Here is a 55,876-nt window from a genome sequence, read left to right as displayed (position 1 = left end):
CCGGTCAGCATCAGTACCGCCGCGACGGCCGCGATCGCGACGGCACGTTTGGTCACCCGGAACCGCCGTGCCCGCACGGGAACGGCGACATCCGCGATTCCGGACAGCAGTTCGGCCGCGCGGACGGCGTCCGGACGGCCGGCGGGTTTGCGGCGCAGCAGTTCGGTCAGCACCGGCGCCAGCGGTCCCGCCCGCCGGATCGGCTCCAGGGAGTACGACGTCGCCCGCCGGAGCTGGACGAACGGCCCCACGCTCGCGTCTCCCCACACCGAAGTGCCCTCGACGGCGGCGAACAGGGTCGCGCCGAGCGAGAACACGTCCGCCGCGGCGCCCGCCTGGCGCCCTTCGGCCATTTCGGGCGCGACATAGCCGGGAGTGCCGACGTCGAGGCCGCCGCCGGTGCGGGTCACCTCCGCCCATTGCGCGATGCCGAGGTCGGTGAGTTTGGCGGTGCCGTCGTCGGCCACCAGGACGTTGCCCGGTTTGAGGTCGCGGTGGACCATGCCCTTCTCGTGCATCGCCGCGAGCGCGGCGGCGAGCTGGACGCCGATCTTCGCCACCTTGCCGGGTGAAAGCGGCCCGCCGGTGTCGATGACGTCGGCGAGGTTGCGCGAAGGCAGGTACTCCATGACGAGCCAGCGGTCGTCGCCGTCGATCACGGCGTCGAAAACGGTGACGACGTTCGGATGATGCAGGCCCGCGCCGATCCGCGCCTCGCGCCGGATCTGGCCGCTGTCCCCGGCCTGCGAACGCTTGAGGGCGACGACCCGGCCGAGATCCAGATCGGTGGCACGCCAGACCACACCCATACCCCCGGCGCCGATCCGCTCCTCCAAGCGATAGCGCCCGGCGATCAGCCGGTCACCCATATGGGGAGTATAGGAGGCTAGGCCCTTTGGGCTAGGACCGTGACGGTTCCGGGATCGACTTCGGTGAACCCGGCGTCCCGTACCGCGACGACGCCGTCGCGGCGCCACGAGCCCTCCGGATCCTCGACCGGGCACAGCGCCTTCCAGGTCGCGACCGGCGGAGTCCGCACAGAGCACCGGAACCCGGTCTCGGACCAGGCCGCCCGTTCGGCTTCGTCCAGCAGCGAGGCCAGGATCATGGTCGCGTGTCCGACCTGGGCGGCGCCCTTGCCGACGGTCATCGTGACCTCGGGGTTCAGCAGCAACCGCGGGAGACCGCCCGGCGCGGGCCCGGGCTCGTCGGCCGGGAGCTCGCTGCCGGAGATCTGCAACCGCGAGACCTCTTTCGGGGTGTCGACGACGCGGCCGGGCAGCAACGCCCGCGCCTCGGCGCCGTCCACCTCGATCGTGATGCCGGGCAGTTCCTGGACGGCCTGCCAATGCGCGCCGCGCGCACGCCGGGCGACCTTGCGGATCCGGCCGTCGACCCACGCCTTGAGCGGCTCGTGCCATTCGCCTTCGGGCTCGGCACGTTCGTCGAGACAGACCGCGACCGCGGCCGCCGCGGCGGCCTCCAGCAACGCGGTCCGCGACGGCGGTTCGGCGCGTTCCATCCGCAGGATCACCGGCATGGCACGGACCTCGGCGGGATCCTCGTCGGAGGTGTCCACCGTGTCTTCGGCAGGCAGTCCCAGCCAGTACGCGTAGCGCGCGGCCAGCGGCTCCAGCACGCTCATGGCCGCGAAAGCTCGAGCCCGTCGGCCGCGTCGGCGGCCTCGATCTCGGCCCTGGTGACCCCGAGCAGGAACAGCACGGCGTCGAGGTACGGATGCGAAAGCGCGGTGTCGGCGACCTCGCGCAGCGCGGGCTTCGCGTTGAAGGCGACACCCATTCCGGCGACCGACAGCATGTCGATGTCGTTCGCCCCGTCACCGACCGCGACGCACTGCTCCAACGAGATCTCGTACTCCTCGGCGAACCGGCGCAGCGCCACCGCCTTGCCCGCCCGGTCGACGATGTCGCCGACCACCCGGCCGGTGAGCTTGCCGTCGACCACTTCGAGTTCGTTCGCGGCGGCGAAGTCGAGGCCGAGATCGTCCACAAGGGACTGAATGATCTTGGTGAACCCACCCGAAACGACCCCGCAGCGGAACCCCATCCGCTTCAGCGTGCGGATGGTCGTGCGCGCGCCGGGGGTGAGTTCGATGGCCGCGGCGACCTCGTCGAGCACCGTCTCCGGGAGCCCTTCCAGCAGCGCGACGCGACGTTCCAGCGACTCGCCGAAGTTCAGCTCGCCGCGCATCGCGGCCTCGGTGATCTCGCGGACCTGCGGTTCGACGCCGGCGTGCGCGCCGAGCATCTCGATGACCTCGCCCTGGATGAGCGTGGAATCGACGTCGAAGACGACCAGTCGCTTGGCACGGCGGGCGAGCCCGGCCCGCTCGACCGAGATGTCGATCCCGGCCTCGACGGCGGCGTCCGCCAGCGCGGTGCGCAGCGCGGCGTCGGCCTCCGGGGTGTCCTGGGCGAGCGAGGCGTACAGCTCCAGCCCGGTGACCGGGTAGTCGGCGACACTGCGGATCGAGTCGATGTTGACGTCCAGCGCGGCGAGGCGGCGCGCGACGTCGGAGAACGCCCGCGCGGTGACCGGGCGGCCGAGCATCAGCAGGACATGCGTCGAGTCCTTCTGCCCGATGGCGAAGGGGTCGGCGCCGATGGCCGAACCGATCTTCACCTCGACTTGCATCCCGACCGACGCCATCGCCTGCTCGACGTATTCCTGCAGGCCTTCGGGGTCGCGGTACACCCCGGCGAGCACGCCGAGCACCAGCTGGCCGCGGATCACGACCTGCTCGACGTCGAGCACGTCGACGTCGTGGCGCGACAGCACGGCGAACAGCACCGAGGACACACCCGGCTTGTCGGGACCGGTCGTGGTGATGAGAACTGGTGTCTGCGTCACGGGGTCAGTCTCCCTCAGCCAGGCAATGAAAAGGCGCGTGCCTTGCCCCTGTGTGAGGCAAGGCACGCGCCGATTCCGCTTATCGGGTCACTTCTCGCTGGAGTTGTCCTTGGAGTGATCACCCGGCATGGCCGCCTCGGTGAGCACCTGGGACGGCGCGCGGTGGGTGTTGACCTTCTGCTTCCCGAAGAAGCCGATTTCACCCTCCTTGTGGATGCGCTCGACCATATGCGGGTAGTGCAGTTCGAACGCCGGCCGCTCGGACCGGATCCGCGGCAGCTCGGTGAAGTTGTGCCGCGGCGGCGGGCAGGACGTCGCCCATTCGAGCGAGTTGCCGTAGCCCCACGGGTCGTCCACCGTGACGATCTCGCCGTACCGGTAGCTCTTGAAGACGTTCCAGATGAACGGCAGCGTCGAGGCACCGAGGATGTACGCGCCGATCGTCGAGATCGTGTTCAGCGTGGTGAACCCGTCCGACTGCAGGTAGTCCGCGTACCGGCGCGGCATGCCTTCGGCACCCAGCCAGTGCTGCACGAGGAACGTGGCGTGGAAGCCGATGAACGTGGTCCAGAAGTGCCACTTGCCGAGCTTCTCGTCCATCATGCGGCCGGTGATCTTCGGGAACCAGAAGTAGATCCCGGCGAACGTGGCGAACACGATCGTGCCGTAGAGCACGTAGTGGAAGTGCGCGACGACGAAGTAGCTGTCGGACACGTGGAAGTCGATCGCCGGCGCGGCCAGCATGATGCCGGTCAGACCGCCGAAGAGGAACGTGACGATGAAGCCCATCGAGAAGATCATCGGCGTCTCGAAGGACAGCTGGCCCTTCCACATCGTGCCGATCCAGTTGAAGAACTTCACACCGGTCGGGACCGCGATCAGGAAGGTCATGAAGGAGAAGAACGGCAGCAGCACGGCGCCGGTCGCGTACATGTGGTGCGCCCACACGGCCACCGACAGCGCGGCGATCGCCAGCGTCGCCCAGACCAGGCCCTTGTAACCGAAGATCGGCTTGCGGCTGAAGACCGGGAAGATCTCCGACACGATCCCGAAGAACGGTAGCGCGACGATATAGACCTCTGGATGGCCGAAGAACCAGAACAGGTGTTGCCAGAGGATCACGCCGCCGTTCGCGGGGTCGAACACATGCGCCCCGAGATGCCGGTCCGCCAGCAGGCCCATCAGGGCCGCGGTCAGGATCGGGAACGCCAGCAGGATCAGGATGCTGGTGACCAGGATGTTCCAGGTGAAGATCGGCATCCGGTACATCGTCATACCCGGGGCGCGCAGGCAGACCACCGTGGTGATCATGTTGACGCCACCGAGGATGGTGCCGAGACCGGAGACGACCAGACCGGAGATCCACAGGTCGGCACCGACGCCGGGCGAGTGGATGGCGTCCGACAACGGGGTGTAGGCGAACCAGCCGAAGTCGGCGGCGCCACCCGGGGTCAGGAAGCCGGACATCACGATCAGGCCGCCGAAGAGGTACAGCCAGTACGAGAACGCGTTCAGCCGCGGGAAGGCGACGTCGGGCGAACCGATCTGCAGCGGCAGGATGAAGTTCGCGAAACCGAAGAGGATCGGCGTCGCGTACAGCAGCAGCATGATCGTGCCGTGCATGGTGAACAGCTGGTTGTACTGCTCCTGCGAAAGGAACTGCTGCCCGGGACGTGCCAGCTCGGAGCGGATCAGCATCGCCATCGCGCCGCCCACCATGAAGAAGGCGAACGACGTGACCAGATACATGATGCCGATTTGCTTGTGGTCCGTCGTGCGGAACAACCGCAGCAGGTACGAACCCTTAACCGACTCCCGCGCGGGATACGGGCGCGTGGCGATCGGCTTGGGGGCTACGGCCGTCACTCCTGCCTCCAACACTCAAACCTTGTGGTGGTCAATGTTCCGCCGTCGGCCGGGGTTCGAGACCCATTCCGGCGGCTAGTGGGGATCGTAGCCCTCACTACCGACAGTCGCGCGCACCGGCTGGCAAGATCGCGCCGTGACCGACGAACACACGCGTGCGGGAGTGGCCGCGGCGATCGCGGTCGGTGCTCGGCACGGGCTGCCGACCGATGCCCCCGATGTCCTGCATTTCAAGTCGAACGTGCTGGTGAGGCTGGGTCCGGTGGTGGCGCGGGTGCCCGGCACGACACGCCTCGCGCGCTCCTCCCCCGAAGACTGGCTCGCGCGCGACGTCGAGCTGTCGAGGTACCTCACGGAACGTGATGTGCTCGTCGTCTCACCGACCACGGATCCCCCGGCAGGACCACATTTCGCCGAGGGCCTCCCGGTCACTCTCTGGCACTACACGCCGCACGAACCGGGGCACACCCTGTCGCCGCGCGAGGTGGCGATCTCGCTGGCCCGGGTGCACGCCGCGCTCGCGGACTACCCCGGCGAGCTGCCCGAACTCGGGCCGGTCCGAGAACTCCGGACGTTGCTCGACCGGCACGGTTCCGTCATGGGTGGCGCGGCACCCCGGTTGCACGAAGAACTCGAACGGGTCGCGTCGGCGCTTCCGGCGGACGAGGCCCGGCCGCTGCACGGGGACGCCCATCGGGGGAACGTCATCGCGACGGCGGCCGGACCGTGCTGGCTCGACTTCGAGGACACCTGGCGCGGGCCGCTCGGCTGGGATCTCGGCGTGCTCTACGCGGAGACCGGTCCCGCGGCGCTTTCGGCGTATCCCACCGACGTGCTGCCCTCGTCGCTGGAGCCGTTCATCGCGTTGCGGCGGTTGTTCGAGGTGCCCTGGCGATTCGTGATCGCGCGGCGGTTCCCCGACCGGCTCGCCGAGGCCGAGGCCGCCCTGGAGCACTACTTCTCCCGCAATCAGTCACCTACTTGCGAAGGGCGGCCACGCAAGTAGGTGACTGATTGCGGGGGTCAGACAGCGTCCATCAGGAGTTTCGCCGCCACATCGACGCCGTCCGCCCGCACCTCACCGCCGATCTGCCCGGCTCGCGAGGCGACTTCGGGGCGGAGCACCTCGCCCAGGGCGAGCGTCAGCGCTTCGGCGGAGGGCTCCCCGGTGATCGACGTCCCCACCCCGAGTTCCCCGACGCGCTGCGCGAAGTAGGGCTGGTCGAACATCTGGGGCACGAGCACCTGCGGCACACCTGCCAGGGTCGCCGCCGTGGTCGTACCGGCGCCGCCGTGGTGCACGACCGCCGCGACCCGCGGGAAGAGCGCCTGCTGGTTGACGTCGCCGATGGCGAGGCAGTCGGGTGCGTCGTCGATCGGCGCGAGTCCGGTCCAGCCCCGGAACACGATCGCCCGCCGTCCGTGCGCCCTCGCCGCCTCGATCATCGCCTTCGCGATCGCCTCCGGGGCGCGGATGCTCCCGAAGCCGAAGTAGACCGGCGGTTCCCCGTCGTCGAGGAACGCCTCCAGTTCCGGGGACAACGGGCTGTGGTCCGGCAGGATCCAGGCGCCGGTCTGGTGCACGTCCAGCGCCGACGGTCCCCGCCACGGCGCCAGCACCGGATCGGCGGCCAGCCACGGGCTCTCGGTGAAGATGTGCCCGCGGACGTCGTCGACCGGTGGCAGGCCGAGCCCTTTCCGTTGCGCGTCGAGCACCCCACCCCACTGCTCGTTCCACCGTTCCGCGTCGTCGGCCCACAACGCCGGGATGGCGGCATCGGGATTCTTCGGCGCCCATCCCGGGAAAACGGGCGGACGATGGTGCAGCGAAGGCAGCGTTATCGGGCAGTAAGCGGTGAAGAAATAGGGAATCCCTTTTCGCTCGGCCACCGAATGCGCGGCGATGTTCAACGCCATTCCCGCGACGACGGCGTCGCAGCCCTCGGCCACTTCCGGCATCGTCTCGAACTGGTCGACGACCATCGCCTCGGCCATCTTCCGCCGCCCCTCCGGCGTGACCATCGCCCTGGTCATCGCGGAATCCGGCTTCGCCGTCGGACGGAGCTCCGGCCCCAATGGCGCGAAGGAGATCCCGAGACCTTCCGCCCAGTCACGGAAATCCGGCGGCGCGCAGAGCCGGACGTCCTGGCCGAGTTCCCGCAACCGCACCGCCAGTGCCACCAACGGCTGCACCTCACCCCTCGTCCCGATAGTGGACAGGAGTACACGCATGGGAATCCCCCTTCGGCAAAAATATGAAGGGGGAAATTGTGGACCGGGAATGGGGGCTTGCCGCAAGTCCCCCTGTCCGCTATACCTTTGAAGGGGCGAGGGAAAAGCTTTTCACGCGGGGTACCAGCCCAAGATCGCTTCGACCACTCCGGCCGGATCCTCCAGCGGCGTCAGATGTCCCGCCTCCGGCAGTACGACCAAGGTCGCGTCCGGCAGCGTTTCCACCAGGGTGTTCGCCGCCTCCAGCGGGGTCAGGCCGTCCTCTTCGCCGACCACCACCAGCGCCGGCACGGCGGCCGCCCGCAGCGTTTCGAGCGAATCGGGCCGGGCCGCCATCGCGCGCGCCGCCCACGCGATCCCCGACGGCGGCTGCGTCGTGATCAGTTCGCGAACCCGTCCGGCCACTTCGGGGGCTGCCTTCTCGGCGAGCAGTCCTGGCGTGACGGCGTCAGGCATCCATCCGGTGCCTTCCGCCTCGACCCGGGCGGCGACGTCGTGCCGGGCCTGCGCGGCTTCGGGGGTGTCGGCCGTCGCCTTCGTGTCGATGAACACGAGCCCGCCCACCCGTTCCGGCGCGAGGCGCAGCACCGCCATCGTCAGGTAGCCGCCCATCGAGCAGCCGCCGAGGACGACCTTGTCGAGTTCTAGCCGGTCGAGCAGCGCCACGACGTCCCGGGCGGCGTCGTCCAGATCCGGTTCGCGGTCCGTCTCCGGCAGCGGGCTGCGGCCGAGGCCGCGCTGGTCCGGGGTGATCAGCCGCAGCCGTTCCGAGAGCGGCGCGCGGACCGCGTCCCACATGCGGGCGTCGACGGGGAAGGCGTGCAGCAGTACCAGCGGGAGATCCTTCATGGCGTAATTCTGTCGCACCCTGGAGCTACCGTCAGATCCGTGCTGACAGAGATCAAGACGGAGAGGCTGCTGCTGCGGCGGCTGCGCGAGGCGGACCGCGAGAACATCGTCGCGCTGCAGGCCGATCCGGAGACGAACAAGTTCAACGTCGTGCCGCACACCGTCGAGGGTGCGCGGGAGCTGTACGACGCCTGGATGAAGCAATGGGCCGAGCACGGGTTCGGCTATCTCGCGGTGTCCGCCTTGGACGATCCCGACGTGATCGTCGGCTTCGGTGGCGTCCGTTATCACGAATGGAACGGCGAGCGCGTGCTGAACCTCGCGTACCGCTTCTGGCCGTTCGCCTGGGGCAACGGCTACGCGACGGAGATGGCGGCCGCCGTCGTCGAATGGGCCGAACGGGCGATCCCCGGCACCCCGGTGATCGCCAACATCATGGTGTCCAACGAGCCGTCGGTCCGGGTCGCCGAGCGGCTCGGCTTCAAGATCCACACGGAGGAGGAGTTCGAGGGAGCGCCCTCACTGCACATGCGGCGCTGAGTCACCAGCGGCCGGGAGGGCGCCGGGACCGCGCGCCCCAGCACGCCTTGTGCCAATGGCGGCGGTCGGCGACCCCGCCGGTGCCGTCGGCAGGCCAGGCGACCACATGCGGGGTCCCCTGCCGGATCTCGTGGTCGCAGCCGGGGCAGCGGTAGTCCTTGGTGGCCTGCGCGCCGGGCACGGTGCGCACCAGCCATTCGCCGTCGGCGGCGGTTTCGGAGCGCGCCCAGCCGGTCGACGCGCCGAGGTCGGGGCGTTTACCGCGTTCGGGCCGGTTACGTCGTGGCACGCCGAAACGGTATACGGCCGGGTGCCGGGTGATCCCGCTCGCTCGCGGTTCGGTCGCGTGATACGCCTTCAATCACGCGAGTTCCGCCTCCAGACACGCGAGTTCCGCCTGCGATCACGCATGTTCCGCGGGACGTCACGTGACCGGAGGGACGGCACGCGGCGGAATCGGACCGCAGGTGTGACGGAAGGCGTAACTCGCGTGATCGCAGGCGTATCTCGCGTGATTGAAGGCGTAACTCAGCACGCTAGCCGCCGAAGTAGGCGCCCGGCGTCACACCGACCGCCCGGCGGAAGGCGGCGACGAAAGCGCTCGGCGAGGAGTAGCCGATCCGGCGGGAGACCGCGGTCAGCGGCATGCCCTCGGCCAGCAGCGGCAGGGCCGCGCGCAGCCGGGCCTGCACCCGCCACGCGCCGAACGTCGTCCGGCATTCGGTGAGGAACAGCCGCGCGAGCGTACGTTCGCTCGCGCCCGCGTCGTGCGCGAAATCCGCGAGGCCGCGGCGGTCCGCCGGATCGGCGATCACCGCCCGCGCGACGGTCAGCGCGCGCCCGTCCGACGGCATCGGCACGGTGATCGGCACGACGTCCACCGGTTCGAGCAGGTCGAAGGCGACGGCCTCGGCCCGGCGGCGCGCGTCGTCGCCGAGGCCGGCCGCGCCGAGGTGCTCCAGCAGTTCGCGAAGCAGCGGGCGGACGGCGACGAGCGTCGGTTCGCGCCAGTGCACCGGGCACCGGTCTCGAGCGGCGTAGATCCCCCGTAACACGGTCTGCGCGGTGGCGCCGGTCCGGTGCACGACACCGGCCGGGATCCACAGCGCGCGCGTCGGCGGCAGCACCCAGTGCCGCTCGCCGACGTTCACGCTCAGGATCCCCCGCGCCGCCCAGGCGAGCTGGTGGCCGTCGTGCTCGTGCCACGGAAGCCACGTACCGGCTGGCAGCTCCATCTCGCCGAGCACCATCGCCGTCGGCATCGGGGGAAGGAGTCCGATTCTCGACATTACTTGGCAGCCTATCGCCTACCGGTCACGGCTAGCTTCGGGTTCATGCCGATGAACCTGGTGCACCGCAAACTCTGCAGTTCCGCGCTGTGGGCGAAAGCCGTCGCCGCCGAGATGCCGGGCAACGTCGCCGGTTTCGACCTCGGCGACTCCGTGCTGGAGGTCGGCCCCGGCTTCGGCGCGACCACGCGCGCGCTCGTCCGGCTGGTCCCCCGGCTCACCGCGGTCGAGATCGACGAGGCCTCGGCGGACCTGCTCAAGCGGGAGTTCGACGGCCGGGTGCGGATCGTCCGGGGCGACGGCGCGGCGATGCCCTTCGAGGACGGCGAGTTCTCGGCGGTCGTCTGCTTCACGATGCTGCATCACGTGCCGACGACCGCGTTGCAGGACGCGATCTTCGCCGAGGCGTTCCGGGTGCTCCGCCCCGGCGGCGTCCTGCGCGCGATCGACAGTCTGGCGAACGTGCCGTTCCGGCTCTTCCACCTCGGCGACACGATGAACGCGCTCGACCCGGTTTCGCTCTGGCCCCGCCTCACCGCCGCCGGATTCACCGACATCGACGTCGAGCACGTGCCGAAGCGGAGCGTGAAGTTCTCGGCCAGGAAGCCCGTCTGACGCGGGGCTAGCCGCGCGCGAGGACCAGCGGGACGAGCTGTTCGGCCGGGGTCAGCGAGCCGTGCTGGCCGACCAAGGAGGACTCGACGGCCTCGGCCAGTTCCCGCACGAGCCCGAACCGCCCCTTCGACGCCACGACCACGTCGCCGATCCGCGGCCGGACCCGGTCGGAGACCGGCCCGAACCAGCCAGCCTCGACGGCCTCGTCGCGCGGAAGGATCCACGCCCGGTCGCCGATCACCTCGCGCCAGGCCGCCAGCACGTCGGCCTCGGCGCCCGGTTCGCTGTAGACGTGCCTTGCCCGGACCTCACCACCGATCGCCCGGACGCCGCCGAGCAGCGCCGGTGTCTCGTCGATGTCGAGCGCGCCCTCGACGGTCACCATGCCGTGGTCGGCCACGACCGCCAGGAGCGCACCGGACGGCAGGCCGTCCACAATGGACTCGACGAGCCGGTCGACGTGGCGCAGCTGCATCCGCCACGGCGCCGAACCGGGGCCGTAGATGTGGCCGAGCATGTCGAGTTCGCTGTGGTAGCCCCAGCAGAACGCCGGCCGCGTTTCGAGGCAGTGCAGGATGCAGGCGGCCAGGTCGCCGAGCGCGTGGACGCCGACATAACGCGCGCCGGACTGTGTCGCGCGGGTGAGCGCGGTGTCGGCGAACTTCGCCGAAGACACCACGCTGGTCGTGATCCCGGCGGCCGCCGCGCGTTCGAACGTCGTCGGCAGGGGCTGGACCTCGCGCGGAGGCAGGGCGCCGCGGAGATCGCCGCCGTCCACATGGCTGGTCCAGCGCAACGCGTTCAGGACGCCCGTCCCCGGCACCTCGAAGCTGTACCCGACGAGGCCGTGTTCCCCCGAGGCGAGCCCCGTGCCGATCGCGCCGAGACCGGCCGCCGTCGTCGACGGGAAACCGACCCGCAGGGGCGACTTCGCCAGCTGGGTGAGCACGGGCGCGTCGGCGGAGTGCTCGGCCAGCAGTTCCCAGCCGAGACCGTCGATGAGCAGGACACAGGCGCTGGACGCCTCCACCAGACTCAGCGAGTTGGCGAACCCGTCGGCGCCGAGGGCGGACAGCACGGAAGGGACGACTTGGCCGAGATGCGGCACATGCGCCGCGACAGGCAGTTCCACCCGGCCAGCTTGCCATCCCGGAGCCGTCGAGGAGATGGGATAATGCCGGACATGCCGACTTACGCTTACCGCTGCCGCGAATGCGCGGGGACCTTCGAACTGCTGCGGCCGATGAGCGAGTCCGGTGCGCCCGCGCCGTGCCCGGAGGGTCACCAGGACACCGTGAAGCTGCTGACGACCGTCGCGCTGACCGGCTCGGCTTCCGGTCCGGCCCCCGTTCCCGCAGGTGGGGGCGGCTGCTGCGGAGGCGGCTGCTGCAGTTGACCCACCCGTTCGGGTGGCGCAACGTGTGATCGCCCGATTGGCGGGTACCCCCCTCCCACCAGCCTGGAAGCTCCAGTGGTGGAAGGGAGAACGTCCAGTGGCCACATCAGCACTGGCGGCCGTCGACTTCGGTCAAGGCGTGTCGAGCGCCTGGAGTTCGGTCGCCACTTTCGTCCCGAAACTACTCGCGTTCCTGGTCATCCTGTTCATCGGCTGGCTGATCGCGAAGGCCCTCGCCAAAGCCGTGAGCATGGTGCTCGAGAAGGTCGGTTTCAACCGGCTCCTCGATCGCGGGGGCTTCAAACAGATGCTCGCGCGCAGCCAGTTCGACGCGTCGAACATCATCAGCAAGATCGTCTACTACGCGATCCTGCTGATCGCCCTGCAGTTCGCGTTCGGCGTGTTCGGCCCGAACCCGGTGAGCTCGCTGCTCAACGAGATCGTCGCCTGGCTGCCGCGCGCCATCGTCGCGATCGTCATCGTGGTGATCGCCGGCGCGATCGCCAAGGCGGTCAAGGACCTGGTGGGCAACGCCCTCAGCGGCGTTTCCTACGGCAAGGTGCTCGCCACCATCGCCTCGGTGTTCATCTGGGGTCTCGGTGCGATCGCCGCGCTGAACCAGATCGGCGTGGCCACCGCGGTCACGTTGCCGGTGCTGATCACCGTGCTCGCCACGGTCGGCGGCATCGCCGTCGTCGGTGTCGGCGGTGGTCTCATCAAGCCGATGCAACAGCGCTGGGAGACCTGGCTCGGCCGGGCCGAGGCGGAGATCCCCGCCGCGAAGGCGCAGGCCGAGGCCTACCAGCGCGGTCGCGAAGACGCCGGCCGCTCCGGCGGCGTGCCCGCCGAGCGCACGACGGTCAGCGAGCCGGTGTCCGCCGGGCACCACGCGGCCGACCCGAACCGGATGGGTCAGCAGCCGACGCAGCACCAGCAGTTCCCGCCAAGCCAGGGCCAGGTGCCTCAGCACCAGGATCCCGGCCAGCGGCCCCCCGGTGGAAACATGCCCCCTCCGCCGGAGTACCGCTGACCTTCCACGGGAGCGGGTGGGGCATCCGGCCGCCCTACCCGTTCCCGGTCGGCCGGTCGTCGATCGTGGCGGCCAGCGAACACACGCCGACCAGCCGCGCGGTCATCCAGTCACTGGTGGTCCAAGCGGACAGATCGGCCGGAGCACGGAACGCCCACCCCTTGGTCTTCGCCTCGTCGAGCAGCCCGCGCGCGTAGCCGGCGAGGAGGACGACCCCGGCGACCGCCGCCGAGCCTTCCACCCCCGCCGCGAGGATGTCCCGCACCGCGGCGGAGTGCTGATCGAAGACGGCCGACAGCCCGGGCACGGCCGCCGCCGCGGCGAGCCCGGCGACACCGATCTGCTGGTGCAGCCGGGAAAGCGTGCTACGAGCCGAAGATTCCACCCAGGACGAGACCAGATCTTTCACCCGACCAGGTTAGCCACGCAGGACGATTTGTCGACATCCCGGTGACGACGATCGCAGAACTCAGCACGCCTTGAGTGCCTGATCCAGGTCGTGCCACAGGTCCTCGACGTCCTCCAGCCCCACCGACATGCGGATGAGCCGGTCGGTGACCCCCGCGCCGCGCCGGTCGTCCTCGGCCACGATCCGGTGACTGATCGACGCGGGATGCTGGATGAGCGAGTCGACGCTGCCGAGGCTGACGGCCGGGGTGATCAACCGGACCGCGCCGATGAGCGCGTGCGGATCCCCGTCGACCTCGAACGCGATCAGCGGACCGCCGATGGCCGGGTAGTGCACGGCGCTCACGTTCGCGTGACCGCGAAGCCGCTCGACGAGTTCGGCGGCCGTCGCGGACGCGGCGTTCACTCGCAGCGGAAGCGTCGAGAGGCCGCGAAGCAGCATGTATCCGGCCAGCGGGTGCAGCACGCCTCCGGTGGCGAAGCGAATCTGCCGCAGCATCCCCGCGTCTTCGGCGCTACAAGCGACCACGCCACCCATGACGTCGCCGTGGCCGCCGAGGAACTTGGTCGCGCTGTGCAGGACGAAGCGGGCGCCGTGCCGTCCCGGCCGCTGGAGCACGGGAGTCGCGAAGGTGTTGTCGACCAGCACCGGGACCTCGCCCGCGGCACGCACGATCTCGGCGATGTCGACCTCGCGCAGGGTCGGGTTCGCGGGTGTTTCGAGCAGCACGAGGCCGGTGTCGGGCCGCAGCGCCGACGCGACGCCTTCCGGATCGGCCCAGGTCACCTCGGTGCCGAGCAGACCGGACGTGAGCATGTGGTCGGTGCAGCCGTAGACCGGCCGGACGGCGACGACATGCCGTTTGCCCTGCGCGACGGCGGCGAGCAGCGAAGCCGAAACCGCGGCCATGCCGGTGGCGAACGCGACAGCGTCGTCGAACCCTTCGAGTTCGGCGAGCGCCTTCTCGAACCGTTCGACGGTCGGGTTGCTCAGCCGCCCGTAGACCGGGAGCCCGGACAGTGAGCCCGAGGCGGCGAATTCATCGATGCGGCTTGCCTCCTCGACACTGTCCCGCGACGGGTAGGTCGTGGACAGGTCGAGCGGAACGGCGTGGACGCCGAGGTCCGTGAGATCGTCACGGCCGGCGTGGACGGCTCGGGTGCGCAGCGTTGCGGTCATACTCCAGATGGTGCGTTTTTCTCCGGATAATCCGCAATAACCTCGGATATCATTCGCCGATGTCAGATTCTGTCGAACTGAGCACGGTTGATCTTCGAATTCTGCGGCTCCTCCAGAACGACGCCCGGATCTCGAACAAGGATCTGGCCGCCGAGGTCGGTATCGCGCCTTCGACCTGTCTCGACCGTGTCAACCGGCTGCGTGAGCTCGGGGTGATCACCGGCCAGCGCGCGGAGGTGGACGCCGCCAAACTCGGCCGCCCGCTCGAAGCGCTCCTGTTCGTCCAGGTCCGCCCGCACCGGCGGGCGCTGGTCGACTCGTTCGTCGAGCATCTGCTGGCGCTGCCCGAGGTCCGCGCCGTCTACCACCTGACCGGCCCGGACGACTTCCTCGCGCACGTCGCCACCGCTTCGGCGACCGAGCTGCAACGGCTGGTGCTCGACGAGCTGACCGCCCGCGACGAGGTCGCGAGGGTGCACACGAACCTGGTCTTCCAGCACTGGAGCGGGGGACCTTTACTACCGCCTAGTCGATCCGCACCTTGAACGGATGCGTGACGTCGGCGGGGCAGGTGAAGACGTTCAGCGCCCCTTGACGGCCGAACGTCCAGCCCGCTGGTTCGCCTTCGCCCGCTTCGCATCCGCAGCCGACCTCGTGCTCCTCCGTGGCCAGCGCGATCGTCTGACGCAGTTCGGCGCCGCACTCCCGGCAGCCCAGCTCGTGCCGATCGGTGGCGTCCCAGGCTGTCCAGCCGCCGATCTTCGAATAGTGACCCAGCTCGGGCCAGCCATCCGGCTCGTCGCCCGCGCCCTCGGGGATACCGAGCGCCGAGCGGGTCTCCGCCGGGAAGTCGCAGAGCCGGGGCAGTTCGTCGATCGAGCACGGTTCGAAAACGCAGGGTTCCGGCAGGTAGGCGGCCTTGGCGTCCTCGGGGGCGGGCGGCGGGTCCGCGATGTCCCGCACCTCGCTCGAATCACGCCAGATCAGCCGCACCGCGGGCCCCTGGTGATGAAGGCTGTCGTGTTCCATCGGGCAGAACAGCATCTGCAGGACGTCGGTGCCCTCCGGGAAGGGCAGCTCCGGGAAGTCGTCGCGGAAGAACTGCGCCGCGCCGACCATCGCCGGAACCGGCTGGTCGAGCGGATGCCCGCCCGCCCACGCGTCGTCGGAAGCGTCCGGGTCGGGCGGCCAGGTCACCGGGCACTCCGGCCACGGTTCGTCGGACGGCCAGAGCAGCGGGCCGCCGAAGTGGCTTTCGTCCGGACCGGGCACCCCCGGCGCGGGGTGCAGCCGGATGGCCGTCCGGACCAGGTCGTTCAGGCCGGGGATGGGCATCCCGTCGTATGTGAGCTGACGCACTCACGCGAGCTTAGAGGTCCGGGAGCGGATCTTCAGGTTTTGCCCGCAGGATCTCGGCCGGTCGTCATGATCGTGATCGTCTTGCGGCTCACCGCGAAGAACACGCACGGATTGACACTGCCCGCGATGTCGGCTGGGAACACGTAGTGGATCTCGTCGTCCGGATCGAGGAGTTCCTTGATCCGTTTCCTGACCCCCGGGGAAACCGGCATGTCACCAAGCTACCGGGCCGAGTAGTCCTTGAACCCCTTTCCGGTCTTCCGGCCCAGCCGCCCGGCGGTCACGAGGTGCTCCAGCAGCGGCGCGGGCGCGAAGCCCTCTTCACGGAACTCGTTGAACAGGGTCCGCTGGATCGCCAGCGAAACGTCCAGCCCGACGACGTCGAGCAGTTCGAACGGGCCCATCGGCAGTCCGCAGCCCACCTTCATCGCGGTGTCGATGTCGTCGGCCTCCGCGTAGTGCGCCTCGAGCATCTTCACCGCGTCGTTGAGGTACGGGAACAGCAGCGCGTTGACGATGAATCCGGCCCGGTCGCCGCAGTGCACAGGGTGCTTCCCGACCGCCGCGCAGACGGCGTCGACGGTCGCGATCACGTCGGGCGCGGTGGCAATGGTCGAGACGACCTCGACGAGTTTCATCACCGGCGCCGGGTTGAAGAAGTGCACGCCGACCACGTCCGAAGGCCGCGAGGTGGCGGCCGCGCATTCGATGACCGGCAGCGAGGACGTGGTCGTCGCCAGGACCGCGCCCGGCTTCACGACGTCGTCGAGCGCGGCGAAAACGGCCTGCTTGACGGCCAGATCCTCGGCCACCGCCTCGACGACCAGGTCCACGTCGGCCAGTTCCTCGAACTCCACCGCGGGCGAGATCCGGCCCAGCGCGGCGGCGGCGGCCTCTTCGGACAGTTTGCCCTTGACAACGGCCTTGTCCAGCGACTTCTTCACCCGCGCGACGGACGCCGCGGCCTTCTCCGCGCTGCGTGCCCGCAGGATGACCTCGTAGCCGCGTTTCGCGAACACCTCGACGATGCCGGTCGCCATGGTCCCGGTCCCGACGACACCGACCTTGCGCACCTCCCGCGCCGATCCGGTGTCCACTGTGGACTTCGTGACCGCGTCGGTCACGGTCGGCGAATCGGGCTCGTCGTAGGTGTAGAAACCCTGCCCCGTCTTCCGGCCGAGCAGGCCGGCGGTGATCATCTGCTTCAGCAGCGGCGCCGGCGCGTGCAGCCGGTTGCGCGACTGGTGGTACATCGTGTCGAGGATCTCGTACGCGGTGTCCAGCCCGATGAGGTCGAGCAACGCCAAGGGCCCCATGGGATACCCGCAGCCGAACCGCATCGCCGCGTCGAGATCCTCACGCGTGGCGTAACGCTGCTCGTACATCCGCACCGCGTGGTTGAGATACCCGAACAGCAGGGCGTTCGCGATGAACCCGGCGCGGTCCCCGATCACCACCGGGGTCTTGCCGAGGCGTTCGGCGAACGCGACGACGTCGGTGATCACGTCGGGTTCCGTGACGACCGTGCGGACGATCTCGACCAGTTTGAGGATCGGCGCCGGGTTGAAGAAGTGCATCCCGACGACCTTGCCCGGCCGCGCGGTGTGCACACCGATCTCGGTGATCGACAGCGACGAGGTGTTCGAGACGAAGATCGTGTCCGGCCCGGTGATCTTGTCCAGCTGCGCGAACACGTCCGATTTCGCTTCGAGACTCTCCGGGATCGCCTCGATCACCAGGTCCACATCGGACAGTTCGGCCAGCGACGTGGTGTACCGGATCCGGCCGAGCAACGCGTCGCGTCCGCCGGCGTCGAGTTTGCCGCCGGACACCGCCCGTTCGGTCGAATGCTCCAGATGACCGCGGCCCCGGCTCACGCCGTCGTCGTCGATCTCCACCGCCACGACGGACACGCCGCTCCGCGCGAGCACCTCGGCGATCCCGGCACCCATGGTGCCGAGACCGATGACTCCCACACTCGAGATTTCCCGCGCCACAACCGGCCTCCGGAGGTTACTCGCTGGTAGTTTCTCCGATCGTGCCATGCCGGGACGCGGAAAGCAGCGGCTGTCACCCTCCGAATCGAGTAAGTGTCACTCGCGGACGAGGTCGCATGGGGACTTTCCCCTGCGTGCGACGCGAGGAATGTGCCCTTCACGGCCGCCGATGCCAGGAAAGGCTCTTTCCTTGCAAATTTTGCAAGGAAAGAGCCTTTCCTGGCGTTAGGCGAGGGATCAAGGGACCTTTGCTACCGCCTCCGGCCGCGGGCCGCCGTGAAGCCCACCTTGAGGGACCCAGAGTCCGTGAGGGCCTCCTTCACTACCTTCACGGTAGGGAAGGAGGCCCTCACGGCACGAGCGCCGCACGAGCAGCGCACGAGACCCGGACGAGCCCCTCAGCTCACTCGCCGAAGTTCTGGTCGACGAGGTCCTTCACCTTGGTGAGCGCTTCTTCGGCCTGCGCGCCCTTCGCGCGGACCTCGATCCGGTCGCCCTGGCGGGCGCCGAGCGCCATCAGCGCGAGCACGCTGTTGGCGTCCGCGGTCTCGTCGCCGAGCCGCACGGTGACCTCCGCGTCGAGCCCCGCGATGCTCCGGACCAGGACGGCGGCGGGCCGTGCGTGCAGCCCGACCTCGTTCCGCAGCGTGAGTTCGACACTGCTCTCGCCGTCCCGCGCACCTTCGTCGAACGTCAGGTCCGGCGGGGCGCCCGCCGAAGCGGCGGCAGCGGCGACGGCGTCGCGATCCGCCCCGCCCTGTGCCGCGACGGCGGCGGCGATCGCGCCTTCGACCAGCGGCGCGTCGACGACGACCGCGGCCGACGGGTCGGCGAGCGATTCGACGGCCAGTTCCGCGGTCATCTGCGCGCTGCCGAGGTCGTACAGCAGGACGACGCCCGCTCCCGCGTCGGCGCGCTGCGTCGCGGCGACGACCTCGTCGTAATCCGTTCCGATCCCGCCGTCGGCCAGGCCGCCCGCCGCCGCGATGGTGACGTCCGGGGCCATCTGCGCGGCGAGTTCCGCGAGCCCTTCGGCGAGTTTGGAACTGTGGGAGACGAGCACGATTCCGACGCTCACTTGGCGGCCTCCGCGAACGCGCGCAGCAGCAACGCGGTCGAACGGGCACCGGGATCCATATGCCCCTTGGCGCGTTCACCGAGGTACGACGCGCGGCCCTTGCGCGGTACGAGGTCCACAGTGGACTCGGCGCCCTTGTCCGCGGCGTCTGCGGCCGCGGACAGGATCGCCGCGACGTCGGAGCCGGACGCCTCCTCGGCGGCGGAGACGGCGGGGATCAGGGCGTCGACCATGGTCGCGTCTCCCCCGACGGCCTTGCCGCGCGCCTGGACACCTTCGAGTGCCGCGCGCAGAGCCTCCACGAGCAGCGGGCCGTCCACTTCGGCCGCGTCGCCCAGTTTCACCGAGGCGCGCAGGAAAGCCGTGCCGTACAACGGGCCCGCCGCACCGCCGACCTTCGAGATCAACGTCGTGGCGGCCAGTTTCGCGACCGCCGCGGGGGTCTCGGGGGTCGCGTTGTCCAAAGCGGACACGATGGCGGTGAACCCGCGGTCCATGTTCTCACCGTGGTCGGCGTCGCCGATCGCGCGGTCGAGGTCGACCAGTTCGGCGCGATGCTCGGCGATCACCGCGGCCGCCGCCCGCAGGGCGGCGGCGAGCGTCTCGGCGGTGCACGCCATCAGACTCCCCACCTCAGTGCCGGGGTGTTCACCGGCGCGTCCCACAACTCGGTCAGCTCGTCGTCCAGTTTCAGCAACGTCAGGCTCATCCCCTGCATCTCCAGGCTGGTGATGTACGGCCCCACCAGGCGCCGCTCGACCACGATCCCACGCTCGGCCAGCAGCCGCTCGGCGATCCCGTGGGCAAGGTACAGCTCGACCAGCGGGGTCCCGCCCATCGAGTTCGAGAACAGCAGGACCTTGTCGCCCTCGCCGAAGGGCAGGTCCGTGACCACCGCGTCGACCATGCGCGCGACGAGTTCGTCGGCGGACAGGGCCGGTGTCCTCTCGATACCGGGCTCGCCGTGGATGCCGATGCCGAACTCGATCTCGTCGTCGGCGAGGTCGAAACTCGGCTCTCCCGCGTGCGGCACCGTCGGCGCGGTGAGCGCGACGCCGATCGACCGGACCTGGCCGATCACCTTGCGCGCCAAGGCCTCCACCGCGTCGAGCGTGTCACCTCGTTCGGCGGCGGCGCCGGTGATCTTCTCCAGCAGCACCGTGCCGCCGACGCCGCGACGGCCGGCGGTGTAGGTGGAGTCCTTGACCGCGACGTCGTCGTCGATGACCACGCTGCGCACGTCCAGCCCCTCGGCGGCGGCGAGTTCCGCGGCGGTCTCGAAGTTGAGCACGTCGCCGGTGTAGTTCTTCACGATCAGCAGCGCGCCCGCGTCCCCGGTGGTGGCCTTGACCGCGGCTTCGACGGCGTCCGGCGTCGGCGAGGTGAACACCGCGCCGGGTACGGCGGCGGAAAGCATGCCCTGTCCGACGAAGCCACCGTGCAGCGGTTCGTGCCCGGAGCCGCCGCCGGAGATCACCGCGACCTTCCCGGCCAGTGGCGCGTCCACGCGCACCACGATCGCCGGGTCGTCCTCCACGCGCAGGACGTCCGCGTGCGCCGCGGCGAGTCCGCGCAAGGATTCCGCGACCACCGTCTTCGGGTCGTTGATGATCTTCTTCAAAGCGGCCTCCGACACGTCGGTGGGTGGGGTGTCCCCTTCCTACCTCGCCAGGCCGGATGCCGCCAGCGTCAGGGCTTCGGCAGCTTGGAGATCACCGATTTGGCGATCTTCACCGCCTTCGCGCAGGACGCCGCTTCGTCCTTCTTCTCGTCGTAGTTCTTGTAGATCACGCTGACGATCTCGACCTGGTCGTCGGCCCACGGCTTGTGCTGCCATTCGACCTTGCACTCGGCGTCGCTGCCGCTGCCGCCCTTTTGGTACGCGGTGACGCCGTCGATCTCGACCTTCGTGCTGCCCTCGCGCTGCTCCGGCGGCAGGCCGGGGCGGAAGCCGATGGAGATCCGCGGGTTGGAGCCCGGGGTCCAGTCGCAGGAGTGGAAGGTGGTCAGCGTGGTGGCACCGTGCGGCACCACCTCACCGAGGACGGCGGGGTCGGCCACGGTGCACGGGTCGACAGCGGTCAGCGTGCCCGCGCTGGAGGGGTACTTCGCCGGTGAGGCGTGCAGGCTCTTCACGGCCTTGGCCGCCACCGCGCGACCGGTCGCACAGGGGTCCCCGCCGTCGTAGGTGACCGAGAAGCTCACCCCGCGTTCAGGCTTGCGCAGCGTCATGATGCCGACGTCGCAGCTCTTGCCGTCCTTGCTCTTCCGCTCGATCTGCGGAAGCCCTTCGACCGCCGAGACGGTGACGCCACTGGTCGAGACGTATGTCGACGCGCCGATGTCCACACCGATCGTGAGTTCCTTGCCTCCGGCGTCGACGACCTTCGTCCGGCAACTGCCGAACGAGATGGTGGACGGCCGTGGGTCCTCCGGGGTGCCGAGGCTGCTCAACGCCTCCTTGCCCACCAGCGGGCAAGGATCGATCGTGCGCATCACCACGGGGGTGACCGCCGGGTCGTTGATGTCACCGTCGGGCACCGAACCGGAACCGGAGCCTGCTTCGGCGGCGACGGTGGTACGGGCGAAGTTGGACTTGCCGAGGTTCTGACCGCAGGCCGACAGCGCGCCGAGTGCGGCGACCAGGGCCAGCACGGACGCGATCCGGCGACGTCGAGCGTTGAGCGACACGTCGTGCACGGTAGCCGGACCGCCTCGCGCCTGTCCGGACAACCCGGCTATTCGCCGCCCTCGCCGTCCGCGCTGGGCGGCACCACGATGGGCCGCAGCTTCGCCCACAGCATGAACAACGCCGCGAACACCAGCATGCCGATGCCCGCCCACAGGTTGATGTTGACGTCGGCGGCCTTGACCAGCTCCTCGTCGGTGGTGAACCAGAGGCCCATGATCGTGAGCACCAGGCCATAGCCGCCGATGAGCAGGGCGATGATCAGCCGGATGTCGAAGACGCCGGCCTTCTTGGGAGCTTGGGACGCAGCCATCTCCGGCCTCCTAGAAGATGATGTTGAGCACGATGGTCAGGATCAGCACGATGCCCGCGAGCAGGCCCGGCTTGCGGTACCAGCCCGCGTCGTCGCCGGTTTCGTCGTGCTTCAGCGACTCCTTCGGGGTGAGGGAGTACACGAGGCCGACCAGCTGGGACTCCGGCTTCGGCGCGGTGGCGAGCGAAACCGCGACGCTGACCACGATGTCGACGACGAACGCCGTACCGGCGGCCACGAAGCTGACGCCCTGCCCGGTGAGCCCGAGAACCCCGGCCTGCGACAGCAGCCACACGGTGATCGCGGACGCGGTACCGGACACGAGCCCGACCCAGCCCGCCGTCGCCGTCATCCGCTTCCAGAACATGCCAAGGATGAAGGTGGCGAACAGCGGCGCGTTGAAGAAGGAGAACAGGTCCTGCAGATAGGTCAGGATGTTCCCGGAATTCGACGCGATGAACGCGGTGCCGATCGCCAGCACCGTGCCCGCCGCGGTGACCAGGCGGCCGAGACGGAGGTAGTAGCCGTCGGACTCGTTCTTCTTCACGTACGACTGCCAGATGTCATAGGTGAAGACGGTGTTGAACGAACTCAGGTTCGCCGCCATACCGGCCATGAAGGACGCGAGGAGACCGGCGATCGCGACGCCGAGCATGCCGTTGGGCAGCAGGTCGCGCATCAGCAGCAGGATGGCGTTGTTCGCGGTGACCCCGCTGGGCGCTTCGCCGCCATCGAGCAGGATCTGCTTGTCCTGGACGTACTCGGACACGGTGACCGCGGCGATCATGCCGGGGATGATCACGATGAACGGGATGAACATCTTCGGGAACGCGCCGATGATCGGCGTCCGCCGCGCGGCCGACATGCTCTTGGAGGCCATGGCGCGCTGGACCTCGACGAAGTTCGTGGTCCAGTAACCGAAGGACAGCACGAAACCGAGGCCGAAGACGAGGCCGAGGATGGAGAGGAAGCTGTTGCCGAAGCCGGTGAGGTTGTCACCCGGCCAGGAGGACAGCTGCGCATCTCCGCCGGGGCCGGCGGAGACCTTGTCGACCAGTCCCTGCCAGCCGCCGACCTTCACCAGGCCGACGATGGTCAGCGGCAGCAGCGCCGCGACGATCACGAAGAACTGCAGGACCTCGTTGTAGATCGCGGCGGAGAGGCCGCCGAGCGCGGTGTAGGAGAGCACGACCGCGGCCGCGACGATGATCGACACCCACAACGGCCAGCCGAGCAGGAGGTTCACCACGCTGGCGAGCAGGAACAGGTTCGCGCCGGCGATGAGGATCTGCGCGCTCGCGAAGCTGATGCCGTTGACCAGGTGGGCGGGTTTGCCGAAGCGGCGGAGCATGAACTCCGGGACACTGCGGACCTTCGAGCCGTAGTAGAACGGCATCATCACGATGCCGAGGAACAGCATCGCCGGGATCGCGCCGATCCAGAAGTAGTGGAAGGTCGGCAGGCCGTAGAGCACGCCGTTGGCCGACATGCCCATGATCTCGACCGCGCCGAGGTTCGCCGAGATGAAGGCGAGACCGGTGACCCAGGCGGGCAGCGAGCGGCCGGAGAGGAAGAAGTCGAGGCTGCTCGAGACCGACCTTCGCGCCATGTACCCGATGCCGAGCACCAGCGCGAAATAGAAGGCGAGCAAGACGTAGTCGATCGGACTTGCGTCGAGCCGCAGGTTCGCATCGGCCAGCACGTGCAACCGACCCACCTCCATTAGTGAAAACGTTCACGAGAAACGCCGGTATCGCGTCAATCGCGGACCATACTGCATGGATTCAGGAACGGCAGTGCGGGTGGGCGAGGTCGGCCCGGATGTGTACGAAAGGGCAGTTTTTGACAATTCTTGTCCGGTTCACCGCGCGTGAAGGGTTCCGGTGAGCGCGCCCGCCGGGTGGTCGTGAGTGGCGATTCGGGTTCTGGCCAAGGGTGTCTTAGGTACCTGCGTGGATTCCGGCTGCTGTTGGTGCCAGGCCCCGGTCCTAGGTACAGGAAGGACCCCTTCCTGCACCTAGGCGCAAGGAAGGGGTCCTTCATGTACTCAGGCGGGCAAGGACACTGGCGCCGGGTGGTCGTGAGTGGCGACCCGAATCGCCACTCACGACTCCCGTGACCGGTGGGGGTTTACCGGTCCGTCGGCAGGCCGACTTCGCCGTCCTCCCTGATCAACCGGTCGAGGACGTCGTCCGGCATGTAGGTGCGATGCGGGTAGCCCGAGCCCCACGAGTTGAGGAACGGCACGGCGCCGAGTTCGTCGGCACGCGGGTTGCCCAGCACCGCGTGCACCTCCTCGACCGTCTTCGCCCAGCGGTATGCGTGGAGGCCGTTCTTGGCGTCGGGCGTGTAGGCGGCCCGCTTGACGTGATCGTCGTCGGCGTAGGTCTCCGACCACGGGACGTGCCCCAGTTCGAGCAGCACCTCGGCCGCCGCGCGGACGGACGTGCCGTTGTTGTCTCCGGGGTTGGTCTCGCCCCATTCGTCACGCAGCTTCGACTGGTCCCACAGCCACCGCGCGGCGTAGAGGTCACCGTTGAACAGCGTCATGCACCGCGACCAGCCGAAGCCGACGCAAGCGCCTTCCTTGCCCTGGTCGTAGAAGGAGTACTGGGTGTCTCCGTCGGTCGATTCACCGGGTTCGAGGCAGACGCAGTGCCCGCCGCGGATCCTGGTGAGCGTTTTGGCGCCGCCCTTCGCGACGAAGAACTCGCCGGATTTCTCGTCCTTTTCCGGGACGTCGAATTCCTTGTACCAGTTGACGCCGATGACGACCGGAGACCGGGTGGGCCGGTCCTCGGTGGCGAGCGCGGTCAACGGATAGCGCTCGATGTGACGCCAGTCGTCCGGGACGAACCGGCCGAGGCGGCCGTCCGCCGGGTCACTGCCGATCGGGCGATAACGCATGGGATCCTCCTATCCCTCATCCCACCGGAATACCGCCGGCGAGTTCACTGCGGCACGATCTTTTCCAGAAACCGCCGCGCGGCCTCCCGCCCGCTTTCGAAGAGGCGCTTCTTCTCCTCTTCGCCGAGCCCGAAGTCGACGGCGGAAATCCCGGTCGTGTCGACGTAGACCGTCCTCCGGTTCACACCTTCCTCGTGCAACCGGTAACGATTCCAGTCCGACAGCAGGGTTTCGAGCGAACCGATGGCGATCCGCAACGCACTCTTCACCGGTTTGTCCCTGCCGCCCACGGGTTCCCCGGAAAGCTTCACTCCCCAGGTCGGCCATCGCGGCTTCTTCGTGTCGGTCCGGTCGAAGACGGTGATGGGGAAGTTCGACAGCAGGCCGCCGTCGACCCAGGTGACCGTGCCCTCGGGACGGACGTCGAACTGCACCGGCCGGAAGTAGAGCGGGATCGACATCGACGCGCGGACGGCGTCGACGATCTTCTCCGCGCCGGGGTCGCGGCCGTACTGGGAATAATCCCAAGGCAACCGGACGAGGACGCGGCGGGTCAGGTCGCTGACGTGTACGACGAGGGAATACCGTTGGTACGGAAGCAAAGTACCTTCGGGATCCTCGATGGCGAGATCGGCGAAAGTGCGCACACCGACCTCTTCCAGCAACGGCGTGAGCCATTCGACGAGATACTCGCCGGAATGCATCCCGTCGTGCAGGAGCAGATCGACGCCGTCGCCGATCGGACCGGTGACCTTGTCAAGCAGGGACTGGTCCTGGAACCGGCGGCAGTCCATGTCGTTCATCACCGCTTCCAGACCGCCGAGATCCTTCCCCGCCTTCTGATAAGCGGCGACCAGCGTCGCGACGATCGCCCCGGCGCTCGTCCCGGCGATCCGCGGGAACGAATAACCGGCTTCGTGCAACTCCAGCACCGCACCCAGCAGCCCGATGCCTTTGACGCCGCCGCCTTCGAGTACGAGATCGACGTGTTTCCGAGAATCACTCATGGCCCATCACCCCTGCGACCGCGACCACCGGATGTCGGTGGTACCCCTCGCGGAAATCGAGTGTGGCACAGCGTGAGACGGAGGAATCCGCCGTTCACCCGAATGGCACGGAAACAGCTGGTTCTTTTGCGAAAGAACCCGAGTTCGTTAATTTCCCGCCGCCCTTTCGGGCATTCTGTGGCGCGGGAAACAATGCAGATACAAAACCGAGGACTCGATTCGGTATCGGCTGTTCAGCGTCGCGGACCGGTGCGCCGATGGCGGTTTCGCGTGTCTGGATGGACGACACACGTGATGGGACGGACGACACGCGTGTTGTCCACTCAGTCACGCGGGCCCAGTACCGGGAGGTTCAGAAGAGGCGGAACTCGTCCGACTCGATGCCGCGCAAAGCGTCGTAGTCCAGCGTGAGGCACCGGATACCCCGGTCCTCGGCCAGCACCCGCGCCTGCGGCTTGATGATCTGCGCCGCGAAGACGCCCTGCACCGGCGCCAGCAGCGGGTCGCGGTTGAGCAGTTCGAGGTACCGCGTCAGCTGCTCGACGCCGTCGATCTCGCCGCGCCGCTTGATCTCGACGGCGACGCTGGCACCGTCGGCGTCGCGGGCCATGATGTCGACCGGGCCGATCGCGGTCGGGAATTCCCGCCGCACCAGGGTGTAGCCGTCGCCGAGGGTCTTGATGTGCTCGGCGAGCAGTTCCTGCAGGTGCGCCTCGACGCCGTCCTTCTGCAGTCCCGGTTCCGCGCCGAGTTCCTGGGCGTGGTCGTGGAAGATCTCGTCGATGGTGATGACGAGCTTCTCCCCCTGCTTGTTCTCGACGATCCACAGCTTGCCGTCCTCGATCAGCCAGCACGGCGGGCTCATCCAGTTCAGCGGCTTGTAGGCGCGGTCGTCCGAGTGCACGGACACCGAGCCGTCGGCCTTCACGAGCAGCAGCCGGGTGGCCATCGGCAGATGGGCGGTCAGACGGCCGGCGTAGTCGACCTGGCAGCGAGCGATCACAAGGCGCACCACGCGAGGGTAGGACAAGCACGGCGATACTGTGCGCATGGACCCCGTTCAGCGTGTCAGCTCGCGTGAGGTGTATCGGAACAACTGGATGACCGTGCGCGAGGACGCCGTCCGGCGGCTCGATGGTTCCGAGGGGATCTACGCCGTCGTCGACAAACCCACCTGCGCCGTGATCATCCCCTTCGACGGTGCCCGGTTCCACCTGGTCGAACAGTTCCGCTATCCGATCGGGCTGCGGCGGTGGGAGTTCCCCATGGGCACCGCGCCGAACCGGGCCGACGTCCCGCCGGTCGAACTCGCCGCTCGCGAACTGCGCGAAGAGACCGGGCTGATCGCTGGGTCGATGACCGACCTCGGCCAGACCGACGTCGCCCCCGGTACCTCGAGCCAGCGCGGGCGCGTGTTCCTCGCCACGGACCTCACGCAGGGTGAAGCCCAGCGCGAGGTCGAGGAGCAGGACATGCGGACGGCATGGTTCGAGCTCGGCGAGTTCGAGAAGATGATCGCCGCGGGTGACATCACCGACGCGCAGACGCTGGCCGCCTACACGCTGCTGCTCATGCGCGAACGCGCGCTCTGACCCAGCTCGCACGTGCAAGGAAGGACGCTTTCATAGCAAAATTTGCTATGAAAGCGTCCTTCATTGCGCGCGGGAGCGCTCAGTCGGGCCACACCGGGGAACGCTTCTCCAGGAAGGCCGCCATTCCCTCACGCGCCCCCGGCAGCTGCGACGCCGAGGCCATCACCTCCAGCGCCAGCGCGTAGGCGTCGGCCTCGGGCCGGTCGAGCTGCGCGTAGAGGGTCTGCTTGCCCATCGCCTTGCTCGCCCGGCTTCCCCGCGTCGCGCGCCCGAGCAGTGAGACGACGGCTTCGTCGAGCGAGTCGTCCGGGACGACGCGGTTCACCAGGCCCCAGTCCAGTGCGGTCGCCGCGTCGACGACGTCGCCGGTGAGCGCCAGTTCCATCAGCCGTTTCCGCCCGATCGCGCGGGCCACCGGCACGGCGGGGGTGTGGCAGAACCAGCCGCCTTTGCCACCAGGGAGGGCGAATCCGGCGGATTCGGCGGCGACGGCGAGGTCGCACGAGGCCACCAGCTGGCAGCCCGCCGCGGTCGCGAGCCCGTGCACCCGCGCGACGACGACCTGCGGCACCGACTGCATCGTGCCCATCAGGTCCGTGCACAGGCGCAGCAGCTCGCGCACGCCCATCAGGTCGCGCGCGGCGACGTCGCCGAAGTCGTGTCCCGCCGAGAACACCGGCCCGGCACCCGCCAGGACGATCCCGGTGGCGTCGGTCTCCCCGGCCTCGCGGAACGCCGCGAGCAGCTCGGCGAGGTGGTCCGCCGACAGTGAGTTGCGCCGCGCGGCGCGGTTCATGGTGATCGTGACGGTGTCACCGTCCCGCTTCACGAGGATGTGCTCGTACTCGGCCATGCTTCGACGGTAACCGACCGGAACGTCCGGCGATACGAATCGGGGCCGACACCGACGTCGGCCCGCAGCCGTCGTCGCAGGTTGGCGGCGGTGCCGAGGCCGGAACGCTGCGCGACCCGCTCGACCGGGAGCTCGGTGGTCTCCAGCAGCCGCCGCGCGAGCCGCACCCGCTGCGCGCGCAGCCACCGCCCCGGCGTCACCCCGGTGGCCGCCGCGAACTCGCGGTGAAAGGTCCGCTCGCTGAGCCCGGCGTGACCGACGAGGTCGTCGACACCGATGTCGTCGGCGATCCGCGCGAGCGCCCAGTCCATTGTGGACGACACACTCGGCCGCGACGGCTTTGGCGGCAACGGGTTGTCGACATACTGCCGCTGGCCGCCTTCCCGCGCGGGCGGCATCACGAGGCGGCGGGCGAGGGCGGCGGCGATCTCGGCGCCGTGATCGCGGCGCACCAGGTGCAGGCAAAGGTCCAGCCCGCCGACCACACCGGCGGACGTCAGCACGTCACCCTCGTCGGTGAACAGGACGTCCCGCTGGACGACGGCGTCGGGAGCGGCGGCTTCGAGGTCGTCCAGCAGCCGCCAGTGCGTGGTGACCGACCGGCCGTCGAGCAGCCCTGCCGCGGCGAGGGTGAAGGCCCCGGAGCACAGCGACGCCACGGTGATCCCCGCCCGGTGAGCCTTGCGCAGCGCGGCGACGGCCGCCACGGGCACCTCGGCGTGCGGATCCACCCGGCCGGGTACGAGGACGAGGTCGCAGCCCGCCAGTCCGCTCAGCCCATGGGTCGCCTCGACCTGGCCGAACGGGTGAGTGGCGATCCGGCCGCGGCCGGACGCACAGAGCCGGACCTCGAAGGGGCCGATGCCGCTGTCGGTCCGGTCGACGCCCCAGACCTCGCCGATCACGCCCAGATCGAAGGACCGGCTGCCCGGCAGGAGGAGCACACCCACGGTTCTCATGGCAGAAAAGTACCGCATCGCGCTTCTTCTGCCACTCCCCTCCGGCGACGGAACGCGTGAAACTCGAAGCCATGACCACTGAGAACAAGGCCCTGCTCGTGATCGACGTCCAGCGCGGCTTCGACAAGCCCGTCTGGGGCCCGCGCAACAACCCCGGCGCGGAGGCCAACATCAAGGCGCTCGTCGACGCCTACCAGGAGCGCGGGCTCCCGATCGTCCTGGTGCACCACGATTCCGTGAGGCCCGGCTCGTCGCTGCAGCCTGGCCAGGAGGGCAACCACTTCAAGCCCGAACTCGACGGCGTGCGCGCGGATCTGGTGTTCGGCAAGAAGGTCAACTCGGCCTTCCACGGAGACATCGATCTCGACGGCTGGCTGAAGACGCGCGGGATCAGTTCGTTCGTGCTCGCCGGTATCCAGACGAACTTCTGCTGCGAGACCACCGCGCGCGTCGGCGGCAACCTCGGCTACGACGTGACTTTCGCGCTCGACGCGACCTTCACCTTCGACCTCGCCGGGCCGGACGGCAGCGTCCTGACCGCCGACGAGCTGTCCAAGGCGACCGCGACGAACCTGCACGGCGGCGGGTTCGCCACGGTCACCTCGACGAAGGAGATCCTCGGAGCGCTCTAAGCGCGGTCGATGACCGCCTTGAGGAACCGTCGCGTCCGGTCGTGGTCCGGATCGTTGAACAGCTTGTCCGGTGTGGCGTCCTCCAGCACCTGCCCCTGGTCGAACATCATCACCCGGTCCGAAACGTCCCGCGCGAACTGCATTTCGTGCGTGACACAGAGGATCGTGATGTCGGTGGACGCCGCGATCTCGCGCAGCACGCGCAGGACGTCGGCGACCAGTTCCGGGTCGAGTGCCGAGGTCACCTCGTCCAGCAGCAGTACGTCCGGCCGCATCGCGAGCGCGCGGGCGATCGCGACGCGCTGCTGCTGGCCACCGGAAAGCCTGCTGGGGTGCTCGTCCTTCTTGTCCGTGAGCCCCACCATTTCCAGCAGTTCGACGGCCCGCGCCTCGGCCTCGTCCCGCGCGACGCCGAGCGAGTGGATCGGCGCTTCGGTGATGTTGCGCAGCACGTTCATGTTGGGGAACAGGTTGAACTGCTGGAACACCATGCCGATCCGCTTGCGAGCCTCCCGCAGGTACTTCTCGTCCGCGGGCACCAGTTTCTCGCCGCGCTTCATGTGACTCAGGTAGTCGCCGCAGACCTCGATGGTGCCGCCGTCGACCTTCTCCAGGGTCATCAGCAGCCGCAGGATCGTCGTCTTGCCGGACCCGCTCGGCCCGATCAGCGAAACGAATTCCCCTGGCGCGACAGTGAAATCGAGGTCCCGCAGCACGACATGCTCGCCGTAGGACTTGACAACCTGCGAGAACCGGATCATCGGGGAATCAACTGTGGGCGGCACGTCGCTCCAACCTTCTCACCAGAATCGAAGCCGGCAGGCTCACCAGCAGGAACAGCACCCCGGCCAGGGTGTACGGCTCGACGACGCGGAATGTTTCGGCGCCGACCTCTTTCGCCCGGTTGAGCACGTCGAGGACGCCGATCCCGAGCAGCAGCGGGGTTTCCTTGAACATCGAGATCGTGTAGTTGCCCAAGGCGGGCAATACCCGGGGAACCGCTTGCGGCAGGACGACCGCCGTCCACACCCGTTGGCGTGGCAGGTTCAGCGCGGTCGCGGCCTCCCACTGTCCTCTCGGGACGGCCTCGATCCCGGCCCGGTACACCTCGGCCGCGTACGTCGCGTAATGCACGCCGAGCGCCACGACACCGGTGACGAACGCCGACATCGTGAAACCCGTCAGCGGCGGCACCAGGTAGTAGATCGCGAACACCTGGATCAGCAACGGGGTACTGCGGACGAACTCGATGAACAGCGTGACCGCCTGCGACAGCACGGGAATCCCCGTGCGGCGGATCAGCGCGAACACCAGCCCGAGCGCGTAGGCGACGGCCGAGGCGAGCAAGGTGATCTCGACCGTGACGAGAAGACCCTCCAGCAGCAGAGGAATCGAATCGAAGGCCGCTTCCCAGCTCCAGTCCATCAGATACCCCCCGCCGCGGCCGTCATCTTCGCCGGCGCCCTGCCTAGGCGCCGCGCCGCGACCCGCTCCAGCGTCCGCATCCCGCTGGTGATCAGCAGGGCGATGAGCAGGTAGAGCACGAGTTCGGTGCCGTAGATCCAGCCGATCTCGGAGCCGAACACCGGCCGCAGCAGTTCACCTTGCCGCGCCATCTCCGGGACGGCGATGAACGAGAGCAGCGCCGTGCTCTTCAGCAACTGGATGAACAGGTTGTTGAACGGCGGCAGCATTTCCGCGAACGCCTGCGGCAGGATCACGCGCCGCATCCGCTGGGCGGGTGTCAGGTTGAGCGCGATGGCACCTTCGAACTGCGCCCGCGGGACCGAATTCACCGCACCGCGGACGATCTCGGCGCCGTACGCGCCGTGGTTCAGCCCGAGCACGAGGATCCCGGCGAACATCGGGACCAGCTGGAAGCCCACCAGCACGGGCAGGACGAAATACAGCCAGAACAGCTGGACGACCTCCGAGGTACCGCGGAAGATCTCCACGTATACCCGGGAAATCCCCCGCACGAGCCGGGACGGCGATCTCAGCGCGAGCCCGGCGACCAAGGACAGCACCACGGTGAGCGCGATCCCGCCGAACGCGGCGGTGACGGTCGCGGCCAGTCCACTGAGGACGGTCGTGATGATATGCGACACCGACGACGACATGACGTCAGCCCCGTTACACCGCGCAGAGTTTCTCGGTGGTGACGTCGGGCTTCGGCAGGTTGGCCGCCGTGAACCCGAACGGTGTCACGATCCTGGTCCATTCGCCGCTGTCCTGCAGCTTCTTCAGTTCGGCGTTGAAGGCCTCGCGCAAGGGGTTGTCGTCCTTGCGGAAGACGAAGGCACCGGCGGAAACGACCGGTTTGCCGTCCTTGATCGGATCGAAGCCGGGCGTGACTTCGGCTGCCGCGCCAGGGCTCTTGCCCAGCACGTCCTTGAGGGAGATGTCGGTGAGCGCGGCGCAGTAGACCCGGCCGTCGGTGACCGCGCGGAGCATGTTGTCCTGCGAATCGAGGGTGACGATCTGGTCCTCGGCGACACCGGAGTCGGTGGCGTACCCCTTCTCCACGGCCGCCGAGAGCACGGCGACCTTGACCTTCTTGGCCGCGATGTCCTCGAACTTCAGCACCTGCTGCGGATTTCCCTTGGGTACCAGCAAAGCGGTCAGCGCCGAGTAGTCGGGGATCGAGAAGGCCGCCGCGTCGCACCGCTCCTTCTTGATGTTCATCCCGGCCGCGACGATGTCGTACTTCCTGGCGTTGAGCCCGGGGATCAGCTGGTCGAAGGAGACCGCTTCGGCTTCCACGTTGTCGATGCCCATGGCCTTGAAGACGGCTCGGGCGACTTCGGGGGCTTCCCCGGTGACCTTGCCGCTCTGATCCGTGAAACCGTAGGGCGCTTCGTTCGCGATACCGATCTTGATCTTCTTCGCGTCCTTGGCCGCTTGCAGCGCGTCCCCGGAGGAGGTCGACGTGCACGCGGACAACAGCACCGGACCGCCGATCGTCACCGCGCCAAGAACAGCCGACCGCCGGAAGAATTCTCGCCTCGACCACTCGCCGTGCGCCATCGCCGCACCCCTTTTCGATTAATCGGTTTAATCGAAACGTAGGTGGGTACCTTTGCCCCGGCAATGTGAGCGGCTCACCCACCAGTGGCCGTTACGGTACCGAGATTAACGGTGACGTTAAGTGCTCAGACCGTGGCGCTCCCGCACCAATCCGACAATTCCGTCCATGATGTCGGTGAGTTCGTAGTCCTTCGGTGTGAACACCCTCGCGATCCCCCGCTCCAGCAAGAGCTTCTCGTCGTCGGGCGGGATGATCCCGCCGACGATGACCGGGATGTCGCCCGCCCCCGCGGCCCGCAGCCCGTCCACGACCTGCGGCACGACCTCGAGATGCGAACCAGAGAGCACCGAAAGCCCGACCACGTGCACGCCCTCCTGGACGGCGGCCGCGACGATCTGCTCCGGCGTGAGCCGGATGCCCTGGTACACCACCTCGAACCCGACGTCACGCGCCCGGACGGCCACCTGCTCGGCACCGTTCGAATGCCCGTCGAGGCCGGGTTTGCCGACCAGGATCCGCAGCCGCTCGCCGATCTCGGTGTTCGTCGCCTTGACCCTGTCGCGGACGCGGCGGAGTTCCGCGTTGCCCTCGCCCGCGGCCGCCGACGCGGAAACCCCGGTGGGAGCACGGTATTCGCCGAACACCTCGCGCAGCGCACCCGACCATTCACCGGTGGTGACACCGGCGCGGGCGCACTCGATCGTCGCCTCGAACAGGTTCTCCGACGTCTTCGAGATGGCCTTCAGCTTCTCCAGCGCCGACTCGGCGGCCGCGCTGTCGCGGTGCGTCCGCCATTCCTCGATCGCCGTGACGGCCTGCTTCTCGACGGCGGGGTCGATCGTTTCGATCGCCTTGGCGCCTTCGGCTTGCAGCGGGGAGGGCTCCGTGGTCTCGAACTTGTTGACCCCGACCAGGATCCGCTCGCCGTTCTCCATACCTCGCCGGTACTCCGCGAGCGAAGCGACGAGTTGCGACTTCATGTAGCCGCTCTCGACGGCCGCGACCGCGCCGCCGAGATCCTGCACCCGCGCGATCTCCTCACGCGCGCCGGCCATGATCTCGTCGACCTTGGCCTGGATGACGTGCGAGCCGTCGAAGATGTCCTCGTACTCCAGCAGGTCGGTCTCGAACGCGAGCACCTGCTGCATCCGCAGCGCCCACTGCTGATCCCACGGCCGGGGCAGACCGAGCGCCTCGTTCCACGCGGGCAGCTGGATCGCGCGGGCCCTGGCACCGCGGGAAAGCGAGACCGCGAGCATCTCCAGCACGATGCGCTGGACGTTGTTCTCCGGCTGCGCCTCGGTCAGTCCCAGCGAGTTGACCTGCACGCCGTAACGCAGCCGCCGCGCCTTGGGATCCGTGACGCCGTAACGATCCCGGGTGATCTCGTCCCACAGCGCGGTGAACGCGCGCATCTTCGACATCTCTTCGACGAACCGCACACCGGCGTTGACGAAGAACGAGATCCGCGCGACCACCTTGGCCATGTCGGCCTGCTCGACCTGCCCGGAGTCGCGGACCGCGTCGAGGACGGCGATGGCCGTGCACAACGCGTACGCGACCTCTTGCGTCGGCGTCGCGCCGGCTTCCTGCAGGTGATAGCTGCAGATGTTGATCGGGTTCCACTTCGGCACGTGGTGCACGGTCCACGCGATCATGTCGGTGATCAGGCGGAGACTCGGACCCGGCGGGAAGATGTAGGTGCCGCGGGAGAGGTATTCCTTGATGATGTCGTTCTGCGTCGTGCCGGTGAGCTTGGCCAGCACTTCGTCGACGTCACGTCCCTCGGCTTCGGCCTGCTCGCGCGCCACGGAGACGTAGAGCGCCAGCAGCCACATGGCGGGCGCGTTGATCGTCATCGACGTGTTGGCCTCGGCGAGCGGGATGCCGTCGAACAGGCGCCGCATGTCGCCGATATGCGAGACCGGGACGCCGACCTTGCCGACCTCACCCTTGGACAGCTGGTGATCCGGGTCGTAGCCGGTCTGCGTCGGCAGATCGAAGGCGACCGAGAGACCGGTCTGCCCCTTCGCCAGGTTGCGGCGATACAGCTCGTTGGACGCGGCCGCGGACGAGTGGCCCGCGTAGGTCCGCATCACCCAGGGGCGGTCCCGTTCACGGTCCGTGGGATAGGGCACGGTACACCTCCGGCGCTGGACGACGGCCTGAGTGTACCGGCCGGTAACATCGACCGCGTAGTTGAATCAGACACAGTCGGGTCATTCTCCGGCGACCGGTTCGTGGCGCTGTCGTGCCTCGTCCACGGCTTTCGCGAGCTTTTCCCGCACCTTCGCCACATCGCTGACACCCACCAGGATGACCGGCGCCTCGCGATCCTTCCCGGTGCCCGCGCCGAAGTTCGCCGACGCCCACGCCAGCACGCCGAGTCTGCCGAAGGTGATCGTCCCGGTCTTGCCGGGCCCCGGCGTGACCACGGGATCGGCCAGCCCGGCCAGCTCCTGGGACCTTTCCTTGCGGCGGACCAGCGAACTGGTCTCGATGACCCGGCCGTCTGTCACTGCGTAGGTCGTCGAAGCGAGCCTGAGATAGCGGATCAGCGGCCTGCCGGCGAAATGGAACACCCCCGCGACGGTGAGCACGACCCACGCCGCGACGTGGAACGCCGTGTCGTGGTTGCCGGCGAAGAACAACGTGACGCCGCCGAGCCAGAGCAGGCCGACGGGGACGTTGAAGTAGTCGCCGGGATTGAAGAGGGGCCTGCGCACCGGCTGTCCGGCCCAGATGACCCGTTCGCCTGGAAGGAGGTCGATCTGCCCCTCATGCATGCCAAGGCACCCTACCCGTCCGCGAGGCGGGCGAGGAGTGTCCGTTCGTCGGTGAAGTTCCGGTCCGAACGGACCTATCCGACACACCTTCCCCAGCACATGAAGGACCCCTTCCTTGCGCCTGGCGCAAGGAAGGGGTCCTTCATGTACCTCGGGCGGGTACGGCCACCCGGCCCAGTGGCTCACCGCGCCCGGGGACTGTGACCGAAATCCGGGAGACTCGCCCACAGGCGGCGGCTAGCGTGAGTGACCGTGACCTGGAGTTCGTACAGCAGCTATCTGCTCATCGTCGTCCTGATCGTCCTCGCGCCGGGGCCGGACACGATGATCATGCTCAAGAACTCGCTGTCCGGCGGCACCCGCGGCGGCTTCCTCGCCACGGCGGGGATCTTCGTGGCCAACACCGTCCAGGGCACCGCGGCCGCGCTCGGTCTCGGCGTCGTCATCGCGCAGTCGCAGCCGGTGTTCGTGACGCTCAAGTGGGTCGGCGCCGCATACCTCGTCTTCCTCGGTTTCCAGGCGCTGCGCGGCGCGTGGCGAGGCGACTACTCCGGCGTCGCGGCGGTGAAGCAGCAGGGAGCGAGCGGATTCCGCCGCTTCCGCGAAGGCTTCCTCTCCAACATCACCAACCCCAAGGTGCTCGTGCTGTACCTGTCGGTGCTGCCGCAGTTCCTCGACCCCGCGACGACGTCGGCGTGGCACGCGCTGCTGCTCGCCTACACCGTCGCGGTGCTGGGCGCGATCTGGCTGATGACGCTGCTGTTCTTCGTGCACCGCGTGCGCACCTGGCTGGAACGCCGCAAGGTCCGCCGCGCGCTCGACGGCGTCACCGGGACCGCGCTGGTCGGTTTCGGCGCGGCGTTGGTGCTCGAGTCATGACCTGGAGTGTCTACGGCGGTTTCGCGCTGATGATGCTGGCGCTGGCGCTCGTCCCCGGTCCGGACAACATGGTGGTACTGAAGAACGCGCTCTCCGGCGGCATCCGCGGCGGGGGCTGGGCCTGTTTCGGCGTCGGCGTCGCGAATCTCGCGCAGGCCACCGCCGCCGCGCTCGGTCTCGGCGCGGTCATCATGAGCTCGCGGCCGGTGTTCGAAGCCGTGAAGTGGGCCGGTGCGGCTTACCTCTGTTACCTGGGGATCCGGGCGCTGATCGGCGCCTACCGTGGCGATTACGGGCAGCTCGCCGAGACCGCCGCCGCCCGGCGGAGCGGATTCCGTCGCTGGCGGGAGGGCTTCCTCTCCAACGTCACCAATCCGAAGGTCCTCGTGCTGTACCTGTCGGTGCTGCCGCAGTTCCTGATCCCGGGCGTCACCGGCACCGGCGATGCCTTGCTGCTGGCTTACACGATCGCGGCGGCGGGCACCGTCGCCCAGCTTCTGCTGCTGTTCTTCGTGCATCGCGTGCGCACCTGGCTGGAGCGCCGCAAGGTCCGCCGCGCGCTCGACGGCCTCACCGGGACCGCGCTGGTCGGTTTCGGCGCCGCTCTCGTACTCGAGTAACCCTTTCGGCCGTTCACGCGATACTCCATATGTCGCAATGGCGCGACCTCAGGGAGGCTTCGATGAACAAGAAGACCTACGGCGTTCTCGCCGGAGCCGCCTTCTCCCTCGTTCTCCTCGGCGCGGGCCCCGCCGACGCCGGCGAGCGCGGCAACGGCGGCCCTCCTCCCGGGCACACCAAACCGCAGCCACCGTCCAAAGCGGACTTCTCCGGGCACGGTGCCAACAAGCACGGGCCCTACGACTCCACCCGCGACGGTTCGCCGTCCGCCAACGGGAACGGCGGCGGGAAAGCCGCCGGGAAACCGTGTGCCGGTTGTGTCGGCAAGGCCGACAACAAGAACCCGCCCGGACAGCTGCCCGGCGGCTCCGACGCCAACGCGGGCTACGAATGCGACCGCAACCACGGCGTCGGGCGCGGCAATCCCGCGCATACGGCCTGCGTGCCGGACCGGACACCGCCCGCCACGAACCCGCCGGTCGAGACTCCCCCGCCCGGGGGATCGCGCGCCGAAGTCGTGGCACCCGCGGTCGTACCGGTGGCGGCCCCCGCCGCGGCCGTCGCACCCCGCGCCGACGCCGCCATCGCGACGTCTCCGTCACTGGCCAAGACCGGTTTCGAGCTCGAACCCGCACTGCTGGCCGGGCTCGGCCTGCTGACCGCGGGCGGTGCCGCGGTCTTCGCCGGAACCCGGCGGCGCAGGGACGCGTGACTACTTTCGGCGGGTGACTTCGCGGCGTCCACCACGTTGAATCCCGTCTCCAGAAGCACCTAGCCGAGGAGGCCGTTCTTGAGGTTCAGCCCCGCCGCCACCGTCGCGACGCTGGCCGTCGCCCTCTTGCTGGGCGGCGCCACCGCCGCGCCCGCGATCAACTCCTACAACGCCACCCCGGCACCCGAGCGCACCGAAGTCGGCGCCCTGGTCGCCACCTGGGACAACGACGGCGACCCCGCCACACCCGACCGGGTCGACTGGGTGTGCTCCGGCACCATGGTGGACGCCGACACGTTCCTCACCGCCGCGCACTGCACCACCGACTGGCCCGCCAACGTGCGGTTCTTCGTCTCACTCGACCAGGACGTGCAAGCGGGGCTCGACGCGGCGGCGAAGAAGTACCCCGGCGACCCGGCCGCGATCGCCAAGGCCGTCGCCGTGGAGGGGGTCGCGCACAACGAGCCCGGCTACCCCGGCAACTCGGCCGACTCGCACGACATCGCCGTCGTCCAGTTGCCCGCGAAGCAGGTCGCCGCGCGTTGGACCTTCAAGCCCGCCAAGCTGCCCAGCGCCGGACAGCTCGACGCGCTCGGCCCGCAGGCGCTGAACTCGACACCCTTCGTGGTCGCCGGCTACGGCACGCAAGAAGCCGTGAACGGGCCGGGCGGACACACGCATCCGGGCGGCGGGGTGCGGATGAAGGCACCGGTCACCTTCAACGCACTGAACAACACGTGGGTGCGGCTCGCGATGACGGCACCCCAGGGCAACGGCGGAGCCTGCTACGGCGACTCCGGCGGCCCGAACTTCGCCACCATCGGCGGCGAGCGCGTCCTGGTGTCGACCACCATCACCGGTGACGGGCCTTGTTACGCCACCAACGTCACCTATCGGCTGGACTCCCCGACGTCGCGTGACTTCCTCGCGCCGTTCGTCGCCCTGCCCTGAACGCGCGTGAAGGCCCCCTTCCCTCGGCTCAGCCGAGGGAAGGGGGCCTTCACGCGCGTTTGATCAAGCCCGGTCGGGCTCTCCCGCCACGCGCTCGATCCGGGCGCCGAGGCGGTTCAGGTTCTCCACGAAATGCGGGTAACCGCGGTCGATGTGGAAGACGTCCCAGACCTCGGTGACGCCGTCCGCGCACAGCCCGGCCAGCACCAGCCCGGCGCCGGCGCGGATGTCCGCGGCCCACACCGGGGCGCTCGAAAGCCTCTCCACGCCGCGGACGACGGCGTGATGCCCGTCGGTGCGCGCGTCGCCGGAAAGCCGCATCATCTCTTCGATGAACCGGAACCGGGCCTCGTAGATGTTCTCCGTGATCATCGACGTGCCTTCGGAGACCGCCGACAACGCCACCGCGAACGGCTGCAGGTCGGTCGCGAAACCGGGGTACGGCAGCGTCACCCAGTCGACGGCCTTCGGGCGCTCGTTCTGGACGATGCGGAAACCCTTGCCCTCGAACGTCTCGACCTCGGCGCCCGCCAGGCGGAGCTTGTCGAGGACCAGGTCGAGGTAGTGCGGGTTGACGCCGCGGACGGTCAGGTCGCCCCTGGTCATCGCGGCGGCGAACGCCCAGGTCGCGCCCACGATCCGGTCGCCGATCACGCGGTGCTCGGTAGGGTGCAGCTTCTCGACGCCCTGGACGGTGAGGGTCGAGGTGCCCGCGCCTTCGACCTTCGCGCCCATCTCGGTCAGCATCGTGCAGATGTCGACGATCTCGGGCTCGCGTGCGGCATTGTCGATGACCGTGGTGCCCTCGGCGAGCACGGCGGCCATCAGGATGTTCTCGGTGGCGCCGACGCTCGGGAAGTCCAGCCAGATCTGCGCGCCGCGCAGCCCGTCGGCCTTCGCCACGACACAGCCGTGCTCGATGGTGCTGGTGGCGCCCAGTTTGCGCAGGCCGTTCTGGTGCATGTCCAGCGGACGGGAACCGATCGCGTCTCCGCCCGGCAGCGCCACGACGGCCTGCTTGAGCCGTCCGACCAGGGGACCAAGGACGCAGACCGACGCGCGCAGCTTGCCCATCGCGGCCGAATCGGCCCGGTGCGACAGTTCGGCGGGGGTGGTGATCTTGGCGGTGTCGCCGTCGATGACGACGTCGCAGCCGACACTGCGCAGGACGTCGCCCATCAGGGGGACGTCCAGGATCTGGGGGCAGTTCGTGATGGTCGTCGTGCCTTCGGCCAGCAGGGCCGCGGCCATCAGTTTCAGGACGCTGTTCTTGGCCCCGACCACGTCGACCTCGCCGACCAGCCGAGCTCCGCCGTGCACGTCGAAGTGCTCGCTCATGGGCGCCAATCATGCCCTCTCACCCGGATTTGCCTTACGCCGGGCCGGTAGAGTCGGCTTCATGGTCGTTCGCATCAACCGCGTGTACACGAAGGTCGGCGACAACGGCACCACGGCACTCGGCGACGGCTCTCGCGTGCCGAAGACCTCGCCGCGGCTGGCCGCGTACGCCGACGTCGACGAAGCCAACTCCGTCATCGGGCTCGCGCTCGCGATGGGCGGCCTCCCCGAGGAAATCACGCAGGTGCTGCGTGCGGTGCAGAACGATCTCTTCGACGTCGGCGCGGATCTGTGCGCGCCGATCGTGGAGAACCCGCCGTACGAGCCGCTGCGCATCACCGAGCGGTACATCGAGCGGCTCGAAGGCTGGTGCGACGAGTTCAACGAGCGCGTGCCGAAGCTGACGTCGTTCATCCTGCCGGGTGGCACCCCGGGCGCGGCGTTCCTGCATCAGGCCCGCACGGTCGCGCGACGGGCCGAGCGCTCCGGCTGGGCACTGTTCGAGGCCGAGCAGGCGACGACGAATCAGCTGGCGATCAAGTACCTGAACCGGCTTTCGGACCTGCTGTTCATCCTGTCGCGGCTGGCGAACCCGGACGGCGACATCCTGTGGCGGCCCGGCGGAGCGTCCTGACGACGCAATTCGGCACCTGGTTGCGTCGTTGCGTGAGCAACTACCGCAACCAGGTGCCGAATTGCGTGATGTGTAAGGAGCTCAGCCCTGTTCCTGTGCTGCCCAATAACGCTCGAGGTCGACTTCGGGTGTGCCGTCCTTGCCTGGGTCGATCGCCTTCATCGTGATCGTGTCCTCCAGGGACACGGACTCGGGAAGGTGGCTCCAGCGGTTCGCGTCCTCGCTCTGAGTCATAGGCCGAGAATAGACGTGGATCACGTCGGAAACCCGGTAGAAATGCCGCTTCGTGATGATCCCATGTTTCCGCGGCCGCCTTCAGAGGCCTAAATGCCCCAGGAACCCCGAAGCGCGGCGAGGGCGTCATGGAAGCCAGGGAAGGTCTTCTTCACGCAACCCGGGTCGTCCAGCGTGATCCCGGGCGTCCGCAGCCCCGTGACGCTGAACGCCATCGCGATCCGGTGATCCCGCCGGCACTTCATCAGAGTCCCCGTCGGCACACCCGACTGGATCTCGATCCAGTCCCGCCCGGTCTCGACCGAGACGCCCAGCGCGCGCAGGTTCTCCTCGCACGCCGCCAGCCGGTCGCATTCCTTGATCCGCGTGTTGTAGACGTCCTCGATCCGCACCGGCCCGTCCGCGAACGGCGCGATGGCCGCGAGCGTCGGCACGGTGTCGGAGATGTCGCGCATGTTCACCGTGACGCCGCGCAGCCCGCCCGTCCCGGTCACGGTCACCGCGTCCGGCCCCACCTCGACGTCCGCGCCCATCTGCCGCAGGACCTCGACGAAGGCCAGGTCGCCCTGCAGCGCGCCCTCGCCCAGGCCCGGCACAGTCACCGAGTTGCCGGTCAGTGCTGCGGCCGCGAAGAAGTAGCTGGACGTCGAGGCGTCAGGCTCGATCTCGTAGCGGCAGGCCTGGTACGGCGTGGGCGGCACGACGAACGTGTCGCCGTCCCGCACGACCTCGACGCCGAAGCGCCGCATCATGGCGATGGTGATCTCGACGTACGGCACCGAAACGAGGTCGGTCACGGTGATCCGCAACCCCTCGGCGGTCAGCGGCCCGACCAGCAGCAACGCGGTCAGGAACTGGGAGGACAGCCCCGCGTCCAGCGTCAGTTCCCCGCCCTTGATCCCGGCGGCCCGCACGACCAGCGGATGGTGCCCCGGGGAGCCTTCGAAGGTGAGGTCGACGCCCAGCTCCCGCAACGCGTCGGTCAGCGGCCCCAACGGCCGGGCGCGCATCTGCTCGGAGGCGTCGAAGCGGAAGGTGCCGTGCCCGGCGGCGGCCAGTGCGGGCAGGAAACGCGCGGTGGTGGCGCCGTCGCGGCAGAAGACGTCGGCGCTGTCGACGGCGGGGCCCTCGGGCCTGCCGGAAATGGTCCACTCCCCGTCGGCGCGGGAGACCTGATAGCCGAGCTTCAGCAGGCCTTCGGCGAAGCCCTCGGAGTCATCCGAACGCAGCGGCCTGCTCAACACGGTCGTCCCGTGGGCGGCGGCCGCGAGGAACAGGCCTCGGGCGGTGATCGACTTCGAACCGGGGATGTCGACGATGGTCACGGCGTGAGCATACGGCGTGCTCGAACGGCGAACTCACGTGATCAGAGGCGTAACTCGCGTGATTGGAGGCGTAACTCAGGAAGCGCGTGGGAGGCGGCGGCCCGGCGGGGCCGATTCGAGCCAGGAGAGGAAGCCGGTGAGGGCGCCGGGGCCCATCGCGATCTCGATCGCCTCCTGCGTGGCGGACTCACACCGCAGGACGATCGAGCCGTCGGGGACGGCGTACGCCTCCGTGCCGGAGGGGTCACGACGGTCCGCGACCTCCATGCTCGCTCGTTGGAACACGCGGTCCGGGCCGGTCCGCAGGCTCCACACCCGGAACCAGACGAACTCGTCGCCCTCGTAGCGGCCCAGCCCCAGATGCCAGCTGGACCGCGCCTCGTCCGGACGCCACCGCAGCGCGACGCTCACGCCGCCACCACGGCGCATCCGGACCCACCGCAACGAATACCAGGCCGCGAGAACGGCCAGGATGGTCAGGGCCCCGAGAACACCCACGGCGATTTCCACGGCCCGGCCCCTGTCCTTCGCCCGGTCAGACTGACTGACCGGCCGCGCGGAGCTGGGCGGTCGCCCTAGCCCGCTCTTGCTCGTCGTCGCCGCTCAACGCCTTCTTGGCCGCATCGACGTCGATCTCATGCGAAAGTTCCGCGCTTTCGGCGAGGACGCTCACGCCGGTCGCGGTGACCGACAGGAATCCGCCGTGCACCGCGGCGGTCACGGTCTCGCCGTCCGTGGTCGTCACCTTGACGACGCCACCCTCGACGAGCTGACCGAGGACAGGCTCGTGACCGGCCATGATGCCGATCTCGCCCTCGGTGGTCTGCGCCACCACGAACGTGGCGGTACCGGACCAGAGACGGCGCTCGACGGCTACCAGCTCGACAGAAATCTCAGCCACGTAGCTTCCCTTCACTTCAGGTGCTGGCACCGAGTGTAATAGTCAAAGTTCCAACTATGCGAACGGCGGGACCAGCGTCCACAGTAGACACTGATCCCGCCGCTCATCGGAACATCACTTCTTGGTGATTTCCTTGTACTTCTTCTCGAGGTCTTCGAGGCCACCGATACCCAGGAACGCCTGCTCCGGGTAGTGGTCGAAGTCACCCTTGGTGATGCGGTCGAAGGACTCGATGGTCTCCGACAGCGGCACGGTCGAGCCCGGGATCTGCGTGAACGCCTCGGCGACCAGCATGTTCTGCGAGAGGAACCGCTCGATGCGGCGCGCGCGCTGAACGGTGAGCTTGTCCTCTTCCGAGAGCTCGTCCATACCGAGGATCGCGATGATGTCCTGCAGTTCCTTGTACTTCTGCAGGATCCGGATGACCTCGGAGGCCACGCGGTAGTGGTCCTCACCGACGATGGCCGGGTCGAGAATGGTCGACGTCGACGCCAGCGGGTCCACCGCCGGGAAGATGCCCTTCTGGAACACGCCACGCGAAAGCTCCGTGGTGGCGTCCAGGTGGGCGAACGTCGCGGCCGGGGCCGGGTCGGTGTAGTCGTCCGCGGGGACGTAGATCGCCTGCATCGAGGTGATCGAACGACCACGGGTCGAGGTGATCCGCTCCTGGAGCTGACCCATCTCGTCGGCCAGCGTCGGCTGGTAACCCACGGCCGAAGGCATGCGGCCCAGCAGGGTCGACACCTCGGAACCGGCCTGGGTGAACCGGAAGATGTTGTCGATGAAGAGCAGCACGTCCTGGTTCTGCACATCGCGGAAGTACTCCGCCATGGTCAGCGCGGACAGCGCGACGCGCATACGCGTGCCGGGCGGCTCGTCCATCTGGCCGAAGACGAGGGCGGTGTCGTTGATGACGCCGTCCTCGGACATCTCCAGGAAGAGGTCGTTGCCCTCACGGGTGCGCTCGCCGACACCGGCGAACACCGAGGTGCCACCGAAGTTCCGGGCGACACGGGTGATCATCTCCTTGATGAGCACCGTCTTGCCGACGCCGGCACCGCCGAACAGGCCGATCTTGCCACCCTCGACGTACGGGGTCAGCAGGTCGACGACCTTGAGGCCGGTCTCCAGCATCTTCGTCTTGCCTTCGAGCTGGTCGAAGGAAGGCGGGTTGCGGTGGATGCCCCAGCGCTCGAGGTCGTCGCCGTAGCCGGGCTCGTCGAGGCACTCGCCGAGCGCGTTGTAGACGTGGCCCTTGACCTTGTCGCCGACCGGCACCGTGATGGGGCCGCCGGTGTCGGTGACCTCGGCGCCACGGACGAGGCCGTCCTGCGGCTGGAGCGAAATGGTGCGGACGAGGTTGTCACCGAGGTGGCTGGCGACCTCGAGCGTCACCGTCTTGCGGAGCTGCTCGAACTCGATTTCGACCTTGAGCGCGTTGAACTGGTCGGGGACGGAACCGCGCGGGAATTCGACGTCGACGACCGGGCCGGTCACCGAGACGATGCGCCCCTTGGCACGGGCTTCAGTACTGGTCATCAGTCATCACTTCCTGCTGCGGTGAGCGCGTTCGCGCCACCGACGATTTCAGAGATCTCCTGGGTGATCTGCGCCTGACGGGCCTGGTTCATCTCCCGCGTCAGCGTGCTCACCAGATCGTTCGCGTTGTCCGACGCGGCCTTCATCGCGGTCCGGCGGGCCGCGAGTTCGGACGCCGCCGACTCGAGCATCGCCGCGAAGATCCGCGTGTTGATGTACTTCGGCAGCAACGCGGAGAGCAGCTTCTCGGCACTGGGCTCGAACTCGTAGCTCGGGAGCAGGCTTTCCGGCTTCTCTTCGCCCTCGGTGTACTCGACCTCGAGCGGCGCGACGCGCTTGGCGGTCGGACGCTGGGTCAGCATCGAGACGAACTCGGTGTAGACGACGTGGATCTCGTCGACACCCAGGATGCCGTCGGCGTTGCCCGCCTCGTCGTCGGCGCCGTTCAGGAACGACTCGACGATGAGCTCACCGGCCTCCGCGGCGTTGACGTAACCGGGCTGGTCGGAGAAGCCCGTCCAGCTTTCGGTCACCTCGCGGCCACGGAAGCGGTAGTAGCTCAGGCCCTTGTTGCCGGTCACGTACAGCACCGGCTCCTTGCCCTGCTCACGCAGCAGCGTGAGGAGCTCCTCCGTCGCCTTCAGCACGTTGGAGTTGTATCCACCGCACTGACCCTTGTCGCTGGTGATCACGAGGACCGCCGCACGCTTCGGGTTGGCGCGCTCGACCAGCAGCGGGTGGTCGAGGTTGGCCGAGGCGCCGGCCAGGGCCGAGAGCACGTTCGTGATCTCGTCCGAGTAGGGCCGGGACGCCGCGACCTTCGCCCGCGCCTTGGTGATGCGCGCGGTGGCGATGAGCTCCATCGCCTTCGTGATCTTGCCGATGGACTTGGTCGCCTTGATACGCGACCGGAGTTCTCGGAGTTGTGCGGCCATGAGCTATCAGCTCACTTCTTCGGTGCGGGCTTGTTGACCTTGACGGTCTCCTGCCCGACCTTCTCGGCGGCCATCGCGTCGGAGACCTCGACGAGGCTCTTGCCCTCGGCGGTGGTGAACTCCTTCTTGAACTCGTTCACCGCGTCGACCAGCCCGGAAGCGGTCTCGTCGGAGAACTTGCCCGACTCGCGGATGTCCTTGAGGAGCTCGCCGTGCTTACGACGGGCGGAGTCGATGAACTCGTGGTTGAAGCGGCGCACGTCCTCGGTCGGGACCGAGTCGTAGTGCCCGTTCGTGCCCAGGTACACCGTGACGACCTGCTCCTCGACCGGGATCGGGGAGTACTGCGGCTGCTTGAGCACTTCGTACAGGCGGGCACCACGCTCGAGCTGCGCCTTCGACGCGTCGTCGAGGTCCGAAGCGAAGGCCGCGAAGGCCTCCAGCTCGCGGTACTGCGACAGGTCGATACGGAGCGAACCCGAAACCGACTTCATCGCCTTGACCTGCGCGGCACCACCCACGCGGGAAACCGAGATACCCACGTCGATGGCCGGGCGCTGACCGGCGTTGAACAGGTCCGACTGGAAGAAGCACTGACCGTCGGTGATCGAGATGACGTTGGTCGGGATGTACGCCGACACGTCGTTCGCCTTGGTCTCGATGATCGGGAGACCGGTCAGCGAGCCCGCGCCCAGCTCGTCCGAGAGCTTCGCGCAACGCTCGAGGAGACGGGAGTGCAAGTAGAAGACGTCGCCGGGGAAGGCTTCGCGGCCCGGCGGGCGACGCAGCAGCAGCGAGATCGCGCGGTACGCGTCGGCCTGCTTGGTCAGGTCGTCGAACACGATGAGGACGTGCTTGCCCTCGTACATCCAGTGCTGGCCGATGGCCGAACCGGTGTACGGCGCGATCCACTTGAAGCCGGCGGAGTCCGACGCGGGGGCCGCGACGATGGTGGTGTACTCCATCGCGCCGGCGTCCTCGAGGGACTTCTTGACCGCGGCGATCGTGGAGCCCTTCTGGCCGACCGCGACGTAGATGCAGCGAACCTGCTTCTTCGGGTCGCCGGACTCCCAGTTGGCCTTCTGGTTGATGATCGTGTCCACCGCGACGGCCGTCTTACCGGTCTTGCGGTCACCGATGATCAGCTGACGCTGGCCACGGCCGATCGGGGTCATCGCGTCGATCGCGGTGATACCGGTCTGCAGCGGCTCCGACACCGGCTGGCGCTCGACCACCGAAGCGGCCTTGACCTCCAGCGGGCGGCGGTCGGTGGTCTCGATCTCGCCGAGGCCGTCGATCGGGGCGCCCAGCGGGTTCACGACGCGGCCGAGGTAACCCTCGCCGACCGGAACCGAAAGGACCTGCCCGGTCCGCTTGACTTCCTGGCCTTCGACGACGGTCTCGAAGTCGCCGAGGATCGCGGCACCGATGGAGCGCGCGTCCAGGTTCAGCGCCACGCCGAGGACCCCGCCGGGGAACTCGAGCAGCTCGTTGGCCATGGCCGAGGGGAGGCCCTCTACGTGGGCGATACCGTCACCGGCGTCGACGACGACGCCGACTTCTTCCCGGCTCACGTCCGGGGCGTAACTCGAGACGTAGTTCTCGATCGCGCTACGGATCTCATCCGAGGAGATCGTCAGCTCCGCCATTTCAATCCCGCTCTCGCTTCGTTCGTGCCAGTGTGCAAAGTCGTTGTTGTGGGTCAGCTAGCCAACCGGCGACGCAGGGCGTCGACGCGCCCCGCGGTGCTGCCGTCGATGACCTCGTCGCCGACGCGGACCACGAGTCCGCCGCCCAGTGACGGGTCGACCTCGACGTGCAGCGCGAGCTGCCGCCCGTACAGGGCGTTGAGCTTCTCGCTCAGCCGAGCGTGCTGCTCGTCGGACAGCGCGCTCGCGCTGGTCACCTGGGCGACCGAGCGCTGACGGCGTTCCGCGGCCAGCTGGACCAGCCGCTCGAGGGCGTTGGCGACCCCGCGGCCCTTGGCGCGCAGGACGACCTGCTCGACGAGGGTCTTGGTGACCACGTCCACCTTGTCGGCGAACAGAGTGCGGACGAGGGTCCGCTTCGCCTCGGCGGGAGCGGTCAGGTCGGCAAGTGCCTGTTCGAGCTCCGGTGCACCCGCAACGATACGAGTGACCCGGAACAGCTGGTCTTCGACAGCGTCGATGTTCCCGGACTTCTCCGCACTGGTGAGCAGCGCCGAGCGGCCGAGGGCCTCGAGCCCGTCGGTCAGTTCGCGCGGGCTCGACCAGCGGCTGCCCGCCACGGAGTCGAGCACCTGCAGGGCCGGCTCGGAAACCTTGCCCGCGAGAATCCCGCGAGCGAGGCCGATCCGGGCTTCGGGCGTGGCCGAACCGTCGGCGACGGCCCGGCGCAGGCCGATCTCCCGGTCCAGCAGGGTGACGACCGAAAGCAGCTCGTCGCCGACCGTCGCCGGGTCGGTACCCGCGGCGGCCAACACCTCGCCGAGACGATTCTCGGCGAGGTCGAGCGCTTCACGGCTCGCAGCATGCAGCGTCATTCTGGTCTACTTTCCCGCTCCGAGACCGGCACCGTTGGTACCGGCGGTCTCCAATTCGGCCAGGAACCGGTCCACGGTGCCGTGGCGGCGCGCGTCGTCCGCGAGCGACTCGCCGACGATGCGGCTTGCCAGCTCCACGGAGTTACGGCCGAGTTCGGCGCGCAGTTCGGCGATGATCTGCGCCTTCTGGGCCTGCAGCTGGGCCTGCCCCTGGGCGACGATGCGCTGGGACTCGGCCTCCGCCTCGGTGCGAAGCTCCGCCTTGATCTGCTCGGCTTCGAGCCGGGCGTCGTCGCGGATCTTCGCGGCCTCGGAACGGGCTTCCGCCAGCTGCGCCTTGTACTGCGCAAGGTTTTCTTCGGCTTCGGCCTGTGCCTTCTCGGCCCGCTCGATGCCACCCTCGATCAGCTTGGTCCGCTCCTCGTAAGCCGTCTCGAAACGAGGAACGACGTACTTCTTCAGAACGAACAGCAGCAGAAGGAAGGCGACGAACCCGAGGATGAGCTCGGGAATGTGCGGCACGATCGGGTTGGGCGCTTCAGCCGCCAACACCAATTCGGTCTTCAGCACAGCGTCTCCTTAAAGCGAGATGAGTTGAAAGAACTCAGGCGCCGGAGGCGAGGAAGTAGATGACGATACCGATCAGCGCGAGCACCTCGGTCAGCACGAAGGTCGAGAAGGCGATGCCCTGCAGCTTGCCCTGCGCCTCCGGCTGACGGGCGGTGCCGTTGATGACCGCGGCGAAGATCAGACCCACACCGATACCGGGGCCGATCGCGCCGAGGCCGTAGCCGATGGCGGCGAGACCCGGGTTGATGTTGGAAGCGGCCTCGGCAGCCTGCGCAAGAACGATGTTGCTCACGTGCGTTTCCCTTCAAACTCGGTCCGCGCGACTCACGCGGATCGGGGGCTTTGGTGTTTCTCAGTGCTCCGACGCCAGCGCGGCGCCGATGTACCCTGCGGACAGCAGCGCGAAGATGTACGCCTGCAGGATCTGGATGAAGGCCTCCAGGAACGTCATCGCGATGGCGAAGAGGAACGCCACCGGCGACGCGACCTTCACGATGCCTTCGCCCTCGGTCAGCAGGAAACTCCCGCCGAGCGTGAAGACCATGATGATGAGGTGCCCGGCGAACATCGCCGCGAAGACTCGGATGGCCAGGGTGGCCGGTGCGATGAAGAACTTCTGCGCGAACTCGATGGTGGAGTACAGCGGCAGAACGAATCCGGGAATACCCGCCGGCGCCAGTTCCTTTTTGAGGTAACCCTTGAATCCGTGGCGCTTGAACCCGACGTAGTGGTACACCGGGTAAACGACGAGGAACGAGAGGGCGACCGGGAAGCCGATTCGCGCCATGGTCGGGAACTGGAAGAACGGGATGATCCCGAAGAGGTTGTTCACCAGCACGAAGCTGAACAGTCCCAGAACCAACGGGATGAACGGCTTGAAGTCGGCAGAGCCGATCTGTTCCCGCGCGATGTTGTTGCGGCCGAAGTTGTAGATCGATTCGGCCATGAACTGTCCCTTACCAGGGACGACCTTCAACCGGCGCGACGTCACCATGAAGTAGGTGACGATGATGATCAGGGAGATGACCACCAGCAACATCGGCTTGGTGAAGCTCAACCAAGGGCCGGAGCCGAACAACGGCGGTAGGTTGAAGTCTTTGACGCCAGGCGGCGTGAACTCCGCACCTTCGGCTAGTACCAGCGCGCCCACTGGGCTCCTTCCGGTTCTCCCGGCCGGCGTTCACTCCGCCGGGGGAATCGTCACGATCTGGACTTAACGTACCCGACACGTATCGGGCCGTCGGAGGCGGCCACCCCACGATGTGCTGAACACGGTTTCACGTTCCGCACACGAGGATTCTCGATGCAGTGCTCCCGGGAGACAGACGCCTACCAGCGGGTAAGAGGGGACGATTCAACGCCGCCGCCACACTGCTGTTCGGGGTTCGTCATCAGGAGCCGGCAGCCGAGGCCGCCGCCCATACGCGGACCATATCAGCAGGTTCCGACAGGCCGTACAGGCGTACTACATTGCCCCCGATCGGCCGAGGACCTAGGTCCCGTCCCAGGTCAGGACCTCGGTCCCGGGGTCAGCGGGAAGCGGGGATGATCGTCGGGATCTTGGTCTTGCGGAAGGCCGCGAACTCCACGGCGGCGGACACCAGGATGGCCGCGATCATCGTGATGCCCAAGGACATCGGGTGCAGATCCGACCACCCGCGAAGCAGGGTGAGCGCCCCGAACAGGGCGAAGATCTTGAGCACGTAACCACCGAGAGCGATCACCATCACGAACATCGGGTCCATGCCGGCGCTGAAGCGCATCAGGCCCATCGTCGCGAGAGCGGACAGAATGGCGAGCACGCCGCCGATGGCCGCCCCGACGAGTCCCGGGAGTCCATTGAGGATGGTGAAGAGCACGATGCAGGCCAGCACGACCGGCGGTGTCGCGATCAGGGAGGCCCGCGTCATCGCGTTGGCCGCCTGCAGAACCACCTTGGCGTGGGGGTTCTCCTCCGCCTCGACGGTCTTCTCGGTCTCGCTCACAGAAAACTCCCTGGTCGTCTCAGCCCGCCAGTGTAGGCCCGCGCCGATACGGGCGTTCAGGCAGTCTGAGTTGTGCCGTTCAGGCAGTCCGGTTCCTCGACCGCAGCCTCGGCACGATCGACACCAGGGTCGCCAGCAGGAACCCGAAGCCGACGATCCAGAAAACCGCGGCACTGTCGAACAACGTCACCGAAACCGCGCCGAACGCGAGCAGGCCCGCCCACAAGTAGATGAGCAGTACCGCGCGGCGCTGGGAATGCCCGATCTCCAGCAGGCGGTGGTGCAGGTGCATCTTGTCCGCGGCGAACGGGCTCTCGCCGCGCCGGGTGCGGCGGATGACCGCCATGATCAGGTCCAGCAGCGGTACGAAAAGGACCGCGGCGACCACGACGAGCGGTGAAAGCAGCGCGAGCGCGTCCTTACCGCTGAACTGCGGATACGGCACACGGCCCGACGCGGACGTCGTCGCACCCGCCAACATGAGGCCGATCATCATCGAACCCGAGTCGCCCATGAAGATCTTCGCGGGCTGGAAGTTGTACGGCAGGAAGCCGAGACAGGCCCCGGCGAGCGTGGCGGCGATGAGGGCGGGCGGGTACGCGCCGACGTCACCGCCCGAGGAATCGAGCAGGCCGAGCGAGAAGGAGCACGTCGCCGCGGCGGCGATGAAGCCGAGACCGCCGGCGAGCCCGTCGAGACCGTCGACGAAGTTCATCGCGTTGACCATGACGACCACCAGCACGACGGTCAGCAACGCGCCCTGGTTCTTGTCCAGCACCAGCACCTGGCCGAAGGATTCGCCACCACCGCCCCACGGCACCCAGAACGACACCCACTGGACCCCGAAGATCACCAGGATCCCGGCGCACATGACCTGGCCGGCCAGTTTCGTCCAGGCGTCCAGTTCGAACCGGTCGTCGAGCGCGCCGATCAGGGAGATCACCCCGGCCGCGAGCAGGACGCCCAGCGAGTCGAAGGAGAAGTCGAAGCCGCGGCTCAGCGCGGGCAACTGGTGCGCGAGCCCCATCGCGGCGGCGACGCCGAGGAAGATGCCGATGCCGCCCATCCGCGGGATCGGGGTGACGTGGACGTCGCGGGCCCGCGGGTTGGCGATCGCGCCGATCCGGATCGCGACCCGTCGCACGACGCCGGTGAGCAGGAAGGTCACGGCCGCCGCGGTGAGGGCGACGAGGATGTACTCCCGGATCGGGAGACCTTGCGTAGGAGGCATGATGCGTTACGCCGCCGAGGTCCAAGTCACTCGAACACGCTACCGCGCTGGGGGGATACGGCGGCCAACGGTCTAGGCGAGTGACTCCGCGGGCACTCCCAGTACTTCCGCGACGGCGGCGCGGCTGACCGCGCCCTCCCGCAGGATGACCGGGTCGTCGCCGGTGAGATCGACCATCGTGGACGGAACGGGCTCCCCGGTGGACCCGCCGTCGAGGTACACCGCGACGCTGTCGCCGAGCTGGTCGACGGCCTCCTGCGCGGTGGAGGCGGGCGGCTGACCGGACACGTTGGCGCTGGAGACCGCCATCGGACCGACGTCACGCAGCAGTTCCAGCGCGACCGGGTGCAGCGGCATCCGCAGCATCACCGTCCCGCGTGACTGGCCGAGATCCCACTGCAGGCTCGGCGCGTGCGGCAGGACGATGGAGAGGTCGCCCGGCCAGAAGGCCTCGATGAGCGCGCGGGCCTGCGGCGGCGTGCCGAGCACCAGTCCGTCCACAGTGGACCATGAGCCGACCAGGACGCCGACCGGCATGTCCGGGCCGCGGTTCTTCGCCCGCAGGAGGGACTGGACGGCGCCGCCGTCGAAGGCGTCCGCGCCGATGCCGTAGACCGTGTCGGTCGGAAGGACGACGAGGCGGCTGGAGCGCACCGCGCTCGCCGCCGCGGCGAGCCCGTCGGCCCGCGATTCACGCTTGCTGCAGTCGTACACCGCGCTCATGGCGCCTGAGCCTAGCGCTGTGGGTTCGCGGCCCGGATCTCACCTCCCGGGGGTGCTATGAAAGGTCCTTTACTTGCAAAATTTGCAAGTAAAGGACCTTTCATAGCGTCGGCCGCTCCCGTCAGAAGGCGAAAGCGGTGCAGAACGACGTCGCCGTCTTCGCCGGATCCGCGATCGACGTCGCGGTCAGCTTGATGTGCGCGACGTGGTCACCGCCCGCGGCCCGTTTGGCGTGCGCCGTCGCCGAAGACCGCCCGCCGAACGGGACGGTGGACAGCTCGTTCGGCAGCCGCACCTCCCAGCCCTTCGCGCTCGTGGACGCGCTCAGGCGGTAGGTGTCGGTGTTGTACGGCGCCGCCGCGCCCTTCGCGTTGCCGGTGTTGAGCACCGGGAACGAGCAGCTCGCGAGCCCCTGCTTGGCGAACGCGGGGGCCGACGGCCACAGCGAAACGCCCCTGGCCTGCGAACCCGCCCCGTCGAGCGAGGCCACCGTGACGACGTAGGACAGCACGCCCTTGCGGTCGCGCTCGACGTCCGAGACGAGGAACTTCAGCTTGTTCGCCTCGTCGGTGTACTCGTACTTGCTCGCCGAACCGGTGCCCGCCTTGAACGCCGCGTCGTTGAGCTGGCGGTAGTCGCCGATGGGGATGGGGACCGCGGTGCCGTCGGGCTTCTTGTAGTCGGTCATGCCGATGTCGGCAGGATTCGCGTCGACGATCCATTCGAACGGCGCGTTGTCCTTGTTCTTCGTCTTCGCGATGATGACGCCGGAATCGGGGGCGAAGGAATCGCTGCCCATCCGGTCGACGACCTCGACAGTGTAATTGTCGTAGCCGCCACCGTCGCAGAACGGATCCTTCGAACGATCGCATTTCGGCGAGAGGTCCCCGCCGTTGAGCGCGATGTTGATGCCGCTGTAGGCGCCCTTCCCCGGAAGGACCGAACGCGCCGTGATCCTGGCCGAGACCGGACCGTTCGCGGCGAGCTGGTTCCGGTCGATCTTCAGGACGTCTTCGGGGTCGATGATGTCCAGCTTCATCTTGGTGCGCACCATGTGATGCGAACCCATCGAGCCGCCCTGCGTCGCCGGGATCTGCCAGCGTGTGTGCGGTCCGCCGGGACCGTTGAAGCTGCCGCGCGACATCATCTCCCACGGACCGGTGTAGGTCCGGGACGGTGGGGTGCCGAACGGGTTGTTGTAGTTGTCGCCGATGCCGAGAATATGGCTCAATTCGTGCGCGTAAACCGCCTGACCCGAGCTCTCGGCCTGGGTCGAGGAGCCGGTGACCGCGTTCGGCCAGATACTGGCGGCCGATTTCCACGACGTCCATGGGACATAGCGGGTGGACGCGGCGTTCGGCATTCCCTCGACACCGGGACCGAATTCGGCGGGCACGTTCCCCGGCTCGCCGAACTTCATCACGCCGAATTCCTGCCAGGTCGCGCTCTCGTCCTGGCCGGCGGAAAGATAGAAGATGAAGTCGAACTGCTTGGAGACGTCACCCACGTCCGCCCGCCAGGCGGCGCCCGCGTCCGCGCGGAGGTCGCGCTTGCAGTTCGCGCCGGGCGGACACGCGTCGGGCTGGAACTCCATGCCGTATTCGAAGGACTTGCCGGGCAGCCGGTACGGCCCGAACGCGGTCAGTTCGACGCCCATCCTGCCGCCGGAGTCCTCCATCCAGTACTCGTTGATGGTGTGGCCCTGGTTCAGCGCCTGCGGTTTGTTCAGGAAGTCCTCGTAGAACTTCGCGACGCCTCCGCGGGGGATGTTGCTGGCGGCGGGGCCGGGGTTGCCGAACACCGTCGAATGCGTCGGCTGCGTGACGGCGAACTCCTGGTCCGGGTAGTCCGCGAGCACCACGGCGCCCTTGAACATCCGCTTTGTCGGCTTCAGCGAAGGGTCGGCCCAGTTGGTGCCGGGCGGCTTGCGGTAGTCGTCCCACGTCATGTGGTCCTGGTTCTCCCAGGTCGACCCGTCGATCGGGGCAGGCCAGCCCTTCACGGGCACCGCGGCGGACGCGGGTTGGGCGACCAGACCCGGCAGTAGCGCGACGGCGGCGAGGACGGCGAGTGTTCTGAGTGGGGCTCGTCGGAGAGACGATCGCATCGGGGTACACCTCCCAGTCGGACCGCCGATGAGGCGGCCGAGACCGACGTTAGGAGGTGGGCTTTGCCCTGGGCACCGCCGGAAGTCGTGAGTCTCGCTAACTATCCGGCGGTACCCGCCGCAATTCGGCACCTGGTTGCGGTCGTTGCGCGCGCAAGTACCGCATCCAGGTGCCGAATTGCGGCGGAAACCTCAGGAGACGCGCAGGGCGGTGACGAAACGAGCCCGTCCGGCGAGGTCGAGGTGCCCTTGCACGTCGGTCAGCACCCGCCGCGCCCGCACCAGCGCCGGAACGGCGGAGCCATGCGTGTCGTCGTGCTCGATCGCCATCCCGCCGGTGGGCCGCAGCAGCCGGGCGGCGGCGGCGATCGCGTGCCGGATCACCGCGAGCCCGCTTTCCTCCGCGAACACCGCCCGCGGCGGGTCGTGCTCGGCGACCTCGGCCGGCACCGGCGTGCCTTCCGGCACGTACGGGGGGTTGCACAGCACCAGGTCGACGAGACCGTCGAGTTCGGCGAACATCGTGCTGTCCGCGACGTCGCCGGAGTACAGCCGGATGGGCGTGTCCCCCGCGTCCGCGTGGACGTCGGCGTTGTGCCTGGCCCACGCGAGCGCCTGCGCGTCGATGTCGACGGCGTAGACGACGGCGTCCGGCCGCGCGTGCTGCACGGCCAGCGCCAGCGCGCCGGAGCCGGTGCACAGATCGACCACCACCGGGTACTCGCGCCCGTGCAGCAGTTTGAGGCCCCATTCCAGGAGCAGTTCGGTCTCCGGGCGCGGGACGAACACCCCGGCGCCGACGTTGACCGTGATGTCGCCGAGCGCGGCCCAGCCGGTGAGGTACTGCAACGGGATCCGTTTGGCCCGCTGGTTCACGAGCTGGCCGATCGCGTCGATGACCGGCGGGTCCACCAGCGGCACCATCGGCAGACGGCCGCGGTCGACGCCGAGGACATGGGAGGCGATCAGCTCCGCGTCCGAGCGCGGTGATGCCACACCGGCCTCGGTGAGGATGCGGGTCGCTTCCATGATGGCGAGGCGCAACGGCTGCCGGTTCACTGGTGTTCCTTCACAGAGTCAAGCCTGACACACGAGGCGCGCGTGCCGGGGTCGATACACGCGGGCTCAGGGTATCGATTGCTTTCAGCGCACCCGCCACGAGAGCGACGACAACGTCAGCGCCGCTTCGGC

Annotated in this window: 62 protein-coding genes (2 of these 62 only partly in view); 13 read left to right on the top strand and 49 right to left on the bottom strand. The window is 68.4% G+C overall.

All coding sequences use genetic code 11. The features are described from left to right. From ACLJO0_RS05800 to ctaD, 4 genes are all read right to left on the bottom strand, one after another. Positions 1-869 carry the start of a serine/threonine-protein kinase gene (locus ACLJO0_RS05800; RefSeq protein ID WP_410576857.1) on the bottom strand. Its footprint begins 883 nt before the window's first position, so 869 of the gene's 1,752 nt are visible here — the first part of the coding sequence; it begins with the start codon at positions 867-869; its stop codon lies beyond the left edge, outside the window. Positions 870-886: 17 nt separating this feature from the next. Then, positions 887-1,645: a peptidyl-tRNA hydrolase gene (locus ACLJO0_RS05795; RefSeq protein ID WP_410576856.1), complete on the bottom strand. Its 759-nt coding sequence runs from the start codon at positions 1,643-1,645 to the stop codon at positions 887-889. Next, positions 1,642-2,871 carry a phosphoserine phosphatase SerB gene (gene serB, locus ACLJO0_RS05790; RefSeq protein ID WP_410576855.1) on the bottom strand — a complete coding sequence of 410 codons (1,230 nt, stop codon included), beginning with the start codon at positions 2,869-2,871 and terminating at the stop codon, positions 1,642-1,644. The genes ACLJO0_RS05795 and serB overlap by 4 nt, the downstream gene beginning before the upstream one ends. Before the next feature lie 87 nt (positions 2,872-2,958). Beyond that, positions 2,959-4,737, bottom strand: a complete 1,779-nt coding sequence (ctaD, locus tag ACLJO0_RS05785; protein ID WP_034308844.1) for a cytochrome c oxidase subunit I — start codon at positions 4,735-4,737, stop codon at positions 2,959-2,961. Positions 4,738-4,873: 136 nt separating this feature from the next. Here ctaD and ACLJO0_RS05780 point away from each other — a divergent pair, with 136 nt between their 5' ends. Then, the gene (locus tag ACLJO0_RS05780) at positions 4,874-5,743 is read left to right on the top strand and encodes a phosphotransferase (RefSeq protein WP_410576854.1); all 870 of its coding nucleotides are present in this window, start codon (positions 4,874-4,876) and stop codon (positions 5,741-5,743) included. Positions 5,744-5,760: 17 nt separating this feature from the next. Here the strand turns inward: ACLJO0_RS05780 and ACLJO0_RS05775 are convergent, their stop codons facing one another. Together ACLJO0_RS05775 and ACLJO0_RS05770 are read right to left on the bottom strand one after the other, a co-directional pair. Then, the gene (locus ACLJO0_RS05775; protein ID WP_410576853.1) at positions 5,761-6,969 is read right to left on the bottom strand and encodes a glycosyltransferase; all 1,209 of its coding nucleotides are present in this window, start codon (positions 6,967-6,969) and stop codon (positions 5,761-5,763) included. A gap of 111 nt (positions 6,970-7,080) precedes the next feature. Continuing rightward, positions 7,081-7,818, bottom strand: coding sequence for an alpha/beta fold hydrolase (locus ACLJO0_RS05770; protein WP_410576852.1), 738 nt, complete (start codon positions 7,816-7,818; stop codon positions 7,081-7,083). A gap of 39 nt (positions 7,819-7,857) precedes the next feature. Between ACLJO0_RS05770 and ACLJO0_RS05765 the strand changes: the two genes are divergently transcribed. After that, positions 7,858-8,358, top strand: a complete 501-nt coding sequence (locus ACLJO0_RS05765) for a GNAT family N-acetyltransferase (RefSeq protein WP_410576851.1) — start codon at positions 7,858-7,860, stop codon at positions 8,356-8,358. Position 8,359: 1 nt separating this feature from the next. Here ACLJO0_RS05765 and ACLJO0_RS05760 read toward each other — a convergent pair whose 3' ends face one another. Together ACLJO0_RS05760 and ACLJO0_RS05755 are read right to left on the bottom strand one after the other, a co-directional pair. Continuing rightward, positions 8,360-8,647, bottom strand: a complete 288-nt coding sequence (locus tag ACLJO0_RS05760) for a hypothetical protein (protein WP_125792212.1) — start codon at positions 8,645-8,647, stop codon at positions 8,360-8,362. Positions 8,648-8,894: 247 nt separating this feature from the next. Continuing rightward, a complete protein-coding gene (locus ACLJO0_RS05755; RefSeq protein WP_125792211.1) occupies positions 8,895-9,647 on the bottom strand; it encodes an AraC family transcriptional regulator in 753 nt (250 codons plus the stop codon). Positions 9,648-9,698: 51 nt separating this feature from the next. Here ACLJO0_RS05755 and ACLJO0_RS05750 point away from each other — a divergent pair, with 51 nt between their 5' ends. Next, entirely contained in the window at positions 9,699-10,262 is a 564-nt protein-coding gene (locus ACLJO0_RS05750) for a class I SAM-dependent methyltransferase (protein ID WP_410576979.1), read from the top strand. A gap of 7 nt (positions 10,263-10,269) precedes the next feature. On the opposite strand, the gene ACLJO0_RS05745 is transcribed toward ACLJO0_RS05750, so the two are convergent. Then, positions 10,270-11,394, bottom strand: coding sequence for an alkaline phosphatase family protein (locus ACLJO0_RS05745; protein ID WP_410576850.1), 1,125 nt, complete (start codon positions 11,392-11,394; stop codon positions 10,270-10,272). A gap of 51 nt (positions 11,395-11,445) precedes the next feature. Between ACLJO0_RS05745 and ACLJO0_RS05740 the strand changes: the two genes are divergently transcribed. Together ACLJO0_RS05740 and ACLJO0_RS05735 are read left to right on the top strand one after the other, a co-directional pair. Then, a complete protein-coding gene (locus ACLJO0_RS05740) occupies positions 11,446-11,658 on the top strand; it encodes an FmdB family zinc ribbon protein (RefSeq protein WP_038508997.1) in 213 nt (70 codons plus the stop codon). A 97-nt stretch (positions 11,659-11,755) separates the two neighbouring features. Further along, complete coding sequence (locus ACLJO0_RS05735; protein ID WP_410576849.1) at positions 11,756-12,688, top strand: mechanosensitive ion channel family protein; 933 nt, start codon at positions 11,756-11,758, stop codon at positions 12,686-12,688. Positions 12,689-12,722: 34 nt separating this feature from the next. Here the strand turns inward: ACLJO0_RS05735 and ACLJO0_RS05730 are convergent, their stop codons facing one another. Further along, entirely contained in the window at positions 12,723-13,097 is a 375-nt protein-coding gene (locus tag ACLJO0_RS05730) for a DUF6401 family natural product biosynthesis protein (protein WP_410576848.1), read from the bottom strand. A 60-nt stretch (positions 13,098-13,157) separates the two neighbouring features. Beyond that, positions 13,158-14,276, bottom strand: a complete 1,119-nt coding sequence (locus ACLJO0_RS05725; protein WP_125792207.1) for a trans-sulfuration enzyme family protein — start codon at positions 14,274-14,276, stop codon at positions 13,158-13,160. A 59-nt stretch (positions 14,277-14,335) separates the two neighbouring features. Between ACLJO0_RS05725 and ACLJO0_RS05720 the strand changes: the two genes are divergently transcribed. Next, entirely contained in the window at positions 14,336-14,821 is a 486-nt protein-coding gene (locus tag ACLJO0_RS05720) for an Lrp/AsnC family transcriptional regulator (protein WP_410576847.1), read from the top strand. Here the strand turns inward: ACLJO0_RS05720 and ACLJO0_RS05715 are convergent. The 12 genes from ACLJO0_RS05715 to nucS all read right to left on the bottom strand — a co-directional run bounded on the left by ACLJO0_RS05715 (position 14,802) and on the right by nucS (position 26,638). Then, a complete protein-coding gene (locus ACLJO0_RS05715) occupies positions 14,802-15,635 on the bottom strand; it encodes a hypothetical protein (protein ID WP_410576846.1) in 834 nt (277 codons plus the stop codon). The two genes, ACLJO0_RS05720 and ACLJO0_RS05715, sit on opposite strands and share 20 nt — an antisense overlap. 32 nt (positions 15,636-15,667) lie before the next feature. Beyond that, positions 15,668-15,847, bottom strand: coding sequence for a hypothetical protein (locus ACLJO0_RS05710; RefSeq protein WP_410576845.1), 180 nt, complete (start codon positions 15,845-15,847; stop codon positions 15,668-15,670). A 9-nt stretch (positions 15,848-15,856) separates the two neighbouring features. After that, positions 15,857-17,632: a 3-hydroxyacyl-CoA dehydrogenase family protein gene (locus ACLJO0_RS05705; protein WP_410576844.1), complete on the bottom strand. Its 1,776-nt coding sequence runs from the start codon at positions 17,630-17,632 to the stop codon at positions 15,857-15,859. A gap of 403 nt (positions 17,633-18,035) precedes the next feature. Then, positions 18,036-18,710, bottom strand: coding sequence for a dihydroxyacetone kinase phosphoryl donor subunit DhaM (gene dhaM / locus ACLJO0_RS05700; RefSeq protein WP_410576843.1), 675 nt, complete (start codon positions 18,708-18,710; stop codon positions 18,036-18,038). Beyond that, a complete protein-coding gene (dhaL, locus tag ACLJO0_RS05695; RefSeq protein WP_125792201.1) occupies positions 18,707-19,330 on the bottom strand; it encodes a dihydroxyacetone kinase subunit DhaL in 624 nt (207 codons plus the stop codon). The genes dhaM and dhaL overlap by 4 nt, the downstream gene beginning before the upstream one ends. Next, a complete protein-coding gene (dhaK, locus tag ACLJO0_RS05690) occupies positions 19,330-20,331 on the bottom strand; it encodes a dihydroxyacetone kinase subunit DhaK (RefSeq protein WP_410576842.1) in 1,002 nt (333 codons plus the stop codon). Before dhaK ends, dhaL begins: the two co-directional genes overlap by 1 nt. A gap of 68 nt (positions 20,332-20,399) precedes the next feature. Further along, entirely contained in the window at positions 20,400-21,401 is a 1,002-nt protein-coding gene (locus tag ACLJO0_RS05685; protein ID WP_410576841.1) for a DUF3558 domain-containing protein, read from the bottom strand. A gap of 47 nt (positions 21,402-21,448) precedes the next feature. Continuing rightward, positions 21,449-21,712 carry a hypothetical protein gene (locus ACLJO0_RS05680; RefSeq protein ID WP_125785107.1) on the bottom strand — a complete coding sequence of 88 codons (264 nt, stop codon included), beginning with the start codon at positions 21,710-21,712 and terminating at the stop codon, positions 21,449-21,451. 10 nt (positions 21,713-21,722) lie between these two features. Beyond that, complete coding sequence (locus tag ACLJO0_RS05675) at positions 21,723-23,420, bottom strand: sodium:solute symporter family protein (protein WP_125785225.1); 1,698 nt, start codon at positions 23,418-23,420, stop codon at positions 21,723-21,725. A 422-nt stretch (positions 23,421-23,842) separates the two neighbouring features. Continuing rightward, positions 23,843-24,619: a hypothetical protein gene (locus ACLJO0_RS05670; RefSeq protein ID WP_410576840.1), complete on the bottom strand. Its 777-nt coding sequence runs from the start codon at positions 24,617-24,619 to the stop codon at positions 23,843-23,845. A 44-nt stretch (positions 24,620-24,663) separates the two neighbouring features. Beyond that, positions 24,664-25,626 carry a patatin-like phospholipase family protein gene (locus ACLJO0_RS05665; RefSeq protein WP_410576839.1) on the bottom strand — a complete coding sequence of 321 codons (963 nt, stop codon included), beginning with the start codon at positions 25,624-25,626 and terminating at the stop codon, positions 24,664-24,666. A 352-nt stretch (positions 25,627-25,978) separates the two neighbouring features. Then, the gene (gene nucS / locus ACLJO0_RS05660; protein WP_034308895.1) at positions 25,979-26,638 is read right to left on the bottom strand and encodes an endonuclease NucS; all 660 of its coding nucleotides are present in this window, start codon (positions 26,636-26,638) and stop codon (positions 25,979-25,981) included. 37 nt (positions 26,639-26,675) lie between these two features. Between nucS and ACLJO0_RS05655 the strand changes: the two genes are divergently transcribed. Continuing rightward, entirely contained in the window at positions 26,676-27,218 is a 543-nt protein-coding gene (locus ACLJO0_RS05655) for an NUDIX domain-containing protein (RefSeq protein WP_410576838.1), read from the top strand. A gap of 79 nt (positions 27,219-27,297) precedes the next feature. Here the strand turns inward: ACLJO0_RS05655 and ACLJO0_RS05650 are convergent, their stop codons facing one another. Beyond that, entirely contained in the window at positions 27,298-28,071 is a 774-nt protein-coding gene (locus tag ACLJO0_RS05650; protein WP_410576837.1) for an enoyl-CoA hydratase-related protein, read from the bottom strand. Next, a complete protein-coding gene (locus ACLJO0_RS05645) occupies positions 28,044-29,030 on the bottom strand; it encodes a GlxA family transcriptional regulator (protein ID WP_410576836.1) in 987 nt (328 codons plus the stop codon). Before ACLJO0_RS05645 ends, ACLJO0_RS05650 begins: the two co-directional genes overlap by 28 nt. Positions 29,031-29,101: 71 nt before the next feature. On the opposite strand from ACLJO0_RS05645, the gene ACLJO0_RS05640 reads away from it, so the two are divergent. Then, positions 29,102-29,662 (top strand): cysteine hydrolase family protein, encoded by a 561-nt coding sequence (locus ACLJO0_RS05640; protein WP_410576835.1) that lies wholly within the window; start codon positions 29,102-29,104, stop codon positions 29,660-29,662. On the opposite strand, the gene ehuA is transcribed toward ACLJO0_RS05640, so the two are convergent. The 6 genes from ehuA to ACLJO0_RS05610 form a co-directional block, all read right to left on the bottom strand. Next, positions 29,659-30,423 carry an ectoine/hydroxyectoine ABC transporter ATP-binding protein EhuA gene (gene ehuA, locus ACLJO0_RS05635; RefSeq protein WP_396561565.1) on the bottom strand — a complete coding sequence of 255 codons (765 nt, stop codon included), beginning with the start codon at positions 30,421-30,423 and terminating at the stop codon, positions 29,659-29,661. The two genes, ACLJO0_RS05640 and ehuA, sit on opposite strands and share 4 nt — an antisense overlap. 7 nt (positions 30,424-30,430) lie before the next feature. Beyond that, positions 30,431-31,087 carry an ectoine/hydroxyectoine ABC transporter permease subunit EhuD gene (gene ehuD / locus ACLJO0_RS05630; protein WP_410576834.1) on the bottom strand — a complete coding sequence of 219 codons (657 nt, stop codon included), beginning with the start codon at positions 31,085-31,087 and terminating at the stop codon, positions 30,431-30,433. Further along, positions 31,087-31,782 carry an ectoine/hydroxyectoine ABC transporter permease subunit EhuC gene (ehuC, locus tag ACLJO0_RS05625; RefSeq protein WP_410576833.1) on the bottom strand — a complete coding sequence of 232 codons (696 nt, stop codon included), beginning with the start codon at positions 31,780-31,782 and terminating at the stop codon, positions 31,087-31,089. The genes ehuD and ehuC overlap by 1 nt, the downstream gene beginning before the upstream one ends. 13 nt (positions 31,783-31,795) lie before the next feature. Next, the gene (gene ehuB, locus ACLJO0_RS05620) at positions 31,796-32,689 is read right to left on the bottom strand and encodes an ectoine/hydroxyectoine ABC transporter substrate-binding protein EhuB (RefSeq protein WP_125792188.1); all 894 of its coding nucleotides are present in this window, start codon (positions 32,687-32,689) and stop codon (positions 31,796-31,798) included. A 117-nt stretch (positions 32,690-32,806) separates the two neighbouring features. Then, on the bottom strand, positions 32,807-34,828 hold the full coding sequence (locus ACLJO0_RS05615; protein WP_410576832.1) for a protein meaA: 2,022 nt from the start codon (positions 34,826-34,828) through the stop codon (positions 32,807-32,809). An 81-nt stretch (positions 34,829-34,909) separates the two neighbouring features. Beyond that, positions 34,910-35,476: a hypothetical protein gene (locus ACLJO0_RS05610; protein ID WP_410576831.1), complete on the bottom strand. Its 567-nt coding sequence runs from the start codon at positions 35,474-35,476 to the stop codon at positions 34,910-34,912. 252 nt (positions 35,477-35,728) lie between these two features. Between ACLJO0_RS05610 and ACLJO0_RS05605 the strand changes: the two genes are divergently transcribed. From ACLJO0_RS05605 to ACLJO0_RS05590, 4 genes are all read left to right on the top strand, one after another. Next, positions 35,729-36,355, top strand: coding sequence for a LysE family translocator (locus ACLJO0_RS05605; protein WP_125785121.1), 627 nt, complete (start codon positions 35,729-35,731; stop codon positions 36,353-36,355). Next, the gene (locus ACLJO0_RS05600) at positions 36,352-36,975 is read left to right on the top strand and encodes a LysE family translocator (protein WP_410576830.1); all 624 of its coding nucleotides are present in this window, start codon (positions 36,352-36,354) and stop codon (positions 36,973-36,975) included. Before ACLJO0_RS05605 ends, ACLJO0_RS05600 begins: the two co-directional genes overlap by 4 nt. Before the next feature lie 62 nt (positions 36,976-37,037). Next, positions 37,038-37,688 (top strand): LPXTG cell wall anchor domain-containing protein, encoded by a 651-nt coding sequence (locus tag ACLJO0_RS05595; protein WP_410576829.1) that lies wholly within the window; start codon positions 37,038-37,040, stop codon positions 37,686-37,688. A 78-nt stretch (positions 37,689-37,766) separates the two neighbouring features. Next, entirely contained in the window at positions 37,767-38,639 is an 873-nt protein-coding gene (locus tag ACLJO0_RS05590) for a trypsin-like serine protease (RefSeq protein ID WP_410576828.1), read from the top strand. Positions 38,640-38,702: 63 nt separating this feature from the next. Here ACLJO0_RS05590 and murA read toward each other — a convergent pair whose 3' ends face one another. Next, positions 38,703-39,977: a UDP-N-acetylglucosamine 1-carboxyvinyltransferase gene (gene murA / locus ACLJO0_RS05585; protein WP_410576827.1), complete on the bottom strand. Its 1,275-nt coding sequence runs from the start codon at positions 39,975-39,977 to the stop codon at positions 38,703-38,705. A 61-nt stretch (positions 39,978-40,038) separates the two neighbouring features. Here murA and ACLJO0_RS05580 point away from each other — a divergent pair, with 61 nt between their 5' ends. After that, positions 40,039-40,611, top strand: a complete 573-nt coding sequence (locus ACLJO0_RS05580; RefSeq protein WP_410576826.1) for a cob(I)yrinic acid a,c-diamide adenosyltransferase — start codon at positions 40,039-40,041, stop codon at positions 40,609-40,611. 81 nt (positions 40,612-40,692) lie between these two features. Here ACLJO0_RS05580 and ACLJO0_RS05575 read toward each other — a convergent pair whose 3' ends face one another. From ACLJO0_RS05575 to ACLJO0_RS05495, 17 genes are all read right to left on the bottom strand, one after another. After that, positions 40,693-40,845 carry a hypothetical protein gene (locus ACLJO0_RS05575; RefSeq protein WP_233598867.1) on the bottom strand — a complete coding sequence of 51 codons (153 nt, stop codon included), beginning with the start codon at positions 40,843-40,845 and terminating at the stop codon, positions 40,693-40,695. An 89-nt stretch (positions 40,846-40,934) separates the two neighbouring features. Beyond that, a complete protein-coding gene (gene aroA, locus ACLJO0_RS05570; protein ID WP_410576825.1) occupies positions 40,935-42,170 on the bottom strand; it encodes a 3-phosphoshikimate 1-carboxyvinyltransferase in 1,236 nt (411 codons plus the stop codon). Positions 42,171-42,245: 75 nt separating this feature from the next. Then, positions 42,246-42,680, bottom strand: coding sequence for a DUF2550 domain-containing protein (locus ACLJO0_RS05565; RefSeq protein ID WP_125785129.1), 435 nt, complete (start codon positions 42,678-42,680; stop codon positions 42,246-42,248). A gap of 25 nt (positions 42,681-42,705) precedes the next feature. Then, a complete protein-coding gene (locus tag ACLJO0_RS05560) occupies positions 42,706-43,071 on the bottom strand; it encodes a F0F1 ATP synthase subunit epsilon (RefSeq protein WP_125785130.1) in 366 nt (121 codons plus the stop codon). Between the two features lie 114 nt (positions 43,072-43,185). Then, on the bottom strand, positions 43,186-44,610 hold the full coding sequence (gene atpD, locus ACLJO0_RS05555) for a F0F1 ATP synthase subunit beta (RefSeq protein ID WP_125785131.1): 1,425 nt from the start codon (positions 44,608-44,610) through the stop codon (positions 43,186-43,188). Beyond that, the gene (locus tag ACLJO0_RS05550) at positions 44,610-45,545 is read right to left on the bottom strand and encodes a F0F1 ATP synthase subunit gamma (RefSeq protein ID WP_410576824.1); all 936 of its coding nucleotides are present in this window, start codon (positions 45,543-45,545) and stop codon (positions 44,610-44,612) included. Before ACLJO0_RS05550 ends, atpD begins: the two co-directional genes overlap by 1 nt. Before the next feature lie 11 nt (positions 45,546-45,556). Then, entirely contained in the window at positions 45,557-47,194 is a 1,638-nt protein-coding gene (gene atpA / locus ACLJO0_RS05545) for a F0F1 ATP synthase subunit alpha (protein ID WP_125792175.1), read from the bottom strand. A gap of 53 nt (positions 47,195-47,247) precedes the next feature. Next, positions 47,248-48,069 (bottom strand): F0F1 ATP synthase subunit delta, encoded by an 822-nt coding sequence (locus tag ACLJO0_RS05540; protein ID WP_125785134.1) that lies wholly within the window; start codon positions 48,067-48,069, stop codon positions 47,248-47,250. 6 nt (positions 48,070-48,075) lie between these two features. Continuing rightward, positions 48,076-48,639, bottom strand: a complete 564-nt coding sequence (locus ACLJO0_RS05535) for a F0F1 ATP synthase subunit B (RefSeq protein ID WP_410576823.1) — start codon at positions 48,637-48,639, stop codon at positions 48,076-48,078. 34 nt (positions 48,640-48,673) lie between these two features. Beyond that, the gene (locus ACLJO0_RS05530) at positions 48,674-48,931 is read right to left on the bottom strand and encodes an ATP F0F1 synthase subunit C (protein ID WP_125785136.1); all 258 of its coding nucleotides are present in this window, start codon (positions 48,929-48,931) and stop codon (positions 48,674-48,676) included. A 60-nt stretch (positions 48,932-48,991) separates the two neighbouring features. After that, positions 48,992-49,789 (bottom strand): F0F1 ATP synthase subunit A, encoded by a 798-nt coding sequence (atpB, locus tag ACLJO0_RS05525; protein WP_125785137.1) that lies wholly within the window; start codon positions 49,787-49,789, stop codon positions 48,992-48,994. Between the two features lie 379 nt (positions 49,790-50,168). Then, complete coding sequence (locus ACLJO0_RS05520; protein ID WP_410576822.1) at positions 50,169-50,624, bottom strand: hypothetical protein; 456 nt, start codon at positions 50,622-50,624, stop codon at positions 50,169-50,171. 79 nt (positions 50,625-50,703) lie between these two features. Further along, on the bottom strand, positions 50,704-51,855 hold the full coding sequence (locus ACLJO0_RS05515; protein ID WP_125792169.1) for a glycosyltransferase family 4 protein: 1,152 nt from the start codon (positions 51,853-51,855) through the stop codon (positions 50,704-50,706). Positions 51,856-51,927: 72 nt separating this feature from the next. Further along, positions 51,928-52,578: an L-threonylcarbamoyladenylate synthase gene (locus ACLJO0_RS05510; RefSeq protein ID WP_276363696.1), complete on the bottom strand. Its 651-nt coding sequence runs from the start codon at positions 52,576-52,578 to the stop codon at positions 51,928-51,930. 121 nt (positions 52,579-52,699) lie between these two features. Beyond that, on the bottom strand, positions 52,700-54,685 hold the full coding sequence (locus ACLJO0_RS05505) for a M6 family metalloprotease domain-containing protein (RefSeq protein ID WP_410576821.1): 1,986 nt from the start codon (positions 54,683-54,685) through the stop codon (positions 52,700-52,702). 192 nt (positions 54,686-54,877) lie between these two features. Further along, entirely contained in the window at positions 54,878-55,744 is an 867-nt protein-coding gene (gene prmC / locus ACLJO0_RS05500; protein WP_125792166.1) for a peptide chain release factor N(5)-glutamine methyltransferase, read from the bottom strand. An 84-nt stretch (positions 55,745-55,828) separates the two neighbouring features. After that, positions 55,829-55,876, bottom strand: the end of a protein-coding gene (locus tag ACLJO0_RS05495; RefSeq protein WP_410576820.1) for an HD domain-containing protein. It continues 501 nt past the right edge of the window; the window shows 48 of its 549 coding nt (coding positions 502-549); its start codon lies off the right edge, out of view; its stop codon occupies positions 55,829-55,831.

Origin of the sequence: Amycolatopsis sp. lyj-108, assembly GCF_046549005.1 — a bacterium.
GTDB lineage: Bacteria > Actinomycetota > Actinomycetes > Mycobacteriales > Pseudonocardiaceae > Amycolatopsis.
The sequence above is the reverse complement of the archived record's forward strand: the minus strand, read 5'-3'. Positions and strand labels throughout refer to the sequence as shown.

Bases quoted from the DNA above. Each gene is read 5' to 3' on its own strand.
- ACLJO0_RS05510 (WP_276363696.1), bottom strand. From the start codon at position 52,578: ATGAGCGCGGTGTACGACTGCAGCAAGCGTGAATCGCGGGCCGACGGG.
- ACLJO0_RS05710 (WP_410576845.1), bottom strand. From the start codon at position 15,847: ATGCCGGTTTCCCCGGGGGTCAGGAAACGGATCAAGGAACTCCTCGAT.
- ACLJO0_RS05670 (WP_410576840.1), bottom strand. From the start codon at position 24,619: ATGCGTTATCGCCCGATCGGCAGTGACCCGGCGGACGGCCGCCTCGGC.
- ACLJO0_RS05665 (WP_410576839.1), bottom strand. From the start codon at position 25,626: ATGAGTGATTCTCGGAAACACGTCGATCTCGTACTCGAAGGCGGCGGC.
- ACLJO0_RS05505 (WP_410576821.1), bottom strand. From the start codon at position 54,685: ATGCGATCGTCTCTCCGACGAGCCCCACTCAGAACACTCGCCGTCCTC.
- murA (WP_410576827.1), bottom strand. From the start codon at position 39,977: ATGAGCGAGCACTTCGACGTGCACGGCGGAGCTCGGCTGGTCGGCGAG.
- ehuA (WP_396561565.1), bottom strand. From the start codon at position 30,423: ATGATCCGGTTCTCGCAGGTTGTCAAGTCCTACGGCGAGCATGTCGTG.
- ehuC (WP_410576833.1), bottom strand. From the start codon at position 31,782: ATGTCGTCGTCGGTGTCGCATATCATCACGACCGTCCTCAGTGGACTG.
- ACLJO0_RS05775 (WP_410576853.1), bottom strand. From the start codon at position 6,969: ATGCGTGTACTCCTGTCCACTATCGGGACGAGGGGTGAGGTGCAGCCG.
- ehuD (WP_410576834.1), bottom strand. From the start codon at position 31,087: ATGGACTGGAGCTGGGAAGCGGCCTTCGATTCGATTCCTCTGCTGCTG.
- dhaL (WP_125792201.1), bottom strand. From the start codon at position 19,330: ATGGCGTGCACCGCCGAGACGCTCGCCGCCGCCCTGCGGGCGGCGGCC.
- ACLJO0_RS05580 (WP_410576826.1), top strand. From the start codon at position 40,039: ATGGTCGTTCGCATCAACCGCGTGTACACGAAGGTCGGCGACAACGGC.
- ACLJO0_RS05725 (WP_125792207.1), bottom strand. From the start codon at position 14,276: ATGACCGCAACGCTGCGCACCCGAGCCGTCCACGCCGGCCGTGACGAT.
- ACLJO0_RS05515 (WP_125792169.1), bottom strand. From the start codon at position 51,855: ATGCCTCCTACGCAAGGTCTCCCGATCCGGGAGTACATCCTCGTCGCC.
- ACLJO0_RS05610 (WP_410576831.1), bottom strand. From the start codon at position 35,476: ATGCATGAGGGGCAGATCGACCTCCTTCCAGGCGAACGGGTCATCTGG.
- ACLJO0_RS05600 (WP_410576830.1), top strand. From the start codon at position 36,352: ATGACCTGGAGTGTCTACGGCGGTTTCGCGCTGATGATGCTGGCGCTG.
- ACLJO0_RS05645 (WP_410576836.1), bottom strand. From the start codon at position 29,030: ATGAGAACCGTGGGTGTGCTCCTCCTGCCGGGCAGCCGGTCCTTCGAT.
- ACLJO0_RS05720 (WP_410576847.1), top strand. From the start codon at position 14,336: ATGTCAGATTCTGTCGAACTGAGCACGGTTGATCTTCGAATTCTGCGG.
- ACLJO0_RS05640 (WP_410576835.1), top strand. From the start codon at position 29,102: ATGACCACTGAGAACAAGGCCCTGCTCGTGATCGACGTCCAGCGCGGC.
- ehuB (WP_125792188.1), bottom strand. From the start codon at position 32,689: ATGGCGCACGGCGAGTGGTCGAGGCGAGAATTCTTCCGGCGGTCGGCT.
- ACLJO0_RS05770 (WP_410576852.1), bottom strand. From the start codon at position 7,818: ATGAAGGATCTCCCGCTGGTACTGCTGCACGCCTTCCCCGTCGACGCC.
- ACLJO0_RS05740 (WP_038508997.1), top strand. From the start codon at position 11,446: ATGCCGACTTACGCTTACCGCTGCCGCGAATGCGCGGGGACCTTCGAA.
- ACLJO0_RS05595 (WP_410576829.1), top strand. From the start codon at position 37,038: ATGAACAAGAAGACCTACGGCGTTCTCGCCGGAGCCGCCTTCTCCCTC.
- ACLJO0_RS05540 (WP_125785134.1), bottom strand. From the start codon at position 48,069: ATGACGCTGCATGCTGCGAGCCGTGAAGCGCTCGACCTCGCCGAGAAT.
- atpD (WP_125785131.1), bottom strand. From the start codon at position 44,610: ATGACCAGTACTGAAGCCCGTGCCAAGGGGCGCATCGTCTCGGTGACC.
- ACLJO0_RS05655 (WP_410576838.1), top strand. From the start codon at position 26,676: ATGGACCCCGTTCAGCGTGTCAGCTCGCGTGAGGTGTATCGGAACAAC.
- ACLJO0_RS05650 (WP_410576837.1), bottom strand. From the start codon at position 28,071: ATGGCCGAGTACGAGCACATCCTCGTGAAGCGGGACGGTGACACCGTC.
- ACLJO0_RS05755 (WP_125792211.1), bottom strand. From the start codon at position 9,647: ATGTCGAGAATCGGACTCCTTCCCCCGATGCCGACGGCGATGGTGCTC.
- ACLJO0_RS05680 (WP_125785107.1), bottom strand. From the start codon at position 21,712: ATGGCTGCGTCCCAAGCTCCCAAGAAGGCCGGCGTCTTCGACATCCGG.
- ACLJO0_RS05750 (WP_410576979.1), top strand. From the start codon at position 9,699: ATGAACCTGGTGCACCGCAAACTCTGCAGTTCCGCGCTGTGGGCGAAA.
- ACLJO0_RS05550 (WP_410576824.1), bottom strand. From the start codon at position 45,545: ATGGCCGCACAACTCCGAGAACTCCGGTCGCGTATCAAGGCGACCAAG.
- ACLJO0_RS05575 (WP_233598867.1), bottom strand. From the start codon at position 40,845: ATGACTCAGAGCGAGGACGCGAACCGCTGGAGCCACCTTCCCGAGTCC.
- atpA (WP_125792175.1), bottom strand. From the start codon at position 47,194: ATGGCGGAGCTGACGATCTCCTCGGATGAGATCCGTAGCGCGATCGAG.
- ACLJO0_RS05795 (WP_410576856.1), bottom strand. From the start codon at position 1,645: ATGAGCGTGCTGGAGCCGCTGGCCGCGCGCTACGCGTACTGGCTGGGA.